We start from the raw sequence: 57,671 nt of genomic DNA on the forward strand, positions 1-57,671 counted from the left end.
ACTCCAAAAAAGGATATACTGCTAAATTTCGTCCCTGGAAAATTCTACTGACAGAAAAATACGAAAGCAAAAAAGAAGCTATGCTTACAGAGAAACAATTGAAATCAGCAAAAGGAAGAGATTATATTTGGGAAATTGTCCGCACAAAAATTAAACCCTAGATAAGTCCAGAATTGTGGCTCAGTTAGTTATAGCACAGGATTCTTATCCGCTAGCTAGCGGACGGCAGTTCAAATCTGCTTCTCGCTACCATTTAAAGGCAACTTCGGTTGCCTTTTTTGTTTTAACCAAATCGATGGCAATGTTTAAGGGATACCTTCTTTACAACTCCACTCATCATCAAATTTAAATCGGATATACTTCTGACGTACCTAATTGAATGGAAATCCATAATACTTATTCCAAAAAAAGGATTTAGCGTTAAATTTAGACCTTGGGACATCCTATTCATTGAAGAGTATATAGCAAAAAAAGAGGCTATAATTAGAGAAAAACAAACTCAAATCTGCAAAGGGAAGACAACACATCTGGGAAGTCGTCTATGAAAAGTATAAACTGTGATTTACGTTTTCACTCAATTGCTTAGAATGCAGAACTATTACCTGCTAGCTAGCGGACGGCTCTAATCTGCATCTCGCTACCTTTTAAAGTGCGTATTACTTTTAAACAAAAAAAAGGTGATGGATGGCACACTCATCACCTGATAGTCAATTCTGACAGCGCTTACTTACAATACTCATTAAACAACTCATCTGCTCCTTCATAACCAATATTTTTGGCCATTTTGATGTCATTGCACCCACCCGCTTGATTTAAATGTAGTTTCAATGCACCTCTGTACAAATAAGCCTCAGCATTCTCTTTATCATTATTAATTGCAATATTGTAGTACTCCATCGCATTCTCAACTTTACCCGCTTTATGATTGGCTCTTGCTAATAAAGTGGCAGACTGAGACGAACTTTTGTTTAGTTTATAAGCTTTCTCAAATTGAAAAGCAGCATTTTCATAATCTTTCTCCCTGTAAAAATGCTTACCGTAACTTAAATATGCACCAATGTTTCTGGGATTGATTTTAATAACTTGTCTAAAATCTGCTACTGCTTCTTCATACTGACCAAGCTCTTCATAAGCCCTTCCTCTATTGTAAAGTGCAATTTCATGGGTTGGCTTCATTTCTAGATGCTGATCATAAGCCTGAATAGCTTTTTCATAATCACCAGAGTTATAAAACTGATTTGCTTTTTCCAATTCATCCTTTTCCTGACAGGATAACATACAAATTGAACATAGTAATAGAATAAATAAATACTTCATTATGGATTAATATAAATTAAAAATGCAAAATTAATTTAATTGGTTTGAAATAACCATCTAAATACCAATTTCTTCAGTAAGTCTACTTACTCATATCAAAATTAATAGGGTATTTTATATTACGAAAAGAAGTGATCTCCAACCCACCGGAACCAACAGTGAGGTCAGCATTTATTTTTAAAGGGATTTTGTTGCTATCAGCAGAAAACCACGCCTGAATTGAATTCTCCCCATCGAAAATTTTTGTTTCAGGCATCACTGGAGTCACTTTATGCGCTCTAACTTTACCTATTGGAAGTTCAAGAGTTTCATCTCCCAAATAAACGATTTGCAAATTATAGAAAGTGTCCTCAAAAAATGCAGGTACCGTAATGGTATCCTTAGGCATTAACTTATCAAAGTCGACAGATCTAAAATAAGCAAAACCGCTGATCAAATCCCGTACTTGAGGCGGAAATTGATAATACATAGGTTCCTTAAAAGTTTCATCATATTTTCCCATGCTCTTCACTTCTAGCATTTGAGAGTTATGATCATAATTAACAATTTCTGTCTTTCTATACCCTCCTTCTTTTATAAATCTGTAGGCCTGGTGAGGAATTAAAGAGGTTGTATCAATATACCCACCCCAGTGATCGTCAATTTTCGCCACCCAATCTACCATACCAGTAGTTTTAGCTCTGACATCTACTTTGTAGGCGCCTCTATTATTAATTTTAAATGGATTCTTATGAACTTTAATCTGCCCTTTACCTACTGTTATAAAACTGTAATAGATTTTATATTCAATCTCTTCTCCCGCTTCAAAAGGAATTTTTTCTATAACTGGAAAATCTTCTTGCGGAATCTCAGTAAACAAATCTTCATAGTTTTTTTGACAAATGGCAGAACCAATGAATAAACTAGAAAGAAAAAATAAGATCAACTTCTTCATAAGTAGACTACTTCTCAAATAGAATGCCAAAACATTTTTTGAACGACTATACTGCCACATTATTCTCCCGAAGAGCTGAATTTAAAGAAGTCTTTTTGTCGGTGCTTTCCTTCCTTTTTCCTATGATCAAAGCGCAAGGTACTTGATATTCTCCTGCTGGAAATTTCTTGGTAAATGAGCCTGGAATTACAACGGATCGTTCAGGAACATAACCTATATGTTCTACCGGCTTTTCACCTGTTACATCAATGATTTTAGAGCTAGCAGTCAAGGTAACATTGGCACCTAGTACAGCTTCTTTTCCGATCCTTACCCCTTCAACAATAATACAACGGGATCCTATAAATGCGTTATCTTCCACTATGACCGGGGCTGCCTGTACAGGCTCCAATACTCCACCAATTCCGACCCCTCCACTGAGGTGAACATTCTTCCCGATTTGTGCACAACTACCAACCGTGGCCCAAGTATCTACCATAGTTCCGCTATCAACGTAGGCTCCAATATTTACATACGAAGGCATCATAACAACACCTGTATTTACAAAAGAACCATAGCGAGCTATTGCATGTGGAACAACGCGAACACCTAGTTTTTCATAACCTTTTTTTAGCTTAATTTTATCATGAAATTCAAAAGGACCAACATTTATCGTTTGCATTTTTTGAAGAGGGAAGTATAAGATGACCGCCTTTTTAATCCACTCATTTACCGTCCAATTTCCTGCACCATCTGGTTCAGCAACTCTGATTTTCCCATGGTCTAATTCTTCAACCACAGTCTTTACGGCAATCTGCGTATCCTTATCTTTTAACAATTCTCTATTGTCCCAAGCCTTTTCAATAAATTCTTTAAATTCCATTTTCTGTTTATATCTTTATTCTGTGGATGATAAAATTAAAGTACTAATCGCTTCGGTTCTTAAACCAGCTGATGATGTTCGTTCTTGTTATAAGATTGGACAATCATTAGCGCAAACAAATAAATATGAGGTAAATATCATAGGCTTTGAATCAAAAAAGAAAGTTGAAAACGAAAATATTTTTTTATATCCAATATTCAAATTTCAAAGAAACTCTTTTAAACGCTTGTATGCTCCTGTCAAAGTATTCAAAAAATATCTTAAATTAAAACCTCAACTCATCATCATTAATACACCTGAATTACTGTGGGTTATGTTTCTAATCAAAATTTTATTTGGTACAAAAATTATCTACGATGTGCAGGAAAATTATCAATTTAACATAAGTCAAAACCAGATTTACAGAGGTCTCCCCAAATATCTTTTTAAGTATTACATCAAAATTACAGAAAGCTTATCAAGGTATTTTGTCGAAGGATTCCTCCTTGCTGAGGAGGTTTATGAACAACAGCTGAGTTTTATTCATCATAAACCATACATTAAGCTTCTAAATAAATCTATATTGTCCATAAAGCAGGAAATAGAACCTCTCACTTTATCGAAAAATAATCCATTAAAATTTATTTACAGTGGAACTATAGGGGCAGAGTACGGGACACTTGATGCTATAGAATTATGTAAAAAAATACATTATTTTAATTCCAAAATCACTTTAATAATCATAGGCTATTCTGCTGATAGTAAATATCTTAAAATTATAGAAAAGGCAGTTAACAAGGTAGCATACATTAAATTAATCACGAATAATAAGCCAATTGCCCAATCTGCAATTATACAAGAAATCAAGAACTCTGATGTCGCACTACTTCCTTACCGGCTAAATCCAAACCTTGCCGGACGTTTTCCTACCAAAATTTATGACTATTTAGCACTTCACATACCCATGATTATACCCCCTCATCCCGAATGGAAGTCATATCTTCATCAATATAGTGCAGGTTTAACTGTCGACTTCAACACCCCTGACGTAGAAAGATTACAGAAAGAGTTACATAACAGTTCCTTCTTTGTTAATCGTCCAAAAGAAGAAATCCTTTGGAAAAGTCAGGAATCAGAATTACTACATTTCGTTGAAAAAATACTGTCTTAATTTTTTTTTAGACAATCCTTAATTAGGCAAAAAAGCATTATAAATCCATTTAAATGCAATGTTAATAATTTATTAAATTTATTTTTAGATTAATCTAATATTATTTTAACTTGCGTAAAATTTAAAGATAAATGAAGAAACTGAGTTTTGCGGAGGAAAATTATTTAAAGGCCGTATACCATCTATCTAATGCAGGGGAATTTGATGTTACAACCAATTCTATTGCTGAAGAAATGGATACGAAAGCTGCTTCCGTTTCGGACATGTTGCGTAGGCTGTCAGAAAAAGAAATGGTGGTTTATCGAAAATATCAAGGAGTGAAAATCTCTGAAAAGGGAAAAATTGCAGCTCTTCAAGTAATCAGAAAACACAGACTTTGGGAAGTGTTTTTAGTAGAAAAGTTAAAATTCAATTGGGATCAAGTACACGAAATTGCTGAGCAATTAGAGCATATAAAATCCCCCCTACTCATCCAAAGATTAGATGACTTTTTAGGACATCCAAAGTTCGATCCGCATGGCGATCCCATTCCTGATGAAAATGGATTATTCAAAGAAAAGCCACAAGTCCCTTTGGCGGAAGTTGAGATTTCAGGAGATGGAATTGTAGTCGCAGTGAAAGATACAAACTCCATGTTTTTACAACATTTAGATCGGATCGGAATTTACTTAGGAGCAAAAACAAAAGTCACAGAGAAAGTTGAGTTTGACGGCTCGATGGAAATCTTAGTTGACGGAAAAAACAAATTATTCATTAGTAAAGAAGTAGCAGAAAATGTATTGGTCACTCACTAAAATATCACTCTTTTTTTTCATTCTTGTTCTCGCATTTTCATGTGCCCCGAACGAAAAAAAAACCGGGCAAACTTATATAGTTTGCACAACGGGCATGATCAAAGATGCAGTTGAAAACATAGTTGGGGACAAGGCTAAAATTGAAGCCTTGATGGGTCCGGGAGTAGACCCTCATTTGTACAAAGCTACCCAAGGTGATTTACAAAAATTGCAACAGGCAGATGTCATTGTTTATAACGGTTTGTTTTTAGAAGGCAAAATGGGAGAAATCCTTCAGAAGCTAAAAAGAAAAAAGACTGTAATTGCCATGGCAGAATTAGTGCCCAATGAAACTTATCTAAATAATACAGAATTTCAAGGGGCTGTTGATCCTCATATTTGGTTTGATGTTGAATTATGGAAACAGGCCACTGAATTACTTAGTAATGAACTGGTCAAGAGTGACAGTTCGAACCAAAATTACTATCGTTCTAATACTGAAAAATTCATCCTTCAATTGGATAGCCTTCACAAAGCTGTAGAGTATCAAACTAATCGAATTCCAGATAAAAAGCGGGTTTTAGTCACTGCCCATGATGCATTTGGTTATTTTGGAAGAGCTTATGATATAGAAGTAAGAGGTTTGCAGGGAATCTCCACACTTTCAGAGTTTGGCTTGCGAGATATTAGTAATTTGGTCGATTACATAACAACTAAAAATATCCCTGCTATTTATACTGAGACTTCAGTTTCTAAAAAAGCAATTCAAGCCGTTTTAGAAGGGTGTAGAAGTCAGGGGCATGAGGTTGTCATTGGTGGAAGTTTATATTCTGACGCTATGGGAGAAGAAGGAACTTATGAAGGAACCTATATTGGTATGGTGGATTCAAACGTAAAAAAAATTGTCTCAGGATTAATATTGGATTCAAAAAAAGAAAAAAATGATTAAGCAAGTTGAGAATCCTATAATTGAAATACACGATCTTTCTGTTGCTTATGAACGCAAACCTGTGCTTTGGGATGTGGACTTAAGCCTACCTGAGGGACAGCTAATCGGAATAATTGGACCGAATGGTGCTGGTAAATCGACTCTATTGAAAGCAATAATGGGTCTGCTACCACTTAATAGCGGATACATTCAAATCAATGGGAAGCCTTTAGAGGAAATGCGCCACAAAATTAGTTATGTTCCGCAAAGAGAAAGCGTTGACTGGGACTTCCCTACTTCGGTGTATGAGGTTGTAATGATGGGAAGATACGGTCAGCTTGGGTTATTTAACAGGCCTAAAAAAGCTGATGCAGAGATTGTAATGGATAGCTTGAGAAAAGTAGGAATGGATGAATTTAAAAACCGCCAGATTTCGCAACTATCAGGAGGACAGCAGCAGAGAGTTTTCCTTGCACGTGCCTTGGCTCAGCAAGCTGATATCTATTTTATGGATGAACCTTTCGCTGGAGTTGATGCAGCCACAGAAAAGGCGATAATTAAGTTACTTGGAGAAATGTCTGCCCAAAATAAAACGGTTATCGTGGTGCATCATGATCTACAATCCGTTGCCAAATACTTTGATTGGATCATATTATTAAATATGCGACTAGTGGCTTCGGGTCCTATCAATGAAGCTTTCACCCCTGAACTTTTACAAGAAACTTATGGCGGTAAATTAACCTTATTGACTGAAATAAGCGACTTAATTCAGAAACATAGATTTCCAAACAGAGAATAATATGTGGGAAAATGCACTTAGCTTTTTTGATTTCGATGATACCAATGTGATTTACGTTTCATTAGGAACCATCATTTTGGGAGCAGGCGCTGCGGTGGTGGGGTCATTTACCTTTTTCAGGAAAAAAGCTTTGATTGGAGATGCTATTGCTCATGCCATTTTACCTGGTGTTTGTTTGGCTTTCATTCTAAGTGGCACCAAAAACTATTTCCTTTTAATTTCAGGGGCATTTTTCACAGGGTGGTTATCGATTATTGCTGTTGATTACATCGTAAAGAAATCAAAAATCAAAGAAGATACTGCCATTGGCCTAATCTTGTCTGTGTTTTTTGGCGTTGGCATAATGCTACTTACATATATTCAGCAGTCAGGAAATGCTGCTCAAACTGGACTAGATTCATTTCTCTTTGGAAAAGCTGCAAGCATGCTAGCTCAAGATGTAATTGTTTTTTCTGCAATTAGTATCATTCTAGTCTTTATGATTCTACTGTTTTACAAAGAACTAAAACTGATCACTTATGATAAAGATTTTGCGCAATCCATAGGGTTGCCTGTTAAATGGATTGAATTTCTTTTGAGCTCCTTGACCGTCTTAGCAGTGGTTACTGGCATCCAGGCGGTAGGAGTAGTTTTGATGGCCGCTCTTTTGATCACCCCAACCGCAGCAGCTAAGTATTGGTCCGGGAGCTTATCTGTAATCTTAATACTAGCTGCTATTATTGGCGGATTTTCAGGTGTTTCAGGAGCATTTATAAGTTATATAGCTCCAAATATGCCCACTGGTCCATGGGTGGTGATGGTACTCTCCCTTTTTGCAATATTTTCTATTCTATTTGCCCCAAAGAAAGGCTATTTTTCTAGATTATTGCAGCAGCTAAAAAACAGAAAACAAATTCAAGATGAAAATATATTAAAAGCATTTCACCAAATAGCAGAGGCCGAAGACAATTTCGGAGAAGCTAAATCATTAGAAAAATTGAGAGAAAAAAGATATTATACTACTCGACTAATGAAAAGAATATTGCTTAGATTAAAAAGACAAGGATATTTAAGAAGAACGAAGGAAGGTTTTTTTCTTTCTGACTACGGGCAACGCAAGGCCGCCAGACTAGTCAAATTACATAGACTTTGGGAATTATACCTTACTGAGTATTTGCGAATTGCACCTGACCATGTACATGAAGATGCGGATACTATAGAACATATCATAACACCCGAACTGGAGAAGCGACTAGAAGAAAAATTAGGATATCCTGAAGTAGATCCACACAATTCAAAAATACCGTACGATTAATACTTAATAGTAAAACATATATACTGTTGATACGATTAGATAATATGAAGACTTGAAATTTAAAAATACAAAATCATGAAATTATTAAAATTAACATTTAGCATTTTGACGGTAAGTTTATTTATTGCTTGCGGTGGCAATACTTCCGATGAAAAGTCTAGTTCTCAGGAAGAAACATTAACTTCTAAAGAGATCATGCAGCAGCAAGCACAAGAAAGTGCAGATGCTCCAAAAGAAGGCAAAGCAGATGAAAATAGTGTAGATAAATCTTCAAATGAAGGAGTAATTGAAATCACGATTGAAGGAAATGATCAAATGAGGTTCAATCTTGATGAAATGAAAGTGAAAGCAGGTTCAACCGTAAAACTTACATTAAAACATGTAGGCGAAATGACAAAGCAGCAAATGGGTCATAATTGGGTGCTTTTGAAACAAGGTACTGATATTATGGAATTTGGCCAAAAGGCTGCAGGCGCTGCTAATAATGATTATATTCCCCAAGCCGAAGCTAATAAAGTGATAGCAAACACTAAAACTCTTGGCGGTGGTGAAGAAACTACCATCACATTTGAAGCTCCAGAAAAAGGGACTTATGACTTTATTTGCTCATTTCCTGGTCATGTTGCTTTAATGAAAGGTAAATTTATTGTGGAATAAAACCTTAACAGGCATCAGCTTCACTAGTTGATGCCTACTTTACTAACTGGATCATGTCCGACTTCTATATAATTCTAACCGGCACACTTGTGGCCATTTCTTGTGGGATCTTAGGCTGTTTTTTGATTTTAAGAAAAATGGCTATGGTAGGTGATGCTATATCTCATGCTATTTTACCTGGTATTGTAATAGCATTTTTATGGTCGGGCAGCAGAGATTCAGTCACCATGTTATTAGGTGCTGGGACATTAGGAGTCTTAACCACCATAATTATAGAGTTTTTACATAAAAAAGGTAAACTTCAAGCTGATGCCTCAATAGGTGTGACTTTCACTTGGCTATTCGCCATAGGTGTCATCCTAATTTCAGCTTTTACGGGACAAGTTGATCTTGACCAAGAATGCGTACTTTATGGAGAAATAGCTTATGTCCCACTAGACACCATCATCTTAAATTCCGGAACAGATATTGGACCAAAAGCACTTTATCTGATCGGTACAGTTCTAGTGCTTGTCATTCTCTTTGTGAGTATAGGGTTCAAACAGTTAAAAATCACCTCATTTGACCCAGAATATGCTGTTGCCTTAGGTATTTCTGCAACCTTATGGAACTACCTTTTGATGGCCTTTGTCTCTTTTACTACAGTTGCTTCTTTCGAATCAGTAGGGGCAATTTTGGTGGTTGCTTTTCTAATCGCACCTGCTGCAACAGCCTATTTAATTAGCAAAAAGCTTAAAACAATGATTTTACTAACCTGTCTTATTGGGTTTTTGAGTGCAATTCTTGGATACTATCTGGCAGCATCTCTTAATGCATCAATCGCAGGGGCAATGGCAACAGTTTGTGGATTAATATTTGCTATAGTTTTTACGTACATTAGAATTATGAGCAAAAAAGTCACAAAGGTTACAAAATTTGAATCTGTAAAGGCTTAAGTTTGTTAAGATTATGAATTACTAAATCAATATGAAAACCACATTAATAACCATTGCAGCTTTAAGTTTGATTATATTTTTCTCTTTCACCTCTAAGCCACAAAAAACTGAGGAAAAAGAAATCAATTGGTTAACTATTACTGAAGCCTATCAAAAAAACCAAAAAGAGCCACGCAAAATATTTGTAGATGTCTATACCAATTGGTGTGGATGGTGTAAAAAAATGGACAAAGAGACTTTTTCTGATCCAGAAATTGTAGATATGGTGAATGAGAAGTTCTATGCCGTAAAATTAAATGCTGAAAATACAGAACCCATCACAATGGCTGGCGATACCACTAATGCGCAAATGATTGCGCGTTCTATGGGAGTTACAGGATATCCTACTATAGTCTATATAAAAGAAGATTTTAAAACGATTCAACCTGTTCCGGGCTATCAGAATGCTAAGAAATTTAAAGACACTTTAGAAAAGATATTGGAGTGGGAATAATTACGTTGACAGGTTTTCGGGTTGTCGAGTTGACAGGTTTAATTTGCTAATGAATTGATTATTTGATATGCTAATAATTTTAAATCTCAATTATGGTAACTTCATTACTAACTTGCAATAATCAATTGAATTCATAAAAACATATTTCATATACCTACATTAACAGATTATCAGAAATCTAGAATCTTTATTCTTACATCTTTATTCTTTTCTATCAAATTTCCAAAGCCAACTCAGAAGCTTGCTTAATGGCCTTTTTAGCATCTAATTCAGCCGCTTCGAAGGCTCCCCCAATTAAATGCGCTTTTATTCCTTGCTCAGTAAGCGAATTGAACAGGCTTTTCTCAGGCAATTGACCAGCACATAAAATGATATTATCCACTTCTATTAATTCTTGCTTACCATCTTTGGTGATGTATAAGCCTTGGTCATCAATTTTATCATACTGAACATTCGTTACCATTTTTACTTGACGATTACGTAATGAATTTCTGTGGACCCAGCCTGTGGTCTTACCTAGCTTCGCTCCCATTTTTCCTTCAGAGCGCTGTAGCATAATAATTTCTCTTGGAGAATCAATTATAATAGGTTTTCCTTCTACTCCTCCCCTTTTTTCGAAATCCATATCAACTCCCCATTCTTTGAAAAAAGCTTGCAAGTCATCATGGTTTTCTTCCTCGGGATGAGTAAGGTATTCCGCTACATCAAAACCGATACCTCCTGCGCCAATAATAGCCACTTTTCTACCCACTGTTTTGTGGGCTTTCAGCACTTCAATATACGAAAGCACTTTATCATTTTCCTGTCCAGGGATTTTCGGATCTCTTGGATTTACCCCAGTTGCAACCACCACTTCATCAAAGTCTCTTAATTCTTCAGCGGAAACCTTAGTATTCAGCTTTAAATCAACTCCTGTTAATTCAATTTGCTTTTTGAAATACCGAAGGGTTTCATAAAATTCTTCTTTACCTGGTATTTGTTTCGCCATATTGAACTGACCGCCAATTTCTTTCCCAGCATCAAATAAAGTAACCTGATGTCCTCTTTTGGCTGCTTCAGTACTGAAAGCTAATCCTGCTGGACCTGCACCCACAACCGCAAGTTTTTTAACTTGTTTCATAGGCTGAGCTATTAATTCTGTTTCATGACAAGCTTTAGGATTGACCAAACAGCTGCTTGTTATATTTTTAAATACATGATCCAAACAGGCTTGATTACAAGCGATGCAAGTATTGATTTCATCTTCCCTACCCTGCTCAGATTTATTAATGATTTCAGGATCTGCCAAGAATGGACGTGCCATGGAAACCATATCAGCTTGACCTGAAGACAAAATTTCCTCAGCAGTTTGTGGCATATTAATTCTATTGGTAGTGATTAAAGGGATGCTTACCTCTTTCTTCATTCTTTCGGTTACCCATGTGAAAGCGGCCCTTGGCACACTCGTCACAATAGTAGGAACGCGAGCTTCGTGCCAACCAATCCCTGTATTGATAATGGTAACTCCAGCCTTTTCTAATTCCTTAGCTAATTGCACCACTTCCTCCCAAGTGCTGCCATCAGGAATTAAATCCAACATAGATAAGCGGAAAATGATGATAAAATCCTTACCAACCTCTTCTCTAACAGCTTTTACGATTTCAATCGGAAGCTTAATTCGGTTTTCATAACTTCCACCCCATTCATCAGTTCTTTTGTTGGTATGTTTAACGATAAACTGATTGATTAAATAGCCTTCCGAGCCCATTATCTCCACACCGTCATAACCGGCTTCTTTAGCTAATTGTGCGGATTTTGCATAATCTTTGATCGTGGACTTTATCCTTCTGGAAGACATTTTAAATGGCTTAAAAGGATTAATAGGCGCTTTGATGGCAGATGGGGCCAGGCTGAATGGATGATAGCCGTATCTACCCGCATGTAGAATCTGCATACATATTTTTCCACCTGCTTCATGAACTGCTTTAGTAATAATTTGATGCTTTTTGGCATGACTTTTTTTGGTCATCCTGATGGAAAATGGCTTTAACCATCCTTGCCAGTTCGGAGAAACCCCGCCTGTTACAATTAATCCCGCCCCGCCTTTAGCTCTTTCGGCATAAAAAGTAGCCATCTTTTCAAAACCATCTTTAGCCTCCTCAAGTCCGGTGTGCATAGAGCCCATTAAAACCCTATTTTTCAATTGTGTAAAACCTAAATCTAAAGGTTCAAATAAGTGCGGATAAGTTGAATGTGCCATAAGTGTATTTAGTATGCATGCAGAACAATTAGCAATTTATATAATCTTTTCTAAAAGGCTTAAAATATCGTCAATTTATTGGTATTTTCGTCACTAAATTCAAAGAATATGCAAGTAATTACCAACCATAAAGCCATTAGAAAGAACTTCGAGAAGGCCGTAGAAAAAGTAAATGAAGCAGATTTGGTCTTGATTCCTGCTGGCTTCAACAATCATATAATATGGAATATTGGCCATGTAATAGCCACTCAAAACGTTTTAATCTATGGCATGTCTGGTTTGGATTTCACTCTGCCAACTGATTTTATTAAAAGATATAAAAAAGGTAGTTTTCCAGCTGAAATCGATCAGCCTAAAACAGAGCTAGAAACTATTTTTGAGTTGGGGAAAATAGCTGATGAGCAGTTAGGTTATGATATAAAGGAGATGAGATTTGGTGATTATCAACAGTATGAAACCAGCTTTGGTATCACTTTAAACAGCTTTAACGATGCTTTACAATTTAACAATATTCATGAAAGTTTGCATTTGGGATATGTGATGGCAATGAAAAGAGCACTGGGATATTAAGCCCCTTAATCCCCAAAGGGAAATTATGGAGCTGACTTCTTTTTTTGTAATGTTAAATACCTTTGCGGTGATAAGGCTGTATTGTCAACCTTTATAATTTCTGCCACTCCTTTTCCACATCATAAAATGTTTCTCCAGCAGTAATCGAAATTGGAGAATCGATGTTATTATGATAGAGTTGACCTGTACCTAGGCCTTGCGGCATCTTCACTTTCAAATAAGAAGCCAGCTGGCAAATAACATTCAGCCCAATATTCGATTCTAACATACTGGTCATCCACCATCCTATCTGTAAAGATTCAGCAATCTCAATCCATTCTAAAGTTGATTGAATTCCGCCAATTAGGCTTGGCTTTAAAATAATATAGTGCGGTTTTATTTGCTTGAGCAAATCAAGCTTATCTCTGTGATGATCAATACCAATCAATTCCTCATCCAAAGCAATGGGCAAAGGCGTTGCTGCACACAGTTTAGCCATCTCCTCACTTTGTCCAGCTTTAATAGGTTGTTCTATAGAATGTAATTCCAATTTAGCCAACTCCTTTAATTTTTCTAAAGCTTCATCTGGAGTAAAAGCTCCATTAGCATCAACTCGCAATGTGATTTCACTTTGGCTATATTTGGAGCGGATTAATTTTAATAGTTTCAATTCAGTTTCAAAATCAATTGCCCCAATCTTCATTTTTATGCAATCAAAGCCCGCATCTAGTTTTTCTTGAATCTGTTTTTGCATAAAGCTTTCATTTCCCATCCAAATCAAGCCATTAATCAGAATTCTTTCTTTTCCTCGGTAAAAGGGGGTATCAAAAATTAGTTTCTTACCACCATGAATGGCATCCAATAAAGCCGTTTCTACAGCAAATCGAATCGATGGAAAGCCTTTTGGAGATATTTTTTTTGCAATTTCAAATGCTTCTTCCATAGAGTTTGGTAAAGCAATGCCTATCAGTTTCTCACATACTTTTTCCAATTCCGTTTCCATTTGATCTAAGGGCTCTATACTCAGACCTTTTAATGGTCCCGCCTCTCCTATTCCAATTAATTTATTTTCTGAAAATAGTTTCAAGTACCAGGTATCTTTTTCTTTTAAAGTACCGCGAGAAGTACCAGCTTTAAATTTGAATTGGAGCGTATGGTGTTGGATGGAAGCTGCGGTGATATTCATATCTTTGAATTAATATCTGCTAAATTAGAAAGCTTTTCCCAAGCATTCAATACATTTCATTAATTGAATTTTATCTTTGCCACTTCATTAAACTAAAAATCCTGACTGGTTTCTATTTTCAGAAAGGATTGCTATTAGATTTACAGATTTTATCCTCATGAATTTACTTGAAATAGCCTCAAAGATTGATTTACAAAAGTATCAGTATACTCTTCCAGAAGAGCGTATTGCAAAATTTCCTCTAGAAGAGAGAGATCACTCGCAATTATTAGTTTACCAAAATGGAGATATTGAACATCAACACTTTTACGATTTAGCAAATCATTTGCCTAAAAACTGCAGTTTGATCTTCAATAATACTAAAGTCATTCCCGCACGAATCCATTTTAAAAAGCAAAGTGGAGCTAATATTGAGATATTTTTGCTTTCTCCATTGAAACCGACTCCAGAAGTGGCTCAGGCCATGTTAGTAAAAAACAAATGTGTATGGCATTGTATGGTCGGCAATAGAAAAAGATGGAAAGCGGGTGACGCACTGGAACGATTTTTCGAAACGGATTATGGAAAAATTAAAGTAATTGCTACTTATGCCAACTTCGATAAAAATGAAATTCAATTTGAATGGGATAATGAAGCTGTACCATTTGTAGAGATAGTGGAATTGATGGGAACTACTCCTCTTCCACCCTATTTGAATCGTTCGGCTACAGAAGAAGACAAGCCTAGATATCAAACCGTTTATTCTAAAAATGAAGGAGCGGTTGCAGCGCCCACTGCAGGCCTACATTTTACCGATGCCATAGTTGAAAATATTCAAAAAACACATGCTATTCATGAATTGACTTTACATGTAGGCGCAGGCACTTTCCAACCGATCAAAACAGAGAATGTATTGGAACATGATATGCATTGTGAGCAAATTCAAATTGAAAAATCAACAATAGAATTTTTAGCCACCACTGATAATCCAATAGTTGCAGTTGGAACTACATCTATCAGAAGCTTAGAAAGTGCCTATTGGTTTGGGATTGAATTACTTAAAAAAGAACAGGACACATTTCATATCAAAAAATTATATCCGTACGAAAATGGATTTGACAACTTGCCAACTAGAAAAGAAAGTTTTCAAGCCATATTAGAATTTATGGAAAGCCAACAAATGGAAAGTTTACATGGAGACACTGAAATATTCATTTTTCCAGGATATCAATTTCAAGTGGTAAATGGTCTTATTACAAATTTCCATCAGCCAGAATCGACATTGATCTTACTAATCGCAGCCCTCATCGGGGAAAATTGGCAAAAAGTTTATCATGAAGCTTTAAATAATAGCTATAGATTTCTGTCTTACGGAGATTCTTCCTTATTATTACCTTAAATCCTTATATTCGATTTATGGAATCATTTGAAAGCGGTATCAAAGACTTTTGGGCAAAATTGCAAGAATTACTAAATGTGGTGATTTTTGATATTAAAGGCAGCGATTTTACCTTGCTTACCCTCTTGTTCATTATTATATCAAGTATTTTATTAGTCTTTTTGTCCAAAAGAATAAGTAGAATATTAGTAAAGAGAATATTAAATAAATATATCAAAGATACTGGAGTAACGGATTCTATTGGAACGATTTTTAGATACTCATTGATCGTAATCGGTTTTATCACCATTTTTCAGTCGGCTGGCTTTGATTTAAGTACCTTAGGCCTATTAGCTGGTGCCTTGGGAGTGGGTATTGGATTTGGTTTGCAAAATGTAACCAATAATTTCATATCAGGAATCATTATACTTTTTGAGCGCCCCATAAAAGTGGGTGACAGAATTGAAGTAGGTGACATTAACGGTGATGTTTATTCTATTTCGATGAGATCGACAACGGTTATAACCAATGATAATATCTCCGTTATTGTGCCCAATTCTGAATTCATCAATAGTCAAGTCATCAACTGGAGTCATAATGATAGAAGAGTACGTTTTAAATTCCCTTTGGGAGTCTCTTATAATGAAGACCCCGAACGAGTACGTAAGCTTGTTTTGGAAGTAGCCAATGAACATCCTGGTGTTTTGGATGAGCCAGGAGCTGATTTATGGTTTGAGGGCTACGGTGATTCATCACTAGACTTTAATTTGACCGTATGGACTTCCGACTTCATTCAAAGACCTGGCGTTCTTAAAAGTCAGTTGTACTATGCCGTTTTCAAGAAATTTGGAGAACACAAAATAGAAATCCCTTTCCCACAAAGAGATTTACATTTAAAATCAGGATGGAAAGAAAAAATGGAAAGTTAAAATATGAAATTAGAAACTTTAGTTTTTCAACTTTCATATTTTAAATCTCCTATTTAAGATAATATAGCATCAGTATGGATTAATTTAAACTTATTAATAACATAGTAAAGTCCTCAATATTGATAACTGAAAACTTAACATTATTTAGAATCTAATACTTTTATACCCACCATGGATAAATATTTCATCATCGATTTTGACAGCACACTTACCCGAGTAGAAGCAATGGATTTATTAGCTTCTATTTCTTTACAAGGCTTACCACAAAAAGTAGCTGCCGAGGCTCGAATCAAAGAATTAACCGATTTGGGCATGAACGGTGAAATATCTTTTCGTGATTCCTTGAAAGAGCGATTGCTACTGCTAGAGGCGAATAAATCGCATCTACCCCATTTAATTAAATTATTAAAAAAGCAAGTCTCCATTTCATTTCAGAGAAATACAGCATTTTTTAAAGAATATGCTGATACGGTATTTGTTATCTCCAATGGTTTTAAAGAATATATTACGCCTATTGTAACCGAATTAGGCATTAAAGAAGACCATATTTATGCCAATGAACTACTTTTCAATGAGGATGGAAAAGTCATTGGTTTCAATGAAACTAATCCACTTTCAAAAGATGGAGGAAAAGCAGAGGTGATTAGGAAATTAGATTTGGATGGTGACATTTATGTCATTGGAGATGGGCATAATGATTACGAAATCAAGGCTGCGGGTTTGGCTAATAAATTCTACGCCTTTACGGAAAATGTAAGCAGAGAAAAAGTCATGGAAAAAGCAGATCATATTGCCCCATCATTAGAAGAAGTCTTGTTTGAAAATAAGATTACTTCGGCTTTTTCTTATCCAAAGAATAGGATAAAAGTACTTTTATTAGAAAATGTGCATCCAATAGGCATTGGTCTACTAGAAAAAGAAGGCTTTACTGTGGAAGAATATCCAGCGGGATTGGATGAGGATGAACTGTCAGAAAAAATCAAAGGAGTTTCTATTTTAGGAATTCGTTCCAAAACGCAAGTAACTGCCAAAGTCTTGAAAAATGCAGATCGATTAATGGCGATTGGAGCTTTTTGCATCGGAACCAACCAAATTGATTTAGAAGCTGCTCAAGAAAAGGGAATCGCTGTATTTAATGCACCTTTTAGCAATACACGCTCCGTTGTGGAATTGGCTATAGGTGAAATCATTATGCTAACCCGAAACATATTTGACAAGGCTGTACTCATGCATGAGGGAAAGTGGGATAAGTCTGCAACAGGCAGTAAGGAGATTAGAGGAAAGAAGTTGGGCATTATAGGCTATGGAAATATAGGTGCTCAGCTATCGGTAGTGGCGGAGAGCATCGGATTGGATGTATCTTATTATGATCTAGAAGAAAAGCTAGCCTTAGGAAATGCAACGAAAGTAGACAGCTTAAAGGAATTACTGCAAACCTCCGATATTATAAGTTTACATGTTGACGGTAGACCAGAAAATAAAAATATAGTAGGCGAAGCAGAATTTAACTTGATGAAGGAAAAGGTCATTTTCATTAATCTAAGCCGTGGACATGTGGTCAATATTTCTGCGCTAAAAGCCAATATTGAATCCGGTAAAATTGTGGGCTGTGCTGTAGATGTGTTTCCAGAAGAACCGAAAAGCAATAAAGATCCTTTTGAATCAGAATTGAAAGGATTACCTAATACCATTTTAACTCCGCACATTGGAGGAAGCACGGAAGAAGCTCAAGAAAATATCGGGAATTTTGTTCCGAACAGAATCATGGATTACATCAATACAGGAACAACAACGAACAGTGTTAATTTTCCTAATTTGCAGTTACCTAGGTTACAAAATGCCCATAGATTGATTCATATCCATAAAAACGTACCAGGAATAATTGCTAAAATCAATCAGATTTTTGCTCAACATGAAATCAATATTTCTGGTCAATACTTAAAAACCAATGAGAAAATCGGGTATGTCATTACTGATATTGACAAAGCCTACTCTAAGGATTTAATTAAAGAATTGAGGGCCATTGAGCACACGATTAAGTTTAGGGTATTGTATTGATAAAGTACAGGAACAAGCCGCTATACTTTATCAAAAAGTAGTTTAATGGTTGTTCCTTTGTTTTCTTGAGATTCAATATCGATTTTTCCGTCATTCATAGTTAAAAACTCTTGGCATAGCATCAAGCCTAAACCGGTACCAGACTCCCCTTCGGTTCCTTTCATGCTATATTTACTGTCCAGTTTAAAAAGATTATTTTTGATTTCTTCTGGCATGCCTACACCATTGTCCTCAACAATTATTATAACCTTCTTATTTTCTTGTTTCCCTGTAATTTTAATCACACCATCAGCTCTGGTAAATTTCACAGCATTGTTAAGTAAATTCCTAATAATAAATTCCAACTGATTAGGATCCACTTTAATTTTAAGATCTGATTCAAAAGAGGAAAACATCTTAATCTGCTTGTTAGCCGCAATATCCGTAAATAATGTAGTAATATTTTCTAAGCTGTTTCGAACATCAACGATAGATTGATCTGCTCCTACATCACCCATTTGTAGTCTGGCCCAGCTGATCAAGTTATCCGCCATTTTGATAGTGCCATTTAAGGAATCTCTGGTCATCTGTGTCATTTCTATTATCTCTTCCTTTTTTAAGCGGTCTATACGACTTAACATCAAATCAGAGAGGCCTTTCAGATTATTTAAAGGAGCTTTAATATCATGCGCAACTATTCCAAAAAATTTATCTTTTGTGAAGTTAAGGCTCTCCAGCCGTAACTTTTGACTTTCGATAGTCTTTTGCTGTTTTGCAAGTATTTTAGTTTTTCGAACATTGAGTATCAGCGACCAAATTAAAATCATAATTATGACGGAAATTAAAATGATGCTGATGTAAGCCAGCTGCAACTTACTCTCTTGCAATAAATTTGATTCTTCTAATTCATCCCTCTCCTTTTGTAAATTATGAGCATCTTCCACAGAGCTAATCAACTTATAGCGATCCTCTGCTTGCTTTGATCTTTTCTTTTGAAGTAATTCCTGATATCTTTTCCCGTAAGATTTGGCTGAGTCCTGCTGCCCGGTATCCACATAGTATCTTGTCAACTTTAACAAAATATCTCCTAATTCTTCAGAAAGTAAGCTAACACTACTATAATCAATAGCTTTACGCAAGTAATTCAGCATTGCTTCATAGTTTTGATTTCTCTCCTCCACATTCGCTAGGTTAATCAAAGCCCCTACAGTCGCTAACTTTTGAGAATTTTCACCTAACTGCTCAGAAATATTTAATACTTTATTAAAATACTCCCTGCCCAACTGTTCATTACCTAATGCTATCTGTAATTTCCCCATCACATTATAGCATGAGGACAATACAGATAAATTCTTGACCCTTCGATTGATTTCTATCGATTCTAATGCTAGTTCTTCACATTCCTTATATTTCTCAAAATCTAAATAGGATTCACTTAAATTATGAGTAGCAATTCCGATCCTAGCTTGATTTCCTAGGCTACGAAAGATTTCCAGAGATTTTTGGTGATAAAATATCTGTTTCTCAATAAGTCCTAATCGTTTATAGTAATGTCCCATTGAAGTATAGACATTCCCTATTCCTAGAGCATCTTCTTTCTCTTCGAAAATATCAAGTGCCGATAAAAAAAACTCCATGCTTTGGTAATAATTGTCATTTTGAGCATAGACACTGCCCAAAATCCTGTAAGCATTTGCAACCCCATTTAAGTCATTCATTTGATTGGATAACTTTAGGGCCATTTCAGCATTTTCAATTGATTTAACAGGATTAACGAATGAGTATTCTCTTGCTAAAATATTGTGTATCTTTATTCTATTTGAATTACTAAGTTGATTATTAAGAAGAGAGTCCTCTACTTGAGAAATATTTTGCGACCACAAACTCGTGCTAATAGTAAGGAGAAAGAGCAAATATGCGGATTTCATAAAAACATATTTCGATTTCACTTTCGACATCAAAATTATTTATATATTAAAGTTTAGGCGCAGAATGAAAGCATTCTAAGATACTAAATTAAGAATATAATTTTTTAGTTGTAGTAAACATACAAAAATCAGCTCGGATCAAACATAAAAATTATCCAAATACTATGAAAAAATTTATAGGAATTATCAATCTACTCTCTGTAATCGCTATCGTCTATTGGAATTATGTTGTCAGCACAGGAGTTATAAATGGCAATAAGATGGGCCAACTGAGTGATGAAATCAACAGCCTCTTTACACCTGCTGGTTATGCATTTTCTATCTGGGGTATTATCTACATAGGATTGTTCATTAATGCCGTTTGGTACTTAATTCAAGCCTTCAAGAATAAATATCAGGAAACTTTAACCCAGCAAAGCATTTGGTTGACAGTAGCCAATATTGCTTCAGGCTTTTGGTTGTGGGCTTGGCTAAATGAAAGTTTTTTAGTTTCCGTTATATTCATGTTAATTATTTTAAGGGCTCTAATGCGAGCAGTAGTTAGACTTAAAATGGAAAAATGGGATGCTCCAGCCTCAATTATAGGTTTTGTCTGGTGGCCGATCTGTTTATATAGCGGATGGATTACAGTAGCCACCGTTACGAACATTGCAGCCTATCTGAAAACGGAGAACTTCAGTTTGTTCTTTTCTGAAGAAGTGTGGACCATTATAATGATATTGATTACAACAGCCCTTTTTCTGTATTTTCTTTATACACGATACATGCGTGAATTCAATGCAGTAGCGGTTTGGGCTTTAATTGCGATCGCAGTTCGGCATTGGGAAGGTTTTCAGTCGATAGCTTATACAGCTATAGCTTGCGCAGTTTTGATCATGGTTTTATCACTTATTCAAGGATTTAAGTTTAGGAAGACTAATCCATTTGTACCGGCTTTTTTAAAGTAAAGAAGTCCGGAGCGAGTTCCATTGTTTTTACGAAGCTAGCCTCAAGTGCTCTCTTTTCCTTTCTACTGCAGTTCAATTTTATCGATCATCAGGCGGAAGCTTTCTTTTCTTTTATTGCCAATCAAGAAGGTAACTTCTTCAATGGCATCAGCTGAAAAATTGGACATATTGAGCTTTCGACCTCTAAAAGAAGGATACATTTCCGTGAGCGGGATTACGATTTCTTCCCATTCGCCAGAGGTAGTAAACTGTTTGATGTACGAATAGTAATCACGCTGGCTAGCTTTTATCCTAAACTGATAATCCTTACCATCACCTTTCAACTTAATCACTACTTTTGTGTAGCCTTCAACACTCATCTTAGCAAAATCATGGCGAACAGATGAAAAGCCTCCATTATTTTCTGTAGTTACATATCCAGCGAACACTCCATGACCATCCTCGGATAATTGAAAGCTTCCGTCAGATCTTCCTCCCATGACGGTATCATCCACCACTTGCCAACTATTTAGGTTTTTGTCCTTATTAAAATCAAATATCATTTTGGTATTCATAAAAAATAGGATTAGACTTAAAGTTACTATTCTGATCATAAGAGAGAAGGTTTTGTTATTAGAATTGCAGGAACCAACACATATCTATCATGGCCATTCCGATATGATTAACCCTCTCCTCCTTCGATTTGTTTAGTGTTGCTGTAATTACTGGCTGGTGCCCTATTTAAACCTGACTTACCTAGTCAATCTAAGCCTTTTACCGGTGGTCTCTCCATCACTTGGTACCTCTAAATTAATCGTATCTTGGTCGAAACTGATAACTTCCCACTCCGCATCATTTAATAGTGAGAAGCTTGTCTCATCTTCATCAAAATCAAATTCCAAAACGGCAGGTGCATCAGCGGCATCTAATTCCCATTCTCCCTCAAATGTATTATCCTCGCTTGAGGCAATCACTGTTAAATCACTTCTGAAGTCTAAGGTAAAGCCCTCGTACAAAGCGGTCATGTTGGTTCCATCTTCAAATAAATCTATTTTCCATACTGAATTTACTAAAAGCTGGCCTAAGTCCGTTAAAACATCCTCATCAAAATCTACTATATCTTGCTCATCGCAAGCTCCCTCAACCAAGCGGATGCGCTCAAGCAGCTGTTGGTTATCTTCAACAACAGTGACCTCAGCTTGCTGGTCTATTAGGCTTATGGGGTATTCGATACTAATCACTTGGTCAGGATCATTAAAAACCCTATACATCTCTTTATCAGAGGCGATTGATGCTGTAGTTACTGATTCCGTACGATTATTGAAAATCGAAAGTGTGATAGGATAAATAAAATCTATGCACTCTATATCCGCATCATCTCCACCTTCAATACAATTATCTTGAATGTCATCTAAATCGTCAGAGCTGGACAAAACTACCGCTGTATGATCGGATAGCAATACGTTAATTGGATAAATCCACTCAATGTCTAATGCCTCCACACCAAAGGCCAAAACTTCTTCGATGGAATTAAAAGTGACTTCTACATAGTCGTCATCATCTTCAATAGTATCATCCTCGTCCTCGTCCTCATCATAAAGACCGCTGATAGGGAAAATTACGGTTGTGCAACTAGATAGGTCAATAATATTATCCGCTGATCCATCAAGTGACGCTACTTGGACAATAAAATCCGATAACTCAGATGCGGGCAAGATCGAATTTTCGCTATTTACCTCTATCTCTGGCTCTATTTCTTCCTGACAAGCTGATAGCATCAGCACAGCACTTATCGACACCAAATAAAATAATATCTTCATCAAGAGAGAATCAAATTTTTCCATTATAACTATAAAACAGATAGAAGGTAAAAAACCCTACCAATATCTAAATTTTTTCTCAAAAATAGTGTGAAAGGTTTTATTTGCATTCCGAAAGTAGTTGCCAAATTACGTATAACTAATGTAAAAGCATCATCTTTGCGCTCATGAAAATCCGCAGACGTAATTCACCCAACTACGGAAAATATAGAAAAGGAAAATTTTATCATCAATTTGTCAAATACACGGGATAGTATATTAGGCAAAATATTGATATCTTCATCCATCAGGTAATTATGGCAAAAAAGGATATTGGTGTATGCGATGAGAGCACCTTCAATGAGGTGTTCAGAAAGAACGGAACTGAGCTGTTCAATTTTCTTCATTTCAAATATAGAGATGAGGATGAAGCGAAAGATCTTGTGCAGGAAGTATTTGGCAAGCTATGGGAAAATTGCGAGAAAGTCAGTGTTGAAAAATCGAAAGCTTATCTGTTTGTAGTGGCTAATAATTTGATGAAAAATGTGCTCTCAAAAAAGAGTACTGCATTGAAACACCAAGAGTATGTAAAAACAAAAGAAGCTTCCACTGAAACTCCTCACTATATTTTGGAATCGTCTGAATTTGAAGGTCAATTAAACCAAGCACTTTCGGAACTGCCAGAAGAGCAAAGATTAACGTTATTGCTCAAAAGGATTGAAGGAAAAAAGCAAAGAGAAATCGCTGAGATGTTGGGTATCTCAGAAAAAGCAGTTGAAAAACGCTTATTCAAGGCGATGAAGCACTTAAGAAAGAGATTGGGAAATATATTATGATTTTAATTGCTAAAATTGGTAGGGATTTTCGGGTGATTTCGGTTTTCTATTTATAAGACGAGAACTATGCAGAATGAAGAATTAATAAAAAAATGGCTAAATGATGAGCTGACCCCAGCCGAACAAGAAACTTTTGAGGAATCGGAGGAGTATAAACATTTTTCAAAAATCTGGGATGGACTCGAAGTAGCAAGCCCTCCTTTCTATGATGTAGAAAAGGAGCTCGCGAAATTTAGAGAAAATCAGGCGTCAACCACAAAAGTAATTAAAGTCTCTTGGACTAAGCGACTTGTGGGTATTGCTGCTTCCTTGCTGTTAGTTTCAGTCCTGTCCTATATTCTATTCCAATTTACCAAACAAAACCAAACGCTTTCATTCACAGCCGCGCAAGAAGAACTATACCTACCCGATTCGTCTTTAGTCATCTTAAATAAGGGATCCAAACTGAGCTACTCTCCTGAAAATTGGGCTGCAAAGAGAGCAGTAGAATTGGAAGGTGAAGGTTATTTTAAAGTCAAAACAGGCTCAAAATTTGAAGTTATTGCTGAAGATGGTGTTGTGAGTGTGCTGGGAACTGCCTTCAACGTCAAACAACGTGCTAGCTTCTTCGAAGTGATTTGCCATGAAGGAAAAGTGCGTGTTGCTACGACTCAAGACACTACCCTACTGACCCTTGGAAAAGCTTTTCAGCTAGAAGCTCAGAAAGTGCAACTTTTTGAGGTGACAGCACTAGAGCCCAGTTGGCTAAAGGGAGAAAGCTCATTCCATAAAACTCCTTTATCTGTAGTGATTGACGAATTAGAAAATCAATATGAAATTTCAGTAGATGCGGACCAAGTATCACTTAAGGGTACGTTTACCGGTAGCTTTCCTAATGATAATCTGGAACTAGCCTTAGATGCGATTACTGCCCCTGCTGGTTATACTTATCAAGTATTAAATGACAAAGTAGTATTCACTAGTGAGAATAATTAAACTAACATTTTTTTTATACACTCTACTCCTAGGTTTTGCAATGCCCTCTTTTGCACAAGAATCTTCCCACTTGAGCCTGCGCTCGGTCTTTGAAATCATAGAAAATAGCTATGAAGTACGATTTACCTACCTTGACCAAACCATTGATAATTTTACCCTAGAGGCTCCCCCAAAAAATTTCAGCCTATCACAAACGCTTGACTACCTCAAAAAAAAGACCAATTTAAGCTACGTTTTACTTGAAGATGGATACATCTCCGTACGTTTACCGAAACCATCCTCCACCATTTGTGGGTTTCTAGTTGATGAGGAAAGTAAAAGCCCTATTTCAGACGCACTCATATACAGAGCGGAGCAACGCACCACTACTGACCAAAACGGTTATTTTGAATTAGAAAATGGCCTTGAACAAGAATCCATCTATGCAAGGCATATCAACTACGGCACGCGTAAGATAGCCGCTGAAAATGCAGCAGGAGAATGTGCCACTATATTTCTCTCTGCAAGCATCATCAATTTAGAGGAGATCGTGATCCAAAACTATATCACCAAAGGGATCAGCAAACAAAAAAACGGGACTATCAAAATTGATGTTCAAAACACAGAAATACTGCCTGGCCTTACCGAGGCCGATGTCCTGTTTAGCTTGCAGAACTTACCCGGTATCCAAAGCAGCAAGGAGAATGTAACCGACATCAACATAAGAGGTGGAACTAATGATCAAAACCTCATTCTTTGGGATGGGGTAAGAATGTACCAAACTGGTCATTTCTTTGGCTTGATTTCCGCCATGAACCCGCATATTGTTGATCAAGCTTCGCTTACTAAAAACGGAACTTCAGCATCACTTGGAGAAGGGGTTTCTGGAACCATCCAAGTTGAAACGAAAAAAGCAACTCCAAAAGATTTGCAGATGGAACTTGGCAGTAACCTCATCAATAGTGACCTAGTACTGCAAAGCCCTCTCGGAAAAAAATCCTCCTTATTGCTGGCTTCTAGGCAATCGTTGAATGGTCTTTTTACCACCCCTACCTACAGCCAATATTTCGACCGAGCTTTCAGAGGCACTGACGTAATCAATGAAACAACTGCATCGCCTGTCGTCAATTCTGATGAACGATTTCGCTTTTATGACTTGGCGTTTAAAATACAACATGAGTTCTCTGCAGCGGACAAATTGCAAGTAGGATTTCTGGCAGTAGGGAATTCCTTGGAGTATCAAGAAAATATCACCACAGACAGCAGCCAGATTGCTAGAATCAGCAATTTGGACCAAAACAGCATTTTAGGACATATAAAATATCAGCGACTCTGGTCTGATAAGTTTAAAACAACATTTTTTGCTTCCGTATCGGATTATACGCAACAATCCATCAATTATGATGTGCTCAATGATCAAGAACATGTGCTGGACAACGAAATCTTAGAAACTGCACTGAAAGTAGACGGTACCTACTTTATCAGCAATCAGTTGGATCTGACCGCTGGCATTCAAATTCAAGAAACGGGTATTCTCAATTTTCGCGACATTAATACGCCCGATTTTACATTATTGAGCAAAGAAGTACTGCAGACAAGCAGCTTTTTCTTGGAAGCAAATTCGAGCCCTTTTAGCGGAAGCCATCTCAATCTTGGGCTAAGGGCCAACTACTTTGGTAAGTTTGACAGATTGAGAGTAGAGCCCCGATTATCTTTCTTACAAGAAATAGGCCGTCACCTATCCGTAGAGGTACAGGGAGAAATGAAAAGTCAAACGACAGTTCAAGTCATCGATTTCCAGACGGATTTCCTAGGGGTTGAGAATAGAAAATGGGAATTGGTAAATGAAGAGGATATACCCTTGCTCACGAGCAGCCAGCTGTCCCTTGGGTTGAATTACCAAAGAGATCATTTGCTACTTACTGTAGAAGGATTTACCAAACAGGTGGATGGCGTCATTACCTCAAGTCAGGGCTTTCTTAACCAGTTTCAATACGAACGCGCTCCTGGCAGCTATACTGCGCATGGCTTAGAGTTCTTGATTAATCCTAGATTTGGACGCTTTAACAGCTGGGCTACCTATTCTTATTTAAATAGCGATTACTCCTTCTCCGATTTAATTCCCCCGGTTTTTAGGAATAATTTTGACATTACGCATAACTTATCACTGGGCCTTAGTTATAAGGTAGACAGGCTTGAGCTTTCTTCCGGACTAAATTTCCGATCTGGCTTACCCTTCACTAATGCTTTAGACTTCGACCAGAATCAACAAGAGATCATCTATGACTCACCCAACACAGGAACGCTTGCTCCTTACTTTCGGCTTGACTTTTCAGCAAAATATCATTTCGATATTTCGGCTAAACTTAGGGCAGATGTTGGCTTAGCACTTTGGAACTTGACAAATCGAGACAATGTGATTGCTTCCTTTTATCAGTATGCGGATGAGGAAATTCGCAGAAATAATCAAACCGCACTAGGCCTTACTCCTAACTTGACGCTTCGGCTTTATTACAATAAGAATAGTTAATAAGCTATAAACAAAAAAAAGGAGCCTTATCAGCTCCTTTTAGTTCTTCTTGCTTAGATTTTAAATAATCTTAATCATCATCATTTTCATCATCTTCGTCTTCTTCCTCATCATCATCATCATCATCATCATCATCATCCTCATCGTCATCCTCATCATAGTCGTCTGCGTCCATCGCTTGCTCTATGCGAGAAACGATCAAATTCGCCAACTCTCGATTAGAATCCTCATTGATTCTGATCACACCATCCTCATCTACAACTGCACTGCTGAAATCAATAGCTCCAAAGAGCACATCAAGGTCTAATGTCACCAATACGCTGTTGACCGTTCCTTCATCCACCATAAATCCATTGTCATTCTCCAGTTCCAATTCAAATTCTTCGGAAGTAGTAAATTCCACGAAAGTGGTATCAGTTGAAGACGAATCTGCGAAATAAAACTGAGCAATAAGCGTATGTCCTCCATCTAAGATGTTGTCAAATTCTATTTCAATTTCCTCGTAAACTCCTGGTAGAATAGAAGACAATCCAAAATCAGGCGTACTTTCTCCAGTCAGTAAATTCACTTCAAACCTACCTTCAAATTCGATTTCATTGCTGTCATCGTCTTCATCTTCTCCCATCTGTTCTTCCAGCGTCTCAAATTCTATTTCTGTCACGCCTGCTGTTACTGTAGTAAATACAGGGGTGCTAGCAATTGTCCTCGCATTTGTTAGCGGAGACTGACTAGAAATTGCTCTCATTTCGACATTGGCTTGCGTTTCCAATTGTAAAGTGTCCGTGTCAGATTCACAACTTTGGAAGACCAACACTACTAATAACATCACTACTATTTTGCTTATACTTTTCATGGTTCTTATTATTTAAAAATATTTAAAATATGTATTCGTACTATAATTTTATTCAAAAACAGCTTGCGTGGCCACGTCCAATCTATCCGCAACAGCATCGAAAATTGATGCATTGCTAGAAGAGCTTATCACGATCACACCCTCTGTAAGCCTAGCTTCGTCCAATTGATAGGCAGCAATATCACTGAACCAATCTAAGGCATCGAAAGTAATCTTCCCTACAAGGTCGGCTCCGTCTACAATAGCCACACTGGCCGCGTTCGCTTCAAATACTTCACCACTGTTGAACTCAAAGCGAAGGGGAATATCAGCACCATCAGAATGGGTATAGGTTCCTTCAATGACTACAGAAGGTTCAGCACCATCATCTTGTAACTCTATTCCAAGATTAACACTTGTGTAATTTCCTGCCGGGACTTCAATCACCACCTCAGGGCTCACAGATCCAGTTGCATAATCAATCTCCGCAATCTGCTCGATAGTCCTGCTTACTGACTGATCCGTAGTCTCCCCATCAAAAACGACTTCACGAATAGTGATGGTACCACTCGTAAATCTAAGTTCATTGGCATTGATCATTCGAGCCTCAGCAACTCCTGCAGTGGAGCTTGTGGTTGAAACCTCCAATTTAATGCGGCCACCTGTTGCATCTTCATCATTGCAGCTTGTCAATAGAAGAGCCATTGAAAGACTAAAACCTAACACTAAAAACTTTCGCATTTTCATAATTCTTTTTTTTGTTTTATACCTAGTTTAGATGAAGTGCATCCTATTGCGAGCACTACATCCATAAAACAGAGAGCCATCAAAAATCCCTACCGCCCTCTGAAAAAAAAATATTCAATGCCTCTCCATTCTCAAAAAAGATGGTCTTTTCAATAGGCGTAAAAGTCAAGATTTCTGCTGCTATAACTCAGGAGTTGATGGTAGGGCTTAATTTGAAGTACCTCCCTTTAAAGACGATTTCATTGAGCCTAAAAATATAGCCAGTGCTTTGAAGCAAGTGATTTAGATGGGAAAGAGCAAAGAAAGCCTTGCAGAGAAATGGAATGCTAGCGCCCAAGGTTCAGATCGATATGGAATAAATAGTTAAAGTTGAAATAAATCTAAAAAAACTTCCTTAATTTTGAACAGTGATAAGTTTTATAAGAAATAGCTTCATTAGCAAATGCTTATGGTCTCTCATGAGTCTCTATTTACTGAATCTCAGTGTTGATGCTGTAGATCCGGAAGCTAGTTATATCCCAGAGGACTTATCCTACAATGAGCAAGAAAGCATAGTTGAAATTATAGTAGAAAAAATTCTTGGTTATGAAAATGCTTTCTTAGAAGTTGATGATCAAGATGCAGATGAAAATAATCATCAAAACAATTCATCACTTGATTTCTACCTAAGTCCAATCTCCCTTTCCTCCATTACAAACACTATTGCTATAGAAAGCTCCAAATTATTTAAAGAGTATATTTTAAGATTACCCATCGGTTTCAAGGAAATTGATAATCCTCCCCCTATCTGTTGATTTGTTTTTAAAGGATCTCAAAATCTGAGCAGCACTGCTCAATTACTTAACCTTTTTTATTAAAACAGATCATTCACATGAAATAGTCGTCAGTCCTGCACACCAATCAAATGAATATAACAGGTCATTGAAGGTTGGATAAGTAGACTTTCGAACTTTGACTATTCCATGTGGCAACTTCAAAACAGATATATACACATGAAATCTATTATTTCGTTGATGCTAGTATTTACATTAGCATCACCACTATCTTGCTTTAGTCAAGATACTAATGCCGTAAAAGACAGTATTTACATCCAACAAGTTGAAAACCGTAAAAAGCCTGATAAGGTCTTACATGCTGAACCCTTATACATTGATCTTATTAGAGATTTAGGTGCTAGAAAGGGGGAGAAAGAATGGAATGTAGGACTCGGCTTAACCGATAATCTTCGTTTTGATTCATATGAGGCGCTGATCGAATACGAATGGGCACCTATTGACCGATTAGGGCTAGAAGTAGAATTACCTTTTACTTTCTATTCCCCTATTAGCGAAACGCCCAGAGACTCTATTCCTTCCAATCGTTTAAACAGTATAAAACTAGCGACTCAGTGGTCATTTTTTGTAAATGAAAAATGGGCCACTTCGATGGCAATAGGCTATATCAATGAATTTGAACTAACCGAATTTAGAACTTTCAATTCCCCCTATATTACTGGTAATATCTTCAACCCTTTTCTGGTAATAGCCAAAAGATGGGGCAATAATTTTCATTCCTTGATTTATACCGGACCTCTGATTGAACATCAGTTTAAATCAGAAAACTTAGTATTCAAATACGATGTGAACACTAGTTTCCACTACATGATTACGGGTACCAGAAATTTCATTGGAGTAGAGTTTAACAAATCTGTGGTTCAAAATGACTTTGATTTAACCATAAGACCACAAATCAGAATCGGGATTGCGGATAACCTTTTAATTGGAATTATAGCAGGTATTCCGGTCAGTCGTGAAAACGAAAGGCTAAGTTCTTTTTTGAGATTAATCTGGGAGCCAGCACATAAGAAACACTTATAAACTTATTAGAGCGTGGGCTTTGGTCGCTTTACATTTTATGTGCTGCTCTCAAAGTCTACGCTTAGCATTAAACACAGAAAACATGATTCGACATCCTAAAAAAGAAATTTACTTGACTACTGGCTTAGCTTTAACAGGTAAATCAACATACATTGAGGAAAAACTTAACAATAAAAATTACTTCATCATCGATTATGCCGAAAATTTTTTAAACCTATTTCAATCCTATGATGGCATAAATAGTAATGATAAATCTGAAACTGTTTATGATGAGATTTTAAAAAAGGCAAAGCACAGCTTTGAAGATACTAACTCAACCCTAGTGGTCGAATATTGCACAGGGTTTCATTCATCCACTTTGAAATTGGAAAGATTGATAGATCTCCTAGAAGTTAATAACTGGAAAGTTTATGTAAAGCAAATGCAAATTGGGCTTAATGCCCACCGTTTACAAAAGGCTGCTGAAAATGACCCTAGCTACTGCCCTTCAATGCTGCTGAATGAGCATCATTATAATATTATTACTCGTTTGCTAAAGAGGATAGGATAGTTCGCTTTACAGTGATGGACAGAGATTTTATGCATTACACTTTTTCTAGATGGAATTCGCCATCAAACAATTTGGAAAGGAAACCAGCACCAAAGCTTCCCGCCAATTCCTCAAGAGCCTAAACGGACGCTTTAGCTTGTATGGGGATGATATAAAAAACAATTAATAATTATTGGGCCCCTACAAGATTTATACAACATTATTAGAAAAAAATAATTACGCTTATGTTAAAGTTTGCAAAAGTCGGACATTAATCCGCTAGAAAAAATAGCAGTTTCTGACATGAAAAATGAACGACAAATAATTAATTCAGGCTATTCAGGAATAGTGACGATCTCAAACATCCAATTTTTTTCTGCTTTGAACTTTCTATGAAAATTGGGTTTTTGTAATCCAGCATAAATCAATCCTACACCAGGTATAGTTAAATAAAAGATATTCGGATCCACTAATATACCTAAGGCCACGCCCATTATAGTAGCAACAGAACCTCCATAGACAAATAAAACAGTTGTAAGAATGGAAGTAAAAGCAGGATTACGTTTCAAATATTTAATGTCTGCTAATGCTATTTTTTCATCATCAATTACAATCGAACTATTCTCTACGCTATAGCGACCTGAAAGCTCTTTGCCATCCACTGTTTTAATGAATATTCTTTTATTTTCTTTAAGAACGACCTCTCTTTGCTTGTTCTCTTTAGTTATTCGAATGGCTTTTTGCTCTTGCGCACATAAAATATTCGCAAAGAATATACTGAAAAGGAGGATGAATACGTTTTTCATAATTCAATTCGGTTCATTAATTTTAAAAGTAAGGCATTTTTAGTAGAAATAACTTACTATTCTGGCTCAAAGTATAATTGGAACCATCAGACTTAGCAAGAGCTGAGCTTATCATCTAGAAAAAATTGCTTATTCCGTCATGGCGAGGAACGAAACCATCTTAAGTTAGATATAGCAAACCTTAGATTGCTTCACCCTAAAGGGATTCGCAATGACGGTTGTTGTTGACAGTTTAGATACAAAAAAGCGCTAAAAGACATCCTCATTATTTTTTCATCTTACTCCTTAAAACCTTGCCTATTGCCTCTCCTATCGGTTTAAACTCTTCTGCATTAAACTCATCTGTTTTGGCGTTGTTGCACCAGTAGCAGGAAAGTGCCAAATTACCTTTGACATATCCTTCATTTGGTTTGATCCTATCCACTTCCACAAACCGTCCGCGAGTGGCTAACCTTTTGGTATGAATCTTTTTGGAATCAATTAAAGATGAAATTTCAGACTCTTTAACCTTACAATACGCACAAGATCGATCTACCTCGTCTTCTGCGTAAAACTTGATAAAATCAGATTCTGAAATCAACTTATTTTCTTTAAACTCATTTTTAAACTCAGGTGTAAGTTTAGAATTATTTGAGTACCAACCAGTAATAGCGTCATCTAGATCTTTAATTGTGGAAGTTTCAGTAAAATGGTTTTCACCCTTTGATTCCTGATAAGCTTGAAGACATTTATCAAAATTTGGATCATCATATCTAAAAGCTTTAAAACCTGCCAGATTTACATTCTTTAGTGAAGGGTCACTAAGAAAACATTTGATTAAATAAATATCAAATAACCTGTCAAAAGCCCTATCTAAAATTGACTTAAACCTATTTTTTGCTAAACTTTTGCTCATGATTTTATTTAGTTTTGATCAATTTTCCTAATACAAAAAGATAATCATCTAATTTATAATCTGACTTGAATTTAATTGGAGGGGCTTTCATATTATACCAATTAAGATAATTTTCTATGTGAGCTTCATCATGGTAAGTTAGAACTCCTCTTTTTCTAATATTTTTTAATTCATCAATATCTCCAATATTTTGAAGTGCTAAATAGGCTCTTAGTACATGTTGATCTATTATTGGTTGATCCAATGGATTGTTAACATGACGTGCAAATTGTCTGAATACTATGCCAGTCTTCAATGCCTTTTCTTGACCACAAATTGTTTCGATAAAACTTTTAATTTTACCGTAATCTCCTTGTTTCCATATGATGGAGAGTAATACTTTTTCTAATGCTGTTGAAGCTTGGATATCTTCCTCTAAAAATTCAGATAACTGTTGAACTTCATTTTGTGATATAGATGGGAGAACATCTGGATACTTTTTATTCTTCTTTTCAATTAATTCTTCAAAATCATCATACCACTGAAAATCAGTAATTTTAGTGGGACTGTAGAGCCAACTATTAAAATCTTTTAATAAGCTTTCTACTTCCTCAATTTCCTCGAACTTATCCTTCATGAAATTTATAACTCTGCTTTATTAAACTCATCAAATAATCTAAATCGGTATCTGGAACTATCAAGGCTTCATAATGCCCTAGTCCCCAATGCCCGACATTCGAAACATCTCTGAACATTTCTTTGTGATCATCTAAATCGCCTTGCTTCAAGTTGATTCTCATTTTAAGTTGTTTCTTCTGGATTTCCAGATCACAAAATATTTTTTTGCCCACTTTAAACCCTATATACTGCTTCACAGGATTAATCTCTACCTCATCCAATGCAGTGATTCGTTCTTTTAAGTCAATATACAGCTCTTTAGTAGCCTCTGAAGCTTTTGCTAAATGATCTTCTTCTGTATAGACTTTAATTTCTTCACTGACCTGCTGAGCCCTCTCATCTTTGTTGCTGATGGTATTTACACTTACCTGACTATTAGATTTATGTTGGTTAAACATAATGAGATCTTTCTCATAACGTTTAATTTCCCATAGTTCAAAAGGGAGGTCTTTAAATTCTATGCTTTGTTTTTGGTAGGTAGTAAACTGAGGGGCAATGAATACTACTCTTGATTGACTCCAGTCCACCTCATTTCTTTTTAAAATCTTTCCACTCTGTTCCTGATATTCAAGAATAAAATCAGCCTTGTTGTTCAATAATAAACTTAAATAAGAATAGCCTTGATCAACCACAGAAAAACTCTTGGCTTTTTTATACTCTATGATTACAAAAGCATTGCTTTGTTTATCAAAAGCCAGTGTATCAATTCTTAAGCCATTTAGTTGAAACTCAGTTTTTACAAACTCCAGTCCGAAAAGCATTTGGAGATTACTTTCAGCTATTTGCTGAATATCCTTTTCTAGTTTAAAAGGTTGGCTTTTGATTTCTTTGAGTTGGGATTTGTTTAGGTTATAGAGGTTCATTTCTTCTTGATTTAATTCCATTCAAATAGCCAAGCAAACATATCATTAAGATTGGACTTCTTAAAATCTTCAGTTTTCAAATCTTTCCCCTTAAATCGATAGTATGTTTTCATTTTATCTTCGTAAAACTTAATTGGATCTGGTCCTAGCTGGTTGGTTAAATTAAATGGTAAATTTTTTAAAATAGCATAATCCAATAAATAGCTTTGAGGTTTATCATCTATATTATCTAACCACCAAGTTTCTTTATCAATCCAAATAATATTAAAATACATGATGACTTGCTCATGATTTGATAATTGACCGCGAAGCATTTTAAGATAGTCATACTTTTGTTGCCATGATAAAAAGTCAGTCCTAGCGACATATTTAATCATATGAAATAGATTACGATATAGATGACCTAATTTTGATACATAACCATCAAAAGGATAAAAGTCGGGTTCAAAGGTTTTCTTATTTAAACCTTTGTGTTTGTAGGAATAATTTTCTGTAAGTCTTCTACGGTTACATCTTAAAAACTTCTTTTGATATTTTGTTAATCGCTTACAAAGTATTTTTGATATCTCAAGATATTGACCTTCCATCTCATTGTTACACTTCTTGCCTTCAAAATCAATACCGAAGAACATGTGGTGATAAGCAATCTTTATTAGTTTCTCATGCTTTCTCTTCTGCTTGTCTCTTATCCTATCCAATAATTTATACTTTTTATCAATTTTTTTAAGTTCGCTATAAATAAACCTTATTTCTTCAAACATCTTCACAAAAGCCTTTCTACCTTTGTGCTTTCCCGCTATTTCAATTTCATTAACATTTTCTTTATGTAGATTTAGCATCTGATAATATTTGTTTTCGAAACGCTCAATTTCTGTATCGTTTCTAATTTGCTTATTTGATTGATACTGAACCAGAAAAGCCAAGAAAGTAGTCATCACTGCTGCCAGTCCAATTAATGGAGCAAGAAACCCATTTAAATATGCACCCAAAGCACCTTTCTCACCTAGTTGAAATTTTTCTACACCATCAGGATCATTGAAAATCTGTAACGCGCTATAATATAAAATCAATAGTAATATCGCTAATGTAATAAAAGCCCAAAAGGCTCTAATGGAATATTTTTTCATATTAACCTTTTCCATAAATCTCATAATCTTTAAGCCCTCATTCCTTCCACAAACACCTGCACAAATTCTTTCATTTTGGCAATGATGCGCTCGCCTATGCTTCTGGCTTGTAGCACGCTGGGGCGACTGTCCAGACATTTGAAGACTTCATCTCGAAGAGGTTCTTGCTCATTGTAGATATAAGTCTCAATGAGGGATTTAAACTGGGCGCGGTCTAAGTTTTCCTCCTCGCAGATTTCATTGAGGGCTTTTAGCTTTTGGTCTTCCCAATATTGATCAAAGGCATCAGGAATGTCAGCTGCATCGGCTATCTTCGGTAATTGCTCTTCAATAAATTGCTCTATCAGCTCTCGCTTACTTCGCAATTCCACATCAGCACCCAGCATATCCATGATTTGCTTTTTCTGGCGTGCGGCCTCGCTTTTGCTGCTGGTTTTCAGCTGACCTAATAATTTCAGGATGTAATTCACATTGATTTCATCCCGGTGAATCAATTCCAACTCAAAATCTACATCCTGTAATATGGATACCTTTTCTTTGCTCTGGCTATCCGCTTTCACCTTATCTTTCAAATCGAGGTATTTGCTGCTATAGTCGGCAAAGGATTGCTCATCCATCGGCAAATCGTCCCATTCAAAATCAGTATAGGAAGTCAATACATTTTTCACACGCATCAGCGCCCTAAACGCTTGCACAAAAGCCATCTCATCTACTTCAGACTTCAAATTATCGACACTTCTCACAGTGGGAGCTGCCTTCAATAAATCTGCAAATGCATTGCTGAATTGCTCCAAAACATCTTCATAAGGTGGAAGGGTAATCTCTTCTAGGGCTTCCTTATTCGAAAATAAGGTGATCGCTTCATCAGTAGCCTTCTTAAGGTTTCGGAATGCCAAAATATTCCCTTGTGATTTTACCTCGTTGATTATGCGGTTGGTACGGGAATAGGCTTGAATCAAACCATGATAGCGAAGATTTTTATCTACGTAAAGTGTATTCACCATTTTGGCATCAAAACCTGTCAAAAACATATTCACCACTAAGAGAATATCCAAGCGGTCTCGATCCTGAAAATCTGTTTTCTCGCGTTTCTTTAAGCGCTTGCTGATGTCTTCGAAATAGTTCTCAAATTGCTTGCTGTCCTTGGTGGTAAAAGCACTACCATAGAGTTGATTGTAATCTTGAATAAACTTCTCCAGTTTATCTCGCTTATGACTACTCACATAACTCAGCTCAGGCTCTGCTGCCATTGGCATATCGCCCGGCATTTGGCCTGTAGCTTCCGAATCCTCTTCATTTGGTGCATAGCTAAAGATGGTGGCTACTCTTAAATCATGTTCGCCTGCCGTGCGCTTCGCTTCAAAAAGCTCATAGTATTGAATAAGGCTTTCTATGCTGCTGACGGCAAAAATGGCAGAATAATCTCTCCCGTGGGTTTTTACATCATGGTATTGAATAATGTAATCCGTGATTTTAGAGAGCCTTTCCGGTGATTCAATAACTTCTTGCTTGTCAATATCCTCGACTTCTATGTCTAATAAAGTATTACCTTTCTTTTTGTACTTCCCGACATATTCAATCCCGAACTTCAACACATTCTGATCCCGGATGGCATCGGTGATTACATATTTATGCAAGCATTTTTCAAATAGGTCTTTGGTCGTCCGTTTGCCTAGTTCATTCTTAGCAGCATTATCAGCAAAAATTGGCGTTCCCGTAAAGCCAAACAGCTGATTCTTATGAAAGAATTTCACAATCCTGTGATGTGTTTCTCCAAACTGTGACCGATGGCACTCATCAAAAATGAAAACGATTCGTTTATCTTGCAGGGCTTCCATCTTTTTCAAATGCCGCTGGTTGGTAATGGCATTGTTCAGCTTTTGGATGGTCGTCAGGACAAGCTTGGTGTCATCAGTGAATTGTTTCACCAGCGAAGCTGTATTATTGGTTACGTCAACGCTCCCCTTTTTAAAGCTATTGAATTCTTTTTTAGTCTGGTAATCCAAATCCTTTCGGTCGACCACAAAAACCACCTTGTGCACCTGCGGAAGATCCATAATGATCTGGCTGGCTTTGAAGGAGGTTAGGGTTTTGCCTGAGCCTGTGGTATGCCAGATGTATCCATTCTCAGTAGAATTTTCTACCCTCTCAATAATAGCCTCCACTGCATTGAACTGATAAGGCCGAAGCACCATCATGATTTTATTAGCTTCGCTCATCACAATGTAATGCGCAATCATCCGGCTAAGCTGTTCGGTAGTTAAAAGGCTTTTCGTAAAAGCCATCAGCTCGGTAATCCGTCTATTTTGACTGTCCGCCCAATAAAAGGTTTGCTTAAAGGACTGTAATTTATTGTTCGCTAAGTATTTCGTATTGATACCATTACTAATGATAAACAACTGCACATATTGAAATAAGCCATAATTGCTCCAAAAAGAATGTTTTTGATAGCGGTTGATTTGATTAAAGGCTTCTTTCATTTCCAGGCCCTTTCGCTTTAGTTCTGTCTGAACCAAAGGCAAACCATTGACTAAAATGGTGACATCATAACGATTTTTATAGGTACCCTCTTGGGTGATCTGGTGGGTGACTTGGAAATAATTACGGGAAGTCTGCTCACTATCGAAGAATTGTAGGTAAACCGTTTCCTCTTCCCGTATGAGTGCATAGCGATCTCTTAGGGTTTTGGCCTTTTCGAATACATTTCCTTTCTCCAGGTGAATCAGTACTTGTTCAAATTCTTTTTGACTTAAACTTACTTTGTTAAATCGCTCTAGTTGGACTTTTAGATTGGAAAGAAGTGCTTCTCCATTTTGGATGCTGACTTTTTCGTAACCCAGCTGGGAAAGGGTTTCTATAAATTGCTGTTCTAAATGTGCTTCTGGTTGAGTGCTCATAGTACGGTTTGAATATAGGTGAATTTTTAAAGAATTCTATCGTACTATAGGGTTTTTCGATGAATGGAGGCTCTTATTTGGTTAGTGTGAGCAATTATGGTTTGAGATTGCTTCGTCCTGCGTCCTCGCAATGACGATGTTACTAAGAACAAAGTGGAATATTAGCGTCTACGTCATTGCGAGGAACGAAGCAATCCTGTGGCAAGAGCAGCAAGCTTTAGATTGCTTCACCCTAAAGGCATCTGTCTTTTACAGATAAATTCGCAATGACGGTAATTAATGGCACTGAAGTATAAGCACACTAGAAAGCCTGAATCGTGCGTCATTGCGAGTGCAACGAAGCAATCTTATCGTTTGGAAGTCAATACGAGATTGCTGCGGTCATGCCTCCCTCGCGATGACGGGAGTAAAAGCGGGATTGCCACATTCCGCTGCGCTTCATTCGCAATGACGGTCCTATTTCCGTGCGTCATTGCGAGGAACGAAGCAATCTCATGGTCCCTCTCAATGACGGTAGTCTACAAATATTACCACTCCTTTACTTTCTCAAACAAGTCATTCCATTCTGGATTCATAGATTCGATTAAAGCAATTTTCTTGGCTCTGGAGCCTCCTTTGATTTGTTTTTCTCGGGCTATAGCTTCCTCTATGTCATGAAAGGATTCGAAGTAGACCAGTTTATTACAATTGTACTTTGCTGTAAAGCTTTTTGGGTGTATTTTTTGTTTATGCTCTACTACCCGGCTGTACAAGTCAGAGGTGACACCTGTATATAAGGTGCTATGAGACTTGTTTGCCATAATGTATATTGCACCACCTTTTACCATAATACCAAGTTAGGAAACTTTTAGGTTTTCATAAACATTGCACATCTGCTTCATGCATCACTGGAAGGTTTGTTAAGTGCGTCATTGCGAGTTTATCTGCCCATCCGGCAGGGTAAGAAGCAATCTTATGGTAGGAGTAGCAAGCATTAGATTGCTTCACCCTAAAGGGATTCGCAATGACGGTAATTAATGGCATTGAAGTATAAGTACAATAGAAAGCCTGAATCTTGCGTCATTGCGAGTGAAACGAAGCAATCTCATGGTAAGAATAGCAAGCTGTTGATTGCTTCGCCCTAAAGGGACTCGCATGACGGTAATTAATGGCATTGCCGATTATAATCAAGTATTGACTGCGAATTCCGTGCGTCATTGCGAGTGCAAGGAAGCAATCTCATGGTAGGAATAGCAAACTGAGGATTGCTTCACCCTGAAGGGATTCGCAATGAAGGTAATCAATGGCACTGAAGTTTATAATCAAGTATTCATTGGGGATTTCCATGCGTCATTGCGAGTGAAACGAAGCAATCTTATGGTAGGAGTAGCAAGCATTAGATTGCTTCGCCCTAAAGGGACTCGCAATGACGCTCTGAAAAATTATTGAATACTATTTGGAAGGGCTATAAAAACAAAAGACTCACCCTGGGACGCTGTTCTACGGGTAGCGTGGTGAGTACTGTTAATTCAAATGTCATACAATTTGAATTCATATCAAAATATTTGCTAAATATTAAGATTGCTTCACCTCATAGGCATTAACAATGACGAAAGCTAAGGTGAGATTGCTTCGGTCGTGCCTCCCCTGTCTGCCGACAGGCAGGCTCGCAATGACGGTCGTAAATTAAACAAACATCTTTTGCAATAAGCCTTTTTTAAAGCGTTGGGCTTGGCTGATTTGCTGCTCCACCCCTGCTATTTTAGCATCTAAAGCAGATAAGTAATTGGCTATTTTTTGTTGTTCCCTTATTGATGGATACTTAAATTTTAGTTTAGAAAATTCAGTTTTATTTATCTGGGGGACTGCTTGAACTCCGGCTAGCAACTTTATTTTCTTTCCATTTAAAAGCAATAGATAATAAATAAAGTCATTTTCATAATCATCTAATCCTTCTACAGCATTAATTTGTTGATTGGTGATACATTCTTTTCCAGCCTGAGCAACTTTACCAATTGTTGAACCTATGCATACAAATAAGACAGAGCCTTTATTAATCTTCCTACCTTTGTTTAATCCTTCCTCCGTAAGTTTAGCTTTAGTATTATTTACAATTCTGTTTTCAGATACATCTGCAGGAGAAACAAAAAGTTTATCACCATCATAAAATTTCCTTTCGTTTGTAGGTGGAGTACTACCAGTAATTATTTTACTTATATTCCCCAACTTCTTCTCTTCCCAATGAGGAAAATCATTGCCATTATCATCTTTAAAGCGGATTTCTGGTACTTGTCCGCCAGCTGGTGGAAAAAGCTTTTGCATCATGCCCTTTTTGTATTGCCCCAATAGCTCCTTTTTGCGGCTTAGCTGGCTAATCTTTTCATCCACCGCAGACAAAAAAGACGCTATTTTTTCTTGTTCGGGGAGGGAGGGAATGTTTAATTTAATATTTCTTAAATCTTCAACACCGACATTTGACTGGTTTCCTGTACCTCCTTTTGATTCATTGAAGAAAGAATAATAGAACCGAGAGGTTTTAATTAAATTGTTTATAAAGTCTCCATCACTAATTTTCTCTTTAAACCTTAGGCATACTAACCTTTGATTAAGCAGAAATTTATTATTCTCAGGAATCACAACAGAATATCCATAATCTTTCTTTCCAACGGTTCCTGTCAAGGTTAAAATGATATCTTTTTCTCGTAACAGTGATTTCTTCTCCTTCTTACTAATTTTTTCCCAATATGAAGGACTTCTATCTAATTGTAATTTACTTTTATAAACATTAGACATTTTAATGATTTGAAAATTGCTCCTGTCGCTTTTCATTTCATTGCTTTTGAAAGCATACCCTGAAATAAATTCAATATAATCGGAAAGTTTAGATTCTTTCCATGCTCCCTCAAACTCCTTAAACCTTAATTCAGGCACCATTTTTTCAGTCGTTTTCATCCTCATCCTACTTTAAAATGGGCTTTCAACACCTAACTCCTTGCAATAATCCGCTATGGTCTGGTCGGTGCTTTTCATATCCTTTTCCAAGCCTTTCAACTCTTGGGCTACAGCGGTTAAGTCCACTGGCTCTTCTTCTTCAAAGGTATCCACATAGCGCGGTATGTTCAGGTTGTAGTCGTTCTCCGCTATTTCTTGCAAGCTGGCTACATAGCTGTATTTGTCTTCAGCCTTGCGCTCTCGGTAGGTATCAATAATTTTAGTGAGGTCTTCTTCCCGCAGGTAATTCTGGGTTTTTACCTTCTCAAAATGCTGGCTGGCATCTATAAACAGCACATCTTTTTCATGTGTCCGTTGTTTTTTCAATACCAACACACAAGTAGGAATACTGGTGCCATAAAAAATATTAGCGGGCAGGCCTATTACGGCATCGAGGTAATTTTTGTCTTTAATTAAATATTCTCTGATATGCCCCTCGGCTGCGCCTCTAAACAAAACCCCATGCGGTAATACGCAGGCCATGTTGCCATCCTCAGACAATTGGTGTACCATATGCTGCACAAAGGCGAAATCGGCCTTACTGCTTGGGGCTAATTTGCCATAAGCAGAAAAGCGGTCGTCATTAATCACCGCATCAGGATTCCACTTGGCAGAAAATGGCGGATTGGCTACAATGGCTTCAAAGCGCTCATCGATATGCTGCGGCTGCTCTAAGGTATTTTCATTTTTAATATCGAATCTACGGTAATGCACAGCATGCATAATCATGTTCATTCGGCATAAGTTGTAAGTGGTAGGGTTCATCTCCTGCCCGTAGAACTTGCCTACTTCTTTCACCTGTTTAGACACACGCAGCAATAGCGAACCAGAACCACAGGTAGGGTCATAAACACTTTTCAGCTTTTCTTTGCCGGTGGTGACCATGGCTGCCAACAGCTTACTGACTTGTTGCGGAGTATAAAACTCACCTGCCTTCTTCCCTGCCCCACTGGCAAATTGCCCGATGAGGTATTCGTAAGCATCACCCAATACATCGGCTTCGCTGTCTTCCAACTTAAAGTCGATTTGCTCCAAATGGCTCATGACTTTCACAATCAACTCATTTTTGGCATTTTCCGTCTTCCCTAGCTTGCTGCTAGTCAAGTCCAAATCTTCAAAAAGGTTATCGAAGTCTTCCTCACTGTCCGTCCCCATGGTACTCTGGGCGATGTTGTTCAGCACCTTAGTAAGGTCGTCAAGAATAAATTTGCTCTTGCCGTCTGCATTGCCTCTTGCCCCCAACTGGTAAAACAGCTCCGATGGCTTAAGAAAGTATCCCAATGCCTCCAATGCTTCTGCTTTAATGGCTTCCAGGTACTCTTGCCCTTCTGGACTCTCCTCTTTTATATCATCATAAGTCAGCTTGTCTGGAGCCAGAATTTCATTGGCATAGATTTCCATTTTCCTGCTTAAGTACTTATAGAAGATAAAGCCCAAGATGTAATCCCGAAAATCATCGGCATCCATTTTTCCTCTGAGGGTATTGGCAATATTCCAGAGTTGCTGTTCTAAGCGTTGTTTTTCTTCAGTCATAGGGTTTGGTTCAGCTAAGGATGGCAGATCATCCAATTTGCAGGGGCTAATTTAAGGGAAAATGATTGTTGGAAAAGCTAAAGGCGGGTAAAAGTTTGGTAGCATTTTATACTAGTCAGTATTGTATTTAGTTTTGCAAGTTTGCAAATTGCAAACTATTTATTATATTTGTCAAACTTAAATTAAACAAAACAATTATGAAAATCGAAAAAATGAACATCGGCAGAATTAAATTTAAAGAACGGAATGAAAATTATTACAAAGAGAACCTTAGCCAGTGCCATAGAAGAGCATCCCGAAATCAAAACGAGTATCAATCTATGGATTGTTAAAGTTAAAGAGGCTAATTGGGATCGGCCAACTGATGTAAAGCATGACTTTTCAAAAGCTAGAACAATCAAAAATAATCGAATTGTATTTAATATAAACAAAAACGATTATAGATTAATTGTTAAAGTAAACTATCCGCTAAAGTTAGTTTACATCAAATTTATCGATACACATTCAGCATACGATAAAATAGATCCAGAAACAGTAAATAATTATTAAAAGAGAAAGAAATTGGTAGAACAATTACCATATCCAAAAGAAATAATCAAGCCAATCAGAAATGAAGCTGATTATGATGCTGCATTAAGCAAAATTGAGAAGCTTATGGATGCAGTACCCGGAACTCCTGAATATGATCTATTAGAAGTATTAAGTCTTTTGGTAGAAAAATATGAGGATGATCATTATGTTTTCGATTTACCTTCCCCTATTGAAGCTATTAAGTATGTAATGGAAGAAGAAAATCTTTCACCCACCGATTTAGGAAAAATAGTTGGCGGTAAATCTATGGCTTCACTTATTTTGAATAGGAAGAGAAAACTAAGTCTTAATATGATCAGAAAATTAAGTCAAGAATTGAAAATTCCTGAAAAAGTACTGGTTCAGGACTATGAGCTTGCCTAAAACTTTAGTAAGTAAACGCTCCTGAAGCAAGCGCATCACTTTTGCTTTCAAAAGTAAATGGAATGCGTTCGATTAAACTGACTCGTCTTAAAATTACCTTCCAGTTTTACATTGTGGTCCTAAAAAAACTTCACTGTGAGTGATAATCTATATATTCATATAAAGCCTTGAAAAATCAATCGCTCCCTGCTCTCCTTCCCCACTCACCAGTTTTTTCGATAACACCTACATACTTAGGATGCTTTTTATGATTAATCATTTATATTTACGGTATAAGCATCTCAGAACGAAAGCTATTTAATCTTAAATTTTCTCAGGCTTAGTTGCTGTTATAAAAGCTATAATGACCACTTTCATCTCATTTTATACTGATTAGCGTGCATTTATTAAAAAAAACACTGCTAATTTGTTTCATCAAACATGAACCTAACTAACTGAAAATTAGAAAATTTACCCAGAACCATTAATCCGTATTAAAATGAAAAAAAACAATATCTCTTTCAAATCAATCTTTCAAAAAACAGCTAAATATTTCTTCGACTTTTTGGTTGTATTTATCGGTGTATTCTTAGCATTTTGGTTAAATTCAAGAAAGGAAGAACAAAATAAAATAGACCAGCAAACTCAGATTTACCGGGCAATTTATACCGATTTAAAATCTTTTTATGGCTCAGGAAGGGTCGAAAACCCTAACGGCTTTATTATTTTTTTTACGGATTGTAAAAATGAGTTAGATAGTCTTGTCGCCATTAAGAAAGTTCCACCATACGTTCAGTTTACTGGCGATTATTGGCAATTAGAAATAATCAACTCCCTATTAATGAGCGGTCAGTTAAAAGACTTAGATCCCGACATGTTGAGGGCATTAGTTCAATTCAATACGGCACACCAAAATTTTTTAGGTGAAATAGAAGGCTTTAACCATGACTATGTAGCTTATATTACCCAGGAGTATGATAAAGGGCTTGATAATCTATATCAGCCTGAATCAAACCAACTAAAAGAAACCTCAAAAATTCCATTGACCCGTCTAAATACCATCATAGAATTTGCTGAGAGTTTGGTGCCTGCTGCTAAGGTTGTCACTATTGAGCTTAATGAAGAGTTTCAATTTGAGAAATAGTAAAGCGACACAACAACGGCCAAAGCTGAGGTGAGAAAGAAACGGAATTAACGCAACTATAGAAGGTTCCTGTGATTAAATCAATCGTTTTAATCAAAGGATTTAAGGTTTCCTAAGTCAGGAAGGGTGATTAAGGCTCAGGAAGATACTGTAAAACTGTAAAGTTAAATCAGGACGAGACAGTAGCAGGCACTCCTCAAAGCAAAAGGCCTAGAAGCAACAAAAAAGCCCCTCAAAAATTAATTTGAGAGGCTTTTCAAGATAAATTAGTACACCCGAAGGGAGTCGAACCCCCAACCCTCGGAGCCGAAATCCGATACTCTATCCAGTTGAGCTACGGGTGCATTTCTAATTAAGAATTAGTGAATTACGAATTACGAATTTTAGTATTGCCATTCGTAATTCGTAATTATTCAATTCGTAATTAATTAAGCTAAAGCTTCTTTTACTCTTTCTGCTGCATCTTTCAATACGATAGCAGAAGTTACTTTTAAGCCTGATTCCTGTATGATTTTAGCACCTTCCTCAGCATTAGTACCTTGTAGTCTAACAATGATCGGCAAATCTAATCCGTCAATGTTTTTGTAAGCTTCTACCACACCTTTGGCAACTCGGTCACAACGAACAATTCCACCAAAGATATTGATCAAGATCGCTTTTACATTAGGATCTTTAGTAATGATTCTAAAGCCAGCTTCTACAGTCTGTGCGTTTGCACTACCGCCAACATCCAGGAAATTAGCGGGTTCACCACCAGATAATTTGATGATATCCATAGTAGCCATTGCTAAACCTGCTCCGTTCACCATACAACCCACATCACCGTCTAACTTCACATAGTTTAAGCCTGATTCACTTGCTTCTACTTCAGCAGGATCTTCCTCGCTCTTATCTCTCATTTCTGCTATATCCTTATGACGGTATAGTGCAGAATCATCTATATCAACTTTAGCATCTACTGCTAAAATCTTATTGTCTGATGTTTTTAATACCGGGTTAATTTCAAACATTGATGAGTCTGTTGCATCATAAGCAGCATACAATGAATGAATGAATTTCACCATATTTTTGAAGGCCTCGCCTTCTAGCCCTAATTTGAAGGCTACTTTTCTAGCCTGGAAACCTTGTAAGCCAACACGAGGATCAATCCACTCCTTGAAAATTTTCTCAGGTGTATTTTCTGCAACATCTTCAATATCAACTCCACCTTCAGTAGAAGCCATGATTACATTACATCCTTTCGCTCTATCCAATAAAATACCTACATAATATTCCTTAGGCTCATTTTCTCCTGGATAATACACATCCTCTGCTACCAATAATTTGCTAACGAGCTTACCTTCTTCTCCGGTTTGATGCGTCACCAATGTACCTCCTAAGATGGCTTTGGATTTCGGTGCTACTTCATCTAAGCTTTTAGCTAATACAACTCCATTAGAATCAGTTTCCTTTACTTTTCCTTTACCTCTTCCTCCAGCATGGATTTGCGCTTTTAGCACATACCATTCAGTTCCCGTCTCTGCATTGAGCTTTTTAGCTGCTTCCGTAGCTTCTTCCGGTGTACTGGCAACAATTCCTTTTTGAATGGTTACTCCGTACTTTTCAAGTATTCCTTTGGCTTGATATTCGTGTATGTTCATTCTTGGATAATTTTTCTGCGAATGTACGGCAATAAATATTATTATTCAACCAGAATCGCCAATTACGAATTACAAATTTGAAAATTATGAGTTTTACGCATTATAGCCCAGCCACTTAATCCGCTAACAAATTCAAGACCTAAATTTCTCGAATCTAAAATCTAGTTTCTTGTTTCTAGTTTCTAGTTTCTCTTTATCTTTGAGCCATGAGCATTTTAAGCGCAAAAAATATTCAAAAGCACTATGGCGAGCTAAAGGTTTTAGATGGCATTGATTTTCAGTTAGATGCGGCTAAGATTTGCGCTATTGTTGGACCAAGTGGCGCTGGAAAAAGTACTCTGCTCCATATATTGGGTACCTTAGACCAGGCTGACTTTGGTGAACTATATTTCAATGGTGAGGATATTAGTCAATTAAAAGGAAGTAAATTATCGAGTTTTAGAAATAATGCTATTGGCTTTATATTTCAATTTCATAATCTGTTGCCCGAATTCACGGCAGAAGAAAATATTTTGATTCCTGCTTACATTTCCAAAAAGGAAGAAAAGGAATCTATGCAAAGAGCTCAAGAATTGATGAAGATCTTAGGTATAGAGGCCAGAGCCCAACACAAACCAGGGCAGCTCAGTGGTGGTGAACAGCAAAGAGTAGCAGTTGCCCGCGCCCTCATGAACAATCCTTCTATTGTTTTTGCGGATGAGCCTAGTGGTAATTTAGATTCCAAAAATGCGGAGGAACTTCATTCCTTATTTCTAAAATTAAGAGATGAATTAGGTCAGGCTTTCGTAATCGTTACGCATAATAAAGAGCTCGCTGCGATCTCTGATGAGCGACATGAGATGAAAGACGGAAAATTAGCGCGATTAGATTGAGTTGGCAAGTTGGCAGGTTTCCAAGTTGACAGGTTTGCAAGTTTTCAGATTTTCAGGTTGGCTATCCGGCCAGTTAAATTGAATCTTATTTCTTGACTCTACAATCTCAATTCAAAATTCATAATTCGTAATTCATAATTCATAATTCTTCTAAGTATTTCCCCTACATCATAATTCCGTTTTCTGCTGATTTTTAGAATGGTAAAGCACCCCATCTTTACATTATCATTCATCAAAACAAGATCATCATGAAACATTTACTTAGCATCTCAGCACTATTAGTACTTCTAATGTCTATGAATTTAAGCTTGAACGCTCAAGATGTTTACTTCTCACAGTTTTATGCTACTCCTATCTATCTAAACAGCGCTCTGGCAGGTTCTGAAGGAAACCCAAGATTAACCTTGGCTCACAGACAACAGTGGAGTAATTTAAGTGCTTATAATGCTTCCTACTTTTCTTTCGACTCTCCTTTAGGAAAACAATCAGGATTGGCCATTCACGCATTAAATGATCAGCAAATGGATAGAGTGATCAATAATAATGCAGTCGGAACTACGCTTTCTCATAGAATTGAACTAAACAATAGAGCCGTAATTGGTGGTGGAATATCTCTAAACTATTTCCAGAAATCTTTTAACTGGAGCCAACTAACTTTTGAAGATCAAATGGTGGCAGGAAGCAGCAATCGCTACCCAACTGCCGAAAGATTTGGTCAATCTAGATCCCAGATGTTCGATGTAGGAGTTGGATTTATATATGCTGCTGAAAATCTAGTTGCAGGCATAAACGTTTCTCATATCAATACCCCCAAAGAAAGATTCAATCCAGAATCTGACGCCATTTTACCAAGAAGATATACAGCGCATATAGCTTACAGCTTTCAAAAATACGCTTACAGCAAAAAGTCCTATTCCTTTACTCCTTCCATTGTGTATGAAAATCAAGCGAGCATGGACTATTTGAATGTGGGAGGCTATTGGAATAATAACTTTCTGACAATAGGAAGCTGGTACAGAATTAAACAAGCCTTGGTTTTTACATTGGGATTATCTTTCCAACAATTTAACATAGGCTACAGCTACGATCATAGCATGCAAAATGCACAAGTTAATTATGGCGCGACTAATGAATTTACGATGTCTTACAGGTTTCAGTGGAAAGGCAAAGACCCCAGTAAAAACTATAAAGGAAAATGTCCCGACCTCTATAAAAACTTGAGATAATTTAAAAATATTTGAGGAGTGATGACCTCAAATGATGGATGATGATGAGTTGGGTAGATTGCGTAGGCAATCTGCCCTTTTCCTTTCCTAAACAACTCAATAGCATTTGCAATTAAAAAAAACATAAACAAGAATAACAATTTCTCTTCTCATTTTCAGCTTGAATTTAAAAAGCTTAATTTCGCTTTTGTAAATTAATGGAAATGATCAAAACAGCATATATAGTAGACATCGCAAGAACCCCCGTAGGCAAATTTGGAGGTACATTGAGCAGCATCAGACCTGATGACTTAGCAGCTCATATTATTAAAAGCATAGTAGAACGGCAGCCCAATTTTGATAAGACTCTTTTAGAAGATGTGATGTTTGGCGCTGCTAATCAAGCAGGGGAAGACAATAGAAATGTTGCCCGTATGGCAGGATTATTGGCAGGCTTGCCTATTGAAGTGGGTGGAGTCACTGTCAATAGATTATGTGCCTCAGGTCTGCAATCTATTATGGATGCAAGTCGAGCAACCATGCTTGGGGATGGAGAAGCTTTCATAGCAGGAGGTGTCGAAAGTATGACACGGGCCCCTTTTGTGATGGCAAAAGCAGAAACAGCTTATTCCAGAGTACCTGAAGTCTACGACACTACCATTGGTTGGAGATTCATCAATCCAAAATTAGCCAATATGCATTATCCATTTGCGATGGGTGAAACCGCTGAAAACGTAGCAGAAAAATGGAAGATTAGCAGAGAAGCACAAGATGAATTTGCTCATAGCTCCCAGCTTAAATATGATGCAGCTCATAAAACAGGGAAATTCAGTGATGAATTGGTTCCTGTTTTGGTCCCTCAAAGAAAAGCAGAAAATGTCGTTTTCGATAAAGATGAACACCCAAGGCTTTCTTCTGTTGAAAAATTAGCTTCCTTAAAACCAGCTTTTAAAAAAGATGGCTCTGTTACCGCTGGAAATGCAAGTGGAGTAAATGATGGATCGGCAGCTTGCTTGGTGGTAAATGAAGAAACATTAAAGAAATTCAATTTAAAACCAATAGCAAGAGTAGTCAGCATGGCTATCGCGGGAGTAAGCCCTGACACCATGGGGATGGGACCAGTGCCAGCCACTTTGAAAGCTTTGAAAAGAGCAGGTTTACAAATTACCGATTTAGACTTGATTGAATTGAATGAAGCTTTTGCCTCTCAATCGATCGCCTGCATCCAGGAATTAGGTTTAAATCCTGAAATCGTAAATGTTAATGGTGGTTCTATTGCTATTGGTCATCCACTAGGTGCCAGCGGAACTAGAATCTCTGCTACACTTTTGCATGAGATGCAAAAAAGAGAAAATGTGAAATACGGATTAGCTACAATGTGCGTGGGCGTTGGTCAAGGAGCAGCTATTATTTACGAAAAACTATAAACAAAATGGATTTAGAAAGAGCAAAACGTTTTTCATCATTTATTTATTGGATACCAGCAGTGATCATCATCATGGGAAAGCTTCCTATTCCAGAACTGGTTTTTATTGCGCTGCCGATTCCTTACTATGCAGTATTCTATTTTCTGTATACCAAAACAGAGAAATCGCAGAGAAATAGAGTGGAATTGGCTAGACTAGTGTTGGTGACTATTTCACATTTTGTGTTATATTATATGATGTTTCATAAATAGTCATTTTCGATTCAAAAATAATATATCCTTTAATTACCGTAAATCTTTAACAAAATGAAGCAGTATCACGAATTAATGAAGCATATTTTGGACAATGGTGTTCAAAAAGGAGATCGAACAGGAACTGGAACAATTAGTGTATTTGGCTACCAAATGCGATTTGATTTATCAGAAGGTTTCCCGGTAGTTACTACCAAGAAATTACATTTACGGTCTATTATTCATGAACTGCTTTGGTTTTTGAAGGGAGAAACGAATATTAAATACCTAAAAGAAAACGGAGTTTCTATATGGGATGAATGGGCAGATGAAAATGGTGAACTAGGTCCTGTATATGGTTCTCAATGGAGAAATTGGCCCACCCCTGACGGAAAACATATCGACCAAATCAGTCAGATAATAGACCAAATAAAGAACACCCCTAATTCAAGAAGAATAATGGTCAGTGCTTGGAATGTTTCAGATGTTCCCAATATGGCCTTACCTCCTTGCCACGCATTATTTCAGTTTTATGTAGCGGATGGTAAATTAAGTTGCCAGCTATATCAGCGTTCTGCAGATGTATTTTTAGGAGTTCCTTTTAATATTGCCTCTTATGCTCTATTGACGATGATGGTAGCTCAAGTTTGTGATTTAGAACCGGGTGATTTTATACACACTTTGGGAGATGCACATCTCTATTCTAATCATATGGAACAAACGGAACTGCAATTATCGAGAGAACAGTACCCGCTCCCGAAAATGAAAATCAATCCTGATGTCAAAAACATTTTTGATTTCAAATTCGAGGATTTTGAATTAGTGGACTATCAGCATCATCCTCACATTAAAGCACCCGTTGCGGTTTAAATTACAAGTGTTTTGAAAAATTTACTACTTGCTGTTATTATTTTAACGTTTAGTCTTCCCACGTTTGCACAACACTATGATTGGTCGCTAAACGGGCAAGTGATAAAAGGCTTTATTTTAAAGCATAATGAACATGTTGGGCATTTAGCGAACTCTCATCCGAGTGGTATTGAGTTGAGTCTGCAGCAGAAACTAAATGGAAAAAGGGAATGGGAAAATCTCTATAACAAGCCAATTGTTAGCTATGGCATATCCTACTATGACTTGAAGAACCCTAAATTGGGTCATTTAGTGGTGGGGTCTGCCGCTATGGATTTACCGCTAAAGAGAACTGAAAATACAGCTTTATTTTTTCGAATTGGGACGGGTCTGGTATATAGCACAAATCCTTATGACAGGGAAACGAACAATCAGAACAATATGGTCACCAGTACCATTACTTATCTATTGCAAACTCGCTTGACATATGAAATTAAGCTTAATGAGGAGATAAGCTTAACACCCAATTTAAATCTCACACATGCCAGCAATGGTGCTCAAAGAGCTCCCAATAGAGGCGTCAATATTATAACGGCCAACATGGGGATGTCTTACAAAATCAAAAGCCAAACAGAAACGGAGACTCGAGATATTGTTCCTTTAGACAAGACCCCTTACCAACTCTATTTATTGCTAAGCAGTGGCAGGAACACGCGAACTTTGCAAGTGAGAGAGCCTCTACCCTTTTTTAACTTACTAGTATTCGGTCAAAAATACGTTAATCCTAAAAGCGACTGGGGCATAGGAATCGAATATTTCCACAGTTATTCTTTAAAGGAACAAATTGCAACGGATTGGTTTAGGATTAATGGTGATGCAGAAACAGCAGATTTTAAAAGACTAGGATTGTTGATAGGTCATGAACTAAAGTTTGGGAAATTAGGGTTTATAACACAAGCGGGAGTATACGTATACAATCCTAGCAAATCGAATATGCCCATATATCTAAGAGCCGGATTACGGTATCAGTTTCATGAAAACATTATGGCACAAGTAGCTTTGAAAACACATGCGGCCACAGCAGAACAAGCAGAAATAGGATTGGGATGGAGGTTTTAAAGACTACAGCACACTATTTACTATTATTCTTAGCATTCACAGTAGTACAAGCCTGCAATTCGGAAGATGCATTTGATTGCTTCAAAAAGTCGGGAGAAGTAACGACTATTACCATTGACGATTTCCCTGATTTTACGGAACTACTTATCCATGACAATATAGAATTAGAAATAGCAGATTCAGACCGTGAATATTTTGAATTGACTTATGGAGCAAACCTGATTCCTGAAATTGTAATGGAGCTGGAAAATGATTCCCTTAGTTTTTTCAATCAAAGTTTTTGTGATTGGACTCGGGATTTTCAAAAGCCAAAATTAAAATGGTATACCGACAAAAGCTCTATTAATATCTTATGCCTCAGCAATGGACAAATATCTAATGCAGATACGATTCGGAAAAATTTTAGTATTCGTATTGAAAGTGCGACCAATGAGGTGAATTTAAATTTTAATAATAGCAATACCACTATATTAAGTAATTCTTCAACCTATTTTAAGTTGGCTGGAAAATCCAAAAACTTGACTGCCAACGCATATTTTAATGATGGGAAGTACGATTGTCAGCACTTAATTGTCAATAGAGCAAATGTATTGCAAAGAGGCTATAATGACATTACTGTTAATGTAAAAGATAGCCTAATTGGTAGCATAGAAAATGCAGGACGAATCCTTTATAAAGGCAATCCTGGCGTAAAGGTGAAAGTAAGCAATGGAGGAGAATTGATTCATTTAGACCAAGAGTAGTTATGAATATTACAAAACCAACCTTACTGCTTAATGAGCAGAAATGCCGTTTGAATATTGAAAAAATGATTGCGCGCTCAAAGCATCTAAACAGCTCTTTAAGGCCTCATTTTAAAACCCATCAATCCAAAAAAGTTGGAGAATGGTTTAAAGAATATGGCATTGATAAATGTGCGGTTTCCTCACTAGAAATGGCTAAATATTTCTATAATGCCGGTTGGGTTGATGTAACGGTGGCTTTTCCACTCAATGTTTTAGAATATACCACGGTCAACGATCTTGCCGGAAAGATAAAATTAAGCCTTTGCATTGAATCTCTTGAGACTGTTCAACTACTAAATGACTTTTTAGAGCACCCAATTGGCGTCTTTTTAAAAATCGATGCCGGCTATCACAGAACTGGTCTTGACGCTGAAAATTTTGAAAAAATTGAACCTATCCTTCAAGCATTGAAAAGTAATCCTCTCATTACTATCAAAGGATTCTTACAGCATGCAGGACATACTTATCGGGCCAAAGGAAAAAAAGAAATCAATAAAATTCACGCCCATACATCAGAAAAAATGATACGGCTGAAAAACCATTTCCAAAATCAATATCCAGATCTCATAATATCAAATGGGGACACTCCTACTTGCAGTGTTTCTGAAAATTTTGAGCATATAGATGAAATGCGCCCTGGAAATTTTGTTTTCTATGATGTGATGCAAGCAGAAATTGGTTCTTGCGGCTATGAAGATATTGCTGTCGCTATGGCTTGTCCAGTGGTGGCTAAGCATCCCGATAGAAATGAAGTGATAATTTATGGCGGTGCCATACATTTCTCTAAAGACCAAATACAAAAGGATGGTCAAACCATTTATGGTTTAATAGCTGAACCCGAACGAAAAGGCTGGGGTCAGCCAAAAGAAGGCTGGTTTGTGAAAAAATTATCTCAGGAACACGGAACACTCCATGTTCCTGATCAAGATTTTGATTCTATTAAAATTGGTGATCTGCTATATATTCTACCTATTCATTCATGTCTTACAGCCAATTTGATGAGTAAATATTATACTTTAGATGGCGAAGGAATTGAGATGTTTCGGTATCAAAGTTGACAAGTTTTCAAGTTGGCTTGTTAACAAGTTAACTACCATCTTGAAACTTTAGAGCTAAAGTCAAAAATCCCCTCATTTTTAAAACCTAAAACTTATTACCTAAAACAAAATTCTCACTTCTTAATACCCACTACTCCCCCTGCAGATAATCCAAGGTCAAGTTAATAAAAGCTTTAACGCCAGTAATCATACCACTTTCGTCAATATAAAAATCAGGTGTATGATGTCCTCCAAGGGCTTGCCCCTCCGGTTCTTCCATTGGTTTTCCACCTATGAAGAAATATAAACCAGGGATTTCATTTTGAAAATAAGAAAAATCCTCTGCCCCCGTAATGGCTTTCATGACGTGCAATTTATCAGCTCCCACTGTTTTTTGTAGAGATGAAGCCATTTTTTGGGTTAAAGCTGGTTCATTATAAGTTAAAGGAGCATTTTCAGTGATTTCAACTTCTACGGTAGCACCTTCAATTTCAGCAATTTTCTCTGCGGTAATTTTTATTTTCTCGTGAATCATTTTTCTCATCTCCTCATCAAGCGTTCGTATTGTACCCTCCAAATATGCCTCTTCGGGAATGATATTATATCGAACTCCTCCTTTCATTATTCCGACCGTAATTACAGCAGCTTCATTTGTTAATTCTGCATTTCGCGAAATGATATATTGGAGTCCATTGATGATTCTGGCCGAAATGGCAATTGGATCAACACTCGCCCAAGGAGTTGAACCATGGGCCTGCTGACCTTTAATAGTGATGGTGAACCTATCCGAAGCTGCCATAATACCTTCTTGCTTGTACTTGATATGTCCCACTGTAGTACCTGCATTGATGTGCAAGCCAAAGATTGCCTCTACATCTGGGTTTTTCAATACACCTTCTTCTACCATCATTTTAGCTCCACCTCGTTCTCCTGCGGGGACTCCTTCTTCTGCGGGTTGAAAAATGAATTTGATGGTACCAGGAATATCTTCTTTCATTTCGCTGAATACTTCTGCAACTCCCATCATAATAGCAATGTGAGTATCGTGACCACAGGCATGCATTACGCCTGTTTCTTGACCATTGTACTCGGTCACAACTTCTGATTTAAAAGCTAAATCATTTCGCTCTGTTACAGGCAAAGCATCGATATCAGCTCTTAATCCTACTACTGGTCCTGGCTTTCCGCCTTTCAATAATCCAACTACTCCTGTATGAGCAATGCCAGTTTCCACTTCTAGCCCTAAACTTTTTAAATGCTCTGCAATTTTCTCCCCCGTTTTATATTCCCTATTAGATAATTCAGGATTTTCATGAAAATATCTTCTCCATTCCACTACCTTTTCTTCGATCTCGTCAGCTTTCTCTAAAGCAATTTTGTGTAAATCCTGTGAGAAGGAAATTGATGGAGTAATAAATAAGGCAATTAGAAGAGGATATAGCTTTTTCATACAGTTTAGATTTTAATCAGGCTTAAATATATTGAAATAATTTAAAGAATTAGAGGAAAATGATTGTAACTGCAAATAGCTACTATTAAAAAACAGAAACCGTTGAGCTGGCACACCTTACTCAGTTCGCACCCTACATTTGCTAGCTAATATCGTCATTACGAATACCTTTAGGGTGAAGCAATTAAGGTAGTTATCGCATGCTTTAGATAGCTTCGTTCCTCGCAATGATGCACAGAACTACCAAATAAATAATTGATGTTTAACCTCTTTTAAAAGCCAATTTTGTTTCAGTTGAATCTTTTTCATCAAAAGAATAACCATCCAGATCAAAGCCCTTTAACTCTTCAACTTTCTCAATTTGGTTTTTGACTATATATCTTGACATCAAGCCTCTTGCTTTCTTAGCAAAAAATGAAATGATTTTATATTGACCATTCTTGAAATCCTTGAATTCAATATCTATAATTTGAAAATCCTTTTTTAATTCTTTTTTGTTGACAGATTTGAAATACTCGTTTGAAGCCAAGTTAATTAATATATTATCCCCCTGTGATTTTATATCTTTTTTCAGTTCCTTCGTGATTTTATCACCCCAAAATTCATAAAGATTATTCCCTTTATCTGTTTCCAATTTAGTGCCCATTTCCAATCGATAGGGTTGAATCAGATCTAATGGCCGTAGTAAGCCGTATAAACCTGATAAGATCCGGATGTGTTGTTGTGCATAATCATGTTCCTCATGAGTGAAGTCTTCTGCTTCTAATCCTTGGTAAACATCTCCTTGAAACGCTAAAATAGCTTGTTTGGCATGTTTTGGAGACTTATTCTTGAAATTATCGTAACGCTCTACGTTCAATTGCGCTAATTTATCGCTGATATTCATCAACTCGCCAACCTCTTCTTCCGATTTAGTTTTCAGTACTTCAATTAGCTGATTTGTTTCATCATTAAAGCGCCTATTTGTAGTTCTTATATCAAATCGTTTCTCAAAATCCAGACTTTTCGCTGGCGATAATATTGCAATCATAGTTATTTTTAATTTTGAATTATAAACTTACCACATTTGAAAAAGTTACAATTATTAGAAACTAGAGTCTAGACTCAAGACTTTTTTCAAATAATAGATAAATTTTCTGGATCATATAATTTTCACCGGTCTGACCTTCGGTACTGACCTAATTCAGTGCTTCCAATTTCCTGCCAGCTGGCGGATTAAGGGGCTTTATACCGCTCTTTCATTTCCTCTGGTATTCTTTTCGGCCTTTTCGTATTAGCATCTATTAAACACCAGAAAGTTCTGGCCTCCGCTTTTGTTTGCGCTGTTTCTGGATTAAATATTCGGGTCATTCTTTCAGATTTAACCCCTTCCATAGAAGCCACCCAGGTTTCCGCAACAATCTTTTCATCAGGCTTAATTTCTTTCTTATAATCGATTTCATGCCTGAGGGCTACCCAAAGATTACTTTCATGATCATTTTTCCCTGAAACATACTTCCAATGCGCTTCTGCTACATCTTGCACCCATTGTAAATAAACCACATTATTGATGTGGCCCATTCCGTCAAAATCAGTTGCCTTTGTTTCTATTTCTAATTGAAATTTACTCATTTGAAAATAATTGTACTATACGCTTTCATGCTGTCATTTTGTAGATTCTCTCGCCCGATGACCACTCTAGAAGGTTCAATATTAAAAGCTTGGGGCCTAGCAGATAAATTATGCACCACATTCAATTTCTCATTCCCTAAAGACCTGGTAAAGGCTAAGCAATTAACATTTTCATTTTTTAATGCTTCTAGTTCACCTTTCGTCAGGATTTCCGATTCATTTCGAATCTTAATCCATTTTTGATA

At 36.8% G+C, this 57,671-nt stretch carries 55 protein-coding genes and 1 tRNA gene (1 of these 56 cut by a window edge); 30 read left to right on the plus strand and 26 right to left on the minus strand.

Features of this window, described 5'->3' with window-relative positions; translation table 11 throughout:
* Nucleotides 1-723 precede the first annotated feature (723 nt).
* From B9Y84_RS04110 to B9Y84_RS04120, 3 genes are all read right to left on the minus strand, one after another.
* Nucleotides 724-1,317, minus strand: coding sequence for a tetratricopeptide repeat protein (locus tag B9Y84_RS04110; protein ID WP_085515812.1), 594 nt, complete (start codon nucleotides 1,315-1,317; stop codon nucleotides 724-726).
* Nucleotides 1,318-1,399: 82 nt separating this feature from the next.
* Nucleotides 1,400-2,251: a DUF3108 domain-containing protein gene (locus B9Y84_RS04115; RefSeq protein ID WP_176223701.1), complete on the minus strand. Its 852-nt coding sequence runs from the start codon at nucleotides 2,249-2,251 to the stop codon at nucleotides 1,400-1,402.
* 46 nt (nucleotides 2,252-2,297) lie between these two features.
* Entirely contained in the window at nucleotides 2,298-3,113 is an 816-nt protein-coding gene (locus B9Y84_RS04120; RefSeq protein WP_085515814.1) for a 2,3,4,5-tetrahydropyridine-2,6-dicarboxylate N-succinyltransferase, read from the minus strand.
* 22 nt (nucleotides 3,114-3,135) lie between these two features.
* Here B9Y84_RS04120 and B9Y84_RS04125 point away from each other — a divergent pair, with 22 nt between their 5' ends.
* From B9Y84_RS04125 to B9Y84_RS04160, 8 genes are all read left to right on the plus strand, one after another.
* Nucleotides 3,136-4,263 carry a glycosyltransferase gene (locus B9Y84_RS04125; protein WP_085515815.1) on the plus strand — a complete coding sequence of 376 codons (1,128 nt, stop codon included), beginning with the start codon at nucleotides 3,136-3,138 and terminating at the stop codon, nucleotides 4,261-4,263.
* Between the two features lie 131 nt (nucleotides 4,264-4,394).
* Nucleotides 4,395-5,057, plus strand: a complete 663-nt coding sequence (locus B9Y84_RS04130; protein ID WP_085515816.1) for a metal-dependent transcriptional regulator — start codon at nucleotides 4,395-4,397, stop codon at nucleotides 5,055-5,057.
* Nucleotides 5,038-5,985 (plus strand): metal ABC transporter solute-binding protein, Zn/Mn family, encoded by a 948-nt coding sequence (locus B9Y84_RS04135; RefSeq protein ID WP_085515817.1) that lies wholly within the window; start codon nucleotides 5,038-5,040, stop codon nucleotides 5,983-5,985. The genes B9Y84_RS04130 and B9Y84_RS04135 overlap by 20 nt, the downstream gene beginning before the upstream one ends.
* Nucleotides 5,978-6,763 (plus strand): metal ABC transporter ATP-binding protein, encoded by a 786-nt coding sequence (locus B9Y84_RS04140; protein ID WP_085515818.1) that lies wholly within the window; start codon nucleotides 5,978-5,980, stop codon nucleotides 6,761-6,763. The genes B9Y84_RS04135 and B9Y84_RS04140 overlap by 8 nt, the downstream gene beginning before the upstream one ends.
* A gap of 1 nt (nucleotide 6,764) precedes the next feature.
* Nucleotides 6,765-8,057 (plus strand): metal ABC transporter permease, encoded by a 1,293-nt coding sequence (locus B9Y84_RS04145; RefSeq protein ID WP_085515819.1) that lies wholly within the window; start codon nucleotides 6,765-6,767, stop codon nucleotides 8,055-8,057.
* A 75-nt stretch (nucleotides 8,058-8,132) separates the two neighbouring features.
* Complete coding sequence (azu, locus tag B9Y84_RS04150; RefSeq protein ID WP_176223702.1) at nucleotides 8,133-8,714, plus strand: azurin; 582 nt, start codon at nucleotides 8,133-8,135, stop codon at nucleotides 8,712-8,714.
* A 53-nt stretch (nucleotides 8,715-8,767) separates the two neighbouring features.
* Complete coding sequence (locus tag B9Y84_RS04155) at nucleotides 8,768-9,649, plus strand: metal ABC transporter permease (protein ID WP_085515820.1); 882 nt, start codon at nucleotides 8,768-8,770, stop codon at nucleotides 9,647-9,649.
* A 31-nt stretch (nucleotides 9,650-9,680) separates the two neighbouring features.
* Nucleotides 9,681-10,142: a thioredoxin family protein gene (locus B9Y84_RS04160; RefSeq protein ID WP_085515821.1), complete on the plus strand. Its 462-nt coding sequence runs from the start codon at nucleotides 9,681-9,683 to the stop codon at nucleotides 10,140-10,142.
* Between the two features lie 214 nt (nucleotides 10,143-10,356).
* On the opposite strand, the gene B9Y84_RS04165 is transcribed toward B9Y84_RS04160, so the two are convergent.
* On the minus strand, nucleotides 10,357-12,381 hold the full coding sequence (locus B9Y84_RS04165; protein WP_085515822.1) for an NADPH-dependent 2,4-dienoyl-CoA reductase: 2,025 nt from the start codon (nucleotides 12,379-12,381) through the stop codon (nucleotides 10,357-10,359).
* Nucleotides 12,382-12,489: 108 nt separating this feature from the next.
* On the opposite strand from B9Y84_RS04165, the gene B9Y84_RS04170 reads away from it, so the two are divergent.
* On the plus strand, nucleotides 12,490-12,951 hold the full coding sequence (locus B9Y84_RS04170) for a DinB family protein (RefSeq protein ID WP_085515823.1): 462 nt from the start codon (nucleotides 12,490-12,492) through the stop codon (nucleotides 12,949-12,951).
* Between the two features lie 91 nt (nucleotides 12,952-13,042).
* Here B9Y84_RS04170 and B9Y84_RS04175 read toward each other — a convergent pair whose 3' ends face one another.
* Nucleotides 13,043-14,116, minus strand: a complete 1,074-nt coding sequence (locus tag B9Y84_RS04175) for an o-succinylbenzoate synthase (RefSeq protein WP_085515824.1) — start codon at nucleotides 14,114-14,116, stop codon at nucleotides 13,043-13,045.
* A 157-nt stretch (nucleotides 14,117-14,273) separates the two neighbouring features.
* Between B9Y84_RS04175 and B9Y84_RS04180 the strand changes: the two genes are divergently transcribed.
* The 3 genes from B9Y84_RS04180 to serA all read left to right on the plus strand — a co-directional run bounded on the left by B9Y84_RS04180 (nucleotide 14,274) and on the right by serA (nucleotide 18,460).
* Complete coding sequence (locus B9Y84_RS04180) at nucleotides 14,274-15,494, plus strand: S-adenosylmethionine:tRNA ribosyltransferase-isomerase (RefSeq protein ID WP_085515825.1); 1,221 nt, start codon at nucleotides 14,274-14,276, stop codon at nucleotides 15,492-15,494.
* Nucleotides 15,495-15,511: 17 nt separating this feature from the next.
* The gene (locus B9Y84_RS04185; RefSeq protein ID WP_085515826.1) at nucleotides 15,512-16,402 is read left to right on the plus strand and encodes a mechanosensitive ion channel family protein; all 891 of its coding nucleotides are present in this window, start codon (nucleotides 15,512-15,514) and stop codon (nucleotides 16,400-16,402) included.
* 171 nt (nucleotides 16,403-16,573) lie between these two features.
* Nucleotides 16,574-18,460, plus strand: coding sequence for a phosphoglycerate dehydrogenase (serA, locus tag B9Y84_RS04190; RefSeq protein ID WP_085515827.1), 1,887 nt, complete (start codon nucleotides 16,574-16,576; stop codon nucleotides 18,458-18,460).
* Between the two features lie 20 nt (nucleotides 18,461-18,480).
* Here serA and B9Y84_RS04195 read toward each other — a convergent pair whose 3' ends face one another.
* Complete coding sequence (locus tag B9Y84_RS04195) at nucleotides 18,481-20,367, minus strand: tetratricopeptide repeat-containing sensor histidine kinase (protein ID WP_176223703.1); 1,887 nt, start codon at nucleotides 20,365-20,367, stop codon at nucleotides 18,481-18,483.
* A gap of 164 nt (nucleotides 20,368-20,531) precedes the next feature.
* On the opposite strand from B9Y84_RS04195, the gene B9Y84_RS04200 reads away from it, so the two are divergent.
* Nucleotides 20,532-21,314 carry a hypothetical protein gene (locus B9Y84_RS04200; RefSeq protein WP_085515829.1) on the plus strand — a complete coding sequence of 261 codons (783 nt, stop codon included), beginning with the start codon at nucleotides 20,532-20,534 and terminating at the stop codon, nucleotides 21,312-21,314.
* Between the two features lie 62 nt (nucleotides 21,315-21,376).
* On the opposite strand, the gene B9Y84_RS04205 is transcribed toward B9Y84_RS04200, so the two are convergent.
* Complete coding sequence (locus B9Y84_RS04205; RefSeq protein ID WP_245830815.1) at nucleotides 21,377-21,907, minus strand: CIA30 family protein; 531 nt, start codon at nucleotides 21,905-21,907, stop codon at nucleotides 21,377-21,379.
* Nucleotides 21,908-22,045: 138 nt separating this feature from the next.
* Complete coding sequence (locus B9Y84_RS04210; protein ID WP_139827934.1) at nucleotides 22,046-23,113, minus strand: hypothetical protein; 1,068 nt, start codon at nucleotides 23,111-23,113, stop codon at nucleotides 22,046-22,048.
* Nucleotides 23,114-23,409: 296 nt separating this feature from the next.
* Here B9Y84_RS04210 and B9Y84_RS04215 point away from each other — a divergent pair, with 296 nt between their 5' ends.
* The 3 genes from B9Y84_RS04215 (at nucleotide 23,410) to B9Y84_RS04225 (ending at nucleotide 27,412) form a co-directional block, all read left to right on the plus strand.
* Nucleotides 23,410-23,928, plus strand: coding sequence for an RNA polymerase sigma factor (locus B9Y84_RS04215; RefSeq protein WP_085515832.1), 519 nt, complete (start codon nucleotides 23,410-23,412; stop codon nucleotides 23,926-23,928).
* Between the two features lie 66 nt (nucleotides 23,929-23,994).
* Nucleotides 23,995-24,903 carry a FecR family protein gene (locus B9Y84_RS04220; RefSeq protein WP_085515833.1) on the plus strand — a complete coding sequence of 303 codons (909 nt, stop codon included), beginning with the start codon at nucleotides 23,995-23,997 and terminating at the stop codon, nucleotides 24,901-24,903.
* A complete protein-coding gene (locus tag B9Y84_RS04225) occupies nucleotides 24,890-27,412 on the plus strand; it encodes a TonB-dependent receptor (protein ID WP_139827935.1) in 2,523 nt (840 codons plus the stop codon). The genes B9Y84_RS04220 and B9Y84_RS04225 overlap by 14 nt, the downstream gene beginning before the upstream one ends.
* Nucleotides 27,413-27,482: 70 nt before the next feature.
* Here the strand turns inward: B9Y84_RS04225 and B9Y84_RS20540 are convergent, their stop codons facing one another.
* Nucleotides 27,483-28,265, minus strand: coding sequence for a hypothetical protein (locus B9Y84_RS20540; protein WP_176223667.1), 783 nt, complete (start codon nucleotides 28,263-28,265; stop codon nucleotides 27,483-27,485).
* Nucleotides 28,266-28,313: 48 nt separating this feature from the next.
* Nucleotides 28,314-28,985 carry a hypothetical protein gene (locus B9Y84_RS04235; RefSeq protein WP_139827936.1) on the minus strand — a complete coding sequence of 224 codons (672 nt, stop codon included), beginning with the start codon at nucleotides 28,983-28,985 and terminating at the stop codon, nucleotides 28,314-28,316.
* A 464-nt stretch (nucleotides 28,986-29,449) separates the two neighbouring features.
* Between B9Y84_RS04235 and B9Y84_RS04240 the strand changes: the two genes are divergently transcribed.
* From B9Y84_RS04240 to B9Y84_RS04250, 3 genes are all read left to right on the plus strand, one after another.
* Entirely contained in the window at nucleotides 29,450-29,785 is a 336-nt protein-coding gene (locus B9Y84_RS04240) for a hypothetical protein (RefSeq protein ID WP_085515836.1), read from the plus strand.
* Nucleotides 29,786-29,983: 198 nt separating this feature from the next.
* On the plus strand, nucleotides 29,984-30,847 hold the full coding sequence (locus tag B9Y84_RS04245; protein WP_176223704.1) for an HAEPLYID family protein: 864 nt from the start codon (nucleotides 29,984-29,986) through the stop codon (nucleotides 30,845-30,847).
* Between the two features lie 82 nt (nucleotides 30,848-30,929).
* Nucleotides 30,930-31,397 carry a hypothetical protein gene (locus B9Y84_RS04250; RefSeq protein WP_085515838.1) on the plus strand — a complete coding sequence of 156 codons (468 nt, stop codon included), beginning with the start codon at nucleotides 30,930-30,932 and terminating at the stop codon, nucleotides 31,395-31,397.
* A 314-nt stretch (nucleotides 31,398-31,711) separates the two neighbouring features.
* Here the strand turns inward: B9Y84_RS04250 and B9Y84_RS04255 are convergent, their stop codons facing one another.
* The 10 genes from B9Y84_RS04255 to B9Y84_RS04295 form a co-directional block, all read right to left on the minus strand.
* Nucleotides 31,712-32,182 (minus strand): hypothetical protein, encoded by a 471-nt coding sequence (locus tag B9Y84_RS04255; RefSeq protein WP_085515839.1) that lies wholly within the window; start codon nucleotides 32,180-32,182, stop codon nucleotides 31,712-31,714.
* A 265-nt stretch (nucleotides 32,183-32,447) separates the two neighbouring features.
* Entirely contained in the window at nucleotides 32,448-33,077 is a 630-nt protein-coding gene (locus B9Y84_RS04260) for a hypothetical protein (protein ID WP_085515840.1), read from the minus strand.
* Nucleotides 33,078-33,081: 4 nt separating this feature from the next.
* On the minus strand, nucleotides 33,082-33,693 hold the full coding sequence (locus tag B9Y84_RS04265) for a hypothetical protein (protein WP_085515841.1): 612 nt from the start codon (nucleotides 33,691-33,693) through the stop codon (nucleotides 33,082-33,084).
* The gene (locus B9Y84_RS04270) at nucleotides 33,683-34,597 is read right to left on the minus strand and encodes a DUF5655 domain-containing protein (RefSeq protein WP_085516036.1); all 915 of its coding nucleotides are present in this window, start codon (nucleotides 34,595-34,597) and stop codon (nucleotides 33,683-33,685) included. The genes B9Y84_RS04265 and B9Y84_RS04270 overlap by 11 nt, the downstream gene beginning before the upstream one ends.
* A gap of 11 nt (nucleotides 34,598-34,608) precedes the next feature.
* A complete protein-coding gene (locus B9Y84_RS04275) occupies nucleotides 34,609-35,724 on the minus strand; it encodes a putative phage abortive infection protein (protein ID WP_176223705.1) in 1,116 nt (371 codons plus the stop codon).
* Nucleotides 35,725-35,753: 29 nt separating this feature from the next.
* Nucleotides 35,754-38,621 carry a type I restriction endonuclease subunit R gene (locus B9Y84_RS04280; RefSeq protein ID WP_085515843.1) on the minus strand — a complete coding sequence of 956 codons (2,868 nt, stop codon included), beginning with the start codon at nucleotides 38,619-38,621 and terminating at the stop codon, nucleotides 35,754-35,756.
* Between the two features lie 527 nt (nucleotides 38,622-39,148).
* On the minus strand, nucleotides 39,149-39,421 hold the full coding sequence (locus tag B9Y84_RS04285; RefSeq protein WP_245830816.1) for a GIY-YIG nuclease family protein: 273 nt from the start codon (nucleotides 39,419-39,421) through the stop codon (nucleotides 39,149-39,151).
* Between the two features lie 55 nt (nucleotides 39,422-39,476).
* The gene (locus tag B9Y84_RS20545) at nucleotides 39,477-39,644 is read right to left on the minus strand and encodes a hypothetical protein (protein ID WP_176223706.1); all 168 of its coding nucleotides are present in this window, start codon (nucleotides 39,642-39,644) and stop codon (nucleotides 39,477-39,479) included.
* 642 nt (nucleotides 39,645-40,286) lie between these two features.
* Nucleotides 40,287-41,552, minus strand: coding sequence for a restriction endonuclease subunit S (locus tag B9Y84_RS04290; RefSeq protein WP_176223707.1), 1,266 nt, complete (start codon nucleotides 41,550-41,552; stop codon nucleotides 40,287-40,289).
* Nucleotides 41,553-41,564: 12 nt separating this feature from the next.
* Nucleotides 41,565-43,124, minus strand: a complete 1,560-nt coding sequence (locus tag B9Y84_RS04295; protein ID WP_085516037.1) for a type I restriction-modification system subunit M — start codon at nucleotides 43,122-43,124, stop codon at nucleotides 41,565-41,567.
* 246 nt (nucleotides 43,125-43,370) lie between these two features.
* On the opposite strand from B9Y84_RS04295, the gene B9Y84_RS04300 reads away from it, so the two are divergent.
* The 3 genes from B9Y84_RS04300 (at nucleotide 43,371) to B9Y84_RS04310 (ending at nucleotide 45,201) form a co-directional block, all read left to right on the plus strand.
* Complete coding sequence (locus tag B9Y84_RS04300; protein WP_085515846.1) at nucleotides 43,371-43,673, plus strand: type II toxin-antitoxin system HigB family toxin; 303 nt, start codon at nucleotides 43,371-43,373, stop codon at nucleotides 43,671-43,673.
* 12 nt (nucleotides 43,674-43,685) lie between these two features.
* A complete protein-coding gene (locus B9Y84_RS04305; protein ID WP_245830817.1) occupies nucleotides 43,686-44,078 on the plus strand; it encodes a helix-turn-helix domain-containing protein in 393 nt (130 codons plus the stop codon).
* A gap of 478 nt (nucleotides 44,079-44,556) precedes the next feature.
* On the plus strand, nucleotides 44,557-45,201 hold the full coding sequence (locus B9Y84_RS04310; protein ID WP_085515847.1) for a hypothetical protein: 645 nt from the start codon (nucleotides 44,557-44,559) through the stop codon (nucleotides 45,199-45,201).
* 270 nt (nucleotides 45,202-45,471) lie between these two features.
* Here the strand turns inward: B9Y84_RS04310 and B9Y84_RS04315 are convergent.
* Nucleotides 45,472-45,545, minus strand: a tRNA-Arg gene (locus B9Y84_RS04315).
* A gap of 84 nt (nucleotides 45,546-45,629) precedes the next feature.
* Nucleotides 45,630-46,841, minus strand: a complete 1,212-nt coding sequence (sucC, locus tag B9Y84_RS04320) for an ADP-forming succinate--CoA ligase subunit beta (protein WP_085515848.1) — start codon at nucleotides 46,839-46,841, stop codon at nucleotides 45,630-45,632.
* Between the two features lie 212 nt (nucleotides 46,842-47,053).
* Here sucC and B9Y84_RS04325 point away from each other — a divergent pair, with 212 nt between their 5' ends.
* The 8 genes from B9Y84_RS04325 (at nucleotide 47,054) to B9Y84_RS04360 (ending at nucleotide 54,386) form a co-directional block, all read left to right on the plus strand.
* Nucleotides 47,054-47,713 carry an ABC transporter ATP-binding protein gene (locus B9Y84_RS04325; protein WP_176223724.1) on the plus strand — a complete coding sequence of 220 codons (660 nt, stop codon included), beginning with the start codon at nucleotides 47,054-47,056 and terminating at the stop codon, nucleotides 47,711-47,713.
* A gap of 248 nt (nucleotides 47,714-47,961) precedes the next feature.
* Nucleotides 47,962-48,939, plus strand: a complete 978-nt coding sequence (locus tag B9Y84_RS04330) for a PorP/SprF family type IX secretion system membrane protein (protein ID WP_085515850.1) — start codon at nucleotides 47,962-47,964, stop codon at nucleotides 48,937-48,939.
* Between the two features lie 206 nt (nucleotides 48,940-49,145).
* Nucleotides 49,146-50,345, plus strand: coding sequence for a thiolase family protein (locus B9Y84_RS04335; protein WP_085516039.1), 1,200 nt, complete (start codon nucleotides 49,146-49,148; stop codon nucleotides 50,343-50,345).
* Nucleotides 50,346-50,350: 5 nt separating this feature from the next.
* Entirely contained in the window at nucleotides 50,351-50,596 is a 246-nt protein-coding gene (locus B9Y84_RS04340) for a hypothetical protein (RefSeq protein WP_085515851.1), read from the plus strand.
* A 54-nt stretch (nucleotides 50,597-50,650) separates the two neighbouring features.
* Nucleotides 50,651-51,445 (plus strand): thymidylate synthase, encoded by a 795-nt coding sequence (locus tag B9Y84_RS04345; protein ID WP_085515852.1) that lies wholly within the window; start codon nucleotides 50,651-50,653, stop codon nucleotides 51,443-51,445.
* 12 nt (nucleotides 51,446-51,457) lie between these two features.
* A complete protein-coding gene (locus B9Y84_RS04350) occupies nucleotides 51,458-52,543 on the plus strand; it encodes an acyloxyacyl hydrolase (RefSeq protein WP_176223708.1) in 1,086 nt (361 codons plus the stop codon).
* Nucleotides 52,531-53,286, plus strand: a complete 756-nt coding sequence (locus B9Y84_RS04355) for a GIN domain-containing protein (protein ID WP_085515854.1) — start codon at nucleotides 52,531-52,533, stop codon at nucleotides 53,284-53,286. The genes B9Y84_RS04350 and B9Y84_RS04355 overlap by 13 nt, the downstream gene beginning before the upstream one ends.
* A gap of 2 nt (nucleotides 53,287-53,288) precedes the next feature.
* A complete protein-coding gene (locus B9Y84_RS04360; protein ID WP_085515855.1) occupies nucleotides 53,289-54,386 on the plus strand; it encodes an alanine racemase in 1,098 nt (365 codons plus the stop codon).
* 130 nt (nucleotides 54,387-54,516) lie between these two features.
* On the opposite strand, the gene B9Y84_RS04365 is transcribed toward B9Y84_RS04360, so the two are convergent.
* The 4 genes from B9Y84_RS04365 to B9Y84_RS04380 all read right to left on the minus strand — a co-directional run.
* The gene (locus tag B9Y84_RS04365) at nucleotides 54,517-55,815 is read right to left on the minus strand and encodes an amidohydrolase (RefSeq protein ID WP_085515856.1); all 1,299 of its coding nucleotides are present in this window, start codon (nucleotides 55,813-55,815) and stop codon (nucleotides 54,517-54,519) included.
* A gap of 262 nt (nucleotides 55,816-56,077) precedes the next feature.
* On the minus strand, nucleotides 56,078-56,845 hold the full coding sequence (gene yaaA, locus B9Y84_RS04370; RefSeq protein ID WP_085515857.1) for a peroxide stress protein YaaA: 768 nt from the start codon (nucleotides 56,843-56,845) through the stop codon (nucleotides 56,078-56,080).
* A gap of 185 nt (nucleotides 56,846-57,030) precedes the next feature.
* Nucleotides 57,031-57,426: an acyl-CoA thioesterase gene (locus tag B9Y84_RS04375; RefSeq protein WP_085515858.1), complete on the minus strand. Its 396-nt coding sequence runs from the start codon at nucleotides 57,424-57,426 to the stop codon at nucleotides 57,031-57,033.
* A protein-coding gene (locus tag B9Y84_RS04380) for an alpha-amylase family glycosyl hydrolase (RefSeq protein ID WP_085515859.1) crosses the window boundary here: on the minus strand, nucleotides 57,423-57,671 show its end. It continues 1,338 nt past the right edge of the window; only the last 249 of its 1,587 coding nucleotides appear in the window; its start codon lies off the right edge, out of view — the gene reads right to left on this strand; its stop codon occupies nucleotides 57,423-57,425. Before B9Y84_RS04380 ends, B9Y84_RS04375 begins: the two co-directional genes overlap by 4 nt.

Source organism: Marivirga sericea (assembly GCF_900177665.1).
GTDB classification, from domain to species: domain Bacteria; phylum Bacteroidota; class Bacteroidia; order Cytophagales; family Cyclobacteriaceae; genus Marivirga; species Marivirga sericea.

Bases quoted from the DNA above. Each gene is read 5' to 3' on its own strand.
- B9Y84_RS04295 (WP_085516037.1), bottom strand. From the start codon at position 43,124: ATGACTGAAGAAAAACAACGCTTAGAACAGCAACTCTGGAATATTGCC.
- B9Y84_RS04235 (WP_139827936.1), bottom strand. From the start codon at position 28,985: ATGCGAAAGTTTTTAGTGTTAGGTTTTAGTCTTTCAATGGCTCTTCTA.
- B9Y84_RS04300 (WP_085515846.1), top strand. From the start codon at position 43,371: ATGAAAATTATTACAAAGAGAACCTTAGCCAGTGCCATAGAAGAGCAT.
- B9Y84_RS04130 (WP_085515816.1), top strand. From the start codon at position 4,395: ATGAAGAAACTGAGTTTTGCGGAGGAAAATTATTTAAAGGCCGTATAC.
- B9Y84_RS04160 (WP_085515821.1), top strand. From the start codon at position 9,681: ATGAAAACCACATTAATAACCATTGCAGCTTTAAGTTTGATTATATTT.
- B9Y84_RS04245 (WP_176223704.1), top strand. From the start codon at position 29,984: ATGAAATCTATTATTTCGTTGATGCTAGTATTTACATTAGCATCACCA.
- B9Y84_RS04185 (WP_085515826.1), top strand. From the start codon at position 15,512: ATGGAATCATTTGAAAGCGGTATCAAAGACTTTTGGGCAAAATTGCAA.
- B9Y84_RS04275 (WP_176223705.1), bottom strand. From the start codon at position 35,724: ATGAAAAAATATTCCATTAGAGCCTTTTGGGCTTTTATTACATTAGCG.
- B9Y84_RS04165 (WP_085515822.1), bottom strand. From the start codon at position 12,381: ATGGCACATTCAACTTATCCGCACTTATTTGAACCTTTAGATTTAGGT.
- azu (WP_176223702.1), top strand. From the start codon at position 8,133: ATGAAATTATTAAAATTAACATTTAGCATTTTGACGGTAAGTTTATTT.
- B9Y84_RS04250 (WP_085515838.1), top strand. From the start codon at position 30,930: ATGATTCGACATCCTAAAAAAGAAATTTACTTGACTACTGGCTTAGCT.
- B9Y84_RS04330 (WP_085515850.1), top strand. From the start codon at position 47,962: ATGAAACATTTACTTAGCATCTCAGCACTATTAGTACTTCTAATGTCT.
- B9Y84_RS20540 (WP_176223667.1), bottom strand. From the start codon at position 28,265: ATGAAAAGTATAAGCAAAATAGTAGTGATGTTATTAGTAGTGTTGGTC.
- B9Y84_RS04155 (WP_085515820.1), top strand. From the start codon at position 8,768: ATGTCCGACTTCTATATAATTCTAACCGGCACACTTGTGGCCATTTCT.
- B9Y84_RS04135 (WP_085515817.1), top strand. From the start codon at position 5,038: ATGTATTGGTCACTCACTAAAATATCACTCTTTTTTTTCATTCTTGTT.
- B9Y84_RS04290 (WP_176223707.1), bottom strand. From the start codon at position 41,552: ATGAAAACGACTGAAAAAATGGTGCCTGAATTAAGGTTTAAGGAGTTT.
- B9Y84_RS04365 (WP_085515856.1), bottom strand. From the start codon at position 55,815: ATGAAAAAGCTATATCCTCTTCTAATTGCCTTATTTATTACTCCATCA.
- B9Y84_RS04255 (WP_085515839.1), bottom strand. From the start codon at position 32,182: ATGAAAAACGTATTCATCCTCCTTTTCAGTATATTCTTTGCGAATATT.
- B9Y84_RS04175 (WP_085515824.1), bottom strand. From the start codon at position 14,116: ATGAATATCACCGCAGCTTCCATCCAACACCATACGCTCCAATTCAAA.
- B9Y84_RS04345 (WP_085515852.1), top strand. From the start codon at position 50,651: ATGAAGCAGTATCACGAATTAATGAAGCATATTTTGGACAATGGTGTT.
- B9Y84_RS04355 (WP_085515854.1), top strand. From the start codon at position 52,531: ATGGAGGTTTTAAAGACTACAGCACACTATTTACTATTATTCTTAGCA.
- B9Y84_RS04210 (WP_139827934.1), bottom strand. From the start codon at position 23,113: ATGAAGATATTATTTTATTTGGTGTCGATAAGTGCTGTGCTGATGCTA.
- B9Y84_RS04115 (WP_176223701.1), bottom strand. From the start codon at position 2,251: ATGAAGAAGTTGATCTTATTTTTTCTTTCTAGTTTATTCATTGGTTCT.
- sucC (WP_085515848.1), bottom strand. From the start codon at position 46,841: ATGAACATACACGAATATCAAGCCAAAGGAATACTTGAAAAGTACGGA.
- B9Y84_RS04110 (WP_085515812.1), bottom strand. From the start codon at position 1,317: ATGAAGTATTTATTTATTCTATTACTATGTTCAATTTGTATGTTATCC.
- B9Y84_RS04240 (WP_085515836.1), top strand. From the start codon at position 29,450: ATGAGTCTCTATTTACTGAATCTCAGTGTTGATGCTGTAGATCCGGAA.
- B9Y84_RS04310 (WP_085515847.1), top strand. From the start codon at position 44,557: ATGAAAAAAAACAATATCTCTTTCAAATCAATCTTTCAAAAAACAGCT.
- B9Y84_RS04180 (WP_085515825.1), top strand. From the start codon at position 14,274: ATGAATTTACTTGAAATAGCCTCAAAGATTGATTTACAAAAGTATCAG.
- B9Y84_RS04360 (WP_085515855.1), top strand. From the start codon at position 53,289: ATGAATATTACAAAACCAACCTTACTGCTTAATGAGCAGAAATGCCGT.
- B9Y84_RS04200 (WP_085515829.1), top strand. From the start codon at position 20,532: ATGAAAAAATTTATAGGAATTATCAATCTACTCTCTGTAATCGCTATC.
- yaaA (WP_085515857.1), bottom strand. From the start codon at position 56,845: ATGATTGCAATATTATCGCCAGCGAAAAGTCTGGATTTTGAGAAACGA.
- B9Y84_RS04260 (WP_085515840.1), bottom strand. From the start codon at position 33,077: ATGAGCAAAAGTTTAGCAAAAAATAGGTTTAAGTCAATTTTAGATAGG.
- B9Y84_RS04280 (WP_085515843.1), bottom strand. From the start codon at position 38,621: ATGAGCACTCAACCAGAAGCACATTTAGAACAGCAATTTATAGAAACC.
- B9Y84_RS04195 (WP_176223703.1), bottom strand. From the start codon at position 20,367: ATGAAATCCGCATATTTGCTCTTTCTCCTTACTATTAGCACGAGTTTG.
- B9Y84_RS04215 (WP_085515832.1), top strand. From the start codon at position 23,410: ATGGCAAAAAAGGATATTGGTGTATGCGATGAGAGCACCTTCAATGAG.
- B9Y84_RS04120 (WP_085515814.1), bottom strand. From the start codon at position 3,113: ATGGAATTTAAAGAATTTATTGAAAAGGCTTGGGACAATAGAGAATTG.
- B9Y84_RS04340 (WP_085515851.1), top strand. From the start codon at position 50,351: ATGGATTTAGAAAGAGCAAAACGTTTTTCATCATTTATTTATTGGATA.
- B9Y84_RS04265 (WP_085515841.1), bottom strand. From the start codon at position 33,693: ATGAAGGATAAGTTCGAGGAAATTGAGGAAGTAGAAAGCTTATTAAAA.
- B9Y84_RS20545 (WP_176223706.1), bottom strand. From the start codon at position 39,644: ATGCCATTAATTACCGTCATTGCGAATCCCTTTAGGGTGAAGCAATCT.
- B9Y84_RS04220 (WP_085515833.1), top strand. From the start codon at position 23,995: ATGCAGAATGAAGAATTAATAAAAAAATGGCTAAATGATGAGCTGACC.
- B9Y84_RS04140 (WP_085515818.1), top strand. From the start codon at position 5,978: ATGATTAAGCAAGTTGAGAATCCTATAATTGAAATACACGATCTTTCT.
- B9Y84_RS04170 (WP_085515823.1), top strand. From the start codon at position 12,490: ATGCAAGTAATTACCAACCATAAAGCCATTAGAAAGAACTTCGAGAAG.
- serA (WP_085515827.1), top strand. From the start codon at position 16,574: ATGGATAAATATTTCATCATCGATTTTGACAGCACACTTACCCGAGTA.
- B9Y84_RS04270 (WP_085516036.1), bottom strand. From the start codon at position 34,597: ATGAACCTCTATAACCTAAACAAATCCCAACTCAAAGAAATCAAAAGC.
- B9Y84_RS04205 (WP_245830815.1), bottom strand. From the start codon at position 21,907: ATGATCAGAATAGTAACTTTAAGTCTAATCCTATTTTTTATGAATACC.
- B9Y84_RS04285 (WP_245830816.1), bottom strand. From the start codon at position 39,421: ATGGCAAACAAGTCTCATAGCACCTTATATACAGGTGTCACCTCTGAC.
- B9Y84_RS04145 (WP_085515819.1), top strand. From the start codon at position 6,765: ATGTGGGAAAATGCACTTAGCTTTTTTGATTTCGATGATACCAATGTG.
- B9Y84_RS04375 (WP_085515858.1), bottom strand. From the start codon at position 57,426: ATGAGTAAATTTCAATTAGAAATAGAAACAAAGGCAACTGATTTTGAC.